Below are 56596 nucleotides of genomic sequence, written 5' to 3'. Positions count from 1 at the left end.
CGGATTCATCTCGTGGCCTTCGGCGATGAGCAGCCGCCCGTCGTCGAACAGGCAGACGAACTTGCGCTCCTCGACGCTCGCGGCGAAGTCGCCCGCTTCGCTGACGGCGCGCGGGCCGCGCGGCGGCGCGGCGTCGGCAACGGCGGGCGGCGTCGCGCGCACGGCCGACGCGTCGGGTCGTTGCGCGTCCTGGCTCATGATCCGCTCGCGGGCAGGGAAGGCAGCGTCGGCAACGGCGCGGCCGCGTCGGCCGGCAGCGGCGGATTGCCCGCGTAAGAAGGCGACGGCGACGCCGTCGACAGCCGGACCGTGCGCCCGCGATTCGACACGACGACCGCGCGCGGCCCGATCGCGACGACGCGCCCGCCATCCGGCAGCGCATCGCCGCGCTGTACTTCGAATTCGGCGCCGCCGTTCATCCGCAGCGTCGCGAACGCGCGCTTGCCGACGCCCTCGATCGCCGTCACCTCGAACTGCCCGGCCGGCGCGCCGCCGCGCACGCGTGCGAGCTGCGCGGCCCGCTCGGCCACCTGCTGCTCGGTCTCGAGCTTCTTCAACTGCGCCTGCAGCAGCACCGTCTCGCTTTGCAGTTGCGTGAGCCGCGCGGCGGTCGCGCCGCCGTCGTCGGACGGCAGGCCCCCCGCCGCGCGCGCGGCGCCGGCGAGCAGCGCGGCGCCAAGCGCGCACATCGATCGGACGCGACTATTTCGCATAGAGCACTCCTTCGAGAGTCCACTGATTGTTCTGATAAGCGATGCGCTGCACGCGCAACCCCGGCACGTCGATCGCGCGCATGAACTCGGGCGGCGCGAGGCCGCCCAGGCTCGCGTTGAACCGGTACGCGCGCCACGCGGGCGCGGCGGCCGCCTGCTGCGCGAGATTCGCGAGCGGCGCGTGCGACGATCGATCGGGAAGCAGCCGGTCCAGTTTAGCGGCCGCATCCAGCATTTGGAGACGCGACAGAAGCTGTGTCCTGACAGCCGAATCGTCGACGAGCGGCGTGTCGTCCGCCGTCGGTGCGGTGAGCGGCACGTCGAGCGTCGCGCGCTCGCCGTCGGTGGCGACGATGGCGGCGGGCTGCTCGGCGAGCAGGTAGCGCACGTTCGAGCCGTTGCGCGCCCACGCGTAGTGCGCTGTGCCCGGCGTGCATTCGTAGCGCTCGAGCCGCCAGCCGCCCGGCGCGAGCCGCCCGAAACGCGTCGCGCACGCGCGTGAGAACGCGATCGCATCGGGCAGCGTCGCCCACGGATGCGCGACGGGCTCGCTCTTCGCCTGCCGCGCGGCGAGCTCCGCGCGCACGCGCGCGAGCGCCGCCTCGCGCTCCTCGGCCTCGACCTTCGCGCGATGATGCCAATACGCGAGCAGGCCGCCGCCCGCGACGCACACGGCGGCCGCCGCGATCAGCGCGGTGCGCGGCGGCAAGCGCCGCTCGACCGGCCGCAGCGCCCACCAGCGCTCGGTACGCGGCCGGCCGCCGCGGCGCGGCAGCAGCTCGTCGAGCCGCTTCGGCTGAAAATTCTGGAAGCCCTGCCTCTCGAGCTCCGGCTCGCCGATCACGACGTTCCAGCCGCCCCACGCGTAATCGGTATGCAGCCGCTCGAGCGCTTCCTCGCGGCTGCCGACCCAGTCGCCGTTCGGCATGAACGCGTGGTCGCGCACCGCGAAATACGCCCAGCGCCCGTCGGGCAGCGCGAACGCGCCGAGCCAGTTCGGCGCGGGCTGGCGCCGCCCGTTGTAGAACGCGCCTTCGAGCGCGATCGCGCGCGACACCATCGCGCCGAGCGACAGATGCCCGGGCGCGAAGCCGTCGCGCGTGTTCGCATAGCCGGCCGCCGCGACGCCGCGATCGATCCGCAGCACCATCAGGTCGAACTTCAGCTTCTTCGCGAGCTCGACCGCTTCGGCGCGCAGCTCGTTGCGCCTCGACAGCGATTGCCAGAACAGCCCGCCGACGAAGCGCTGGCGGCCGATTTGAATCACTTGCGCGCTCATCGCCGGCTCCGTCACGCGCCGCCGCGCTGCGTGACGGGCGTGATCAGGATCACGATCACCTCGCGCGAGCGCTGCGCCTCGTAGCCGCCGCCGAGCGCGATCATCTTCGGCACGCCGACGCCGCGCTCGTCGAGCGAATCGTTCGCGCCTTCGTAGCCGCTGATGACGAGCGTCTCGCCGGACTTCATCGCGACGCGCTGCAGGAAGTTGCGCATGTCGACGTCGGGCGTCTGGATGCGCGTCGCGTCGCGGCCCGCGCTGCTCGACACTTCCTTCAGCTCGAGCAGCGACGAGATGTTCGTCGAGAACTGCAGCATCACGGTGCCGTCGTCGAGCACGTGCGGCAGCAGCGTCATGTTGAAGCCGGTCGTCACGGTGCCCGGCGTGAGCGCCGTCGACGAGCCGACGTTCGCGGTGTTCGTCGTCGACACCGACGCGAGATAGCCCGTCTGCGTCGCGACCTGCACGGGCACCGGCTGGTTGTTGAGCGTCGTGACCGACGCCGACGTCTTGCGCCGCACCGTGCCCTGCTGCGACAGCGCGCGAATCAGCAGCTTCGTGCCGTTGAAGCGGCTCGTCGGGCTGAGCACCGTCGCGGACAGATCGGCCGGCGCGAGCGACACCGGCTTGAACGGATTGGCGATGTCGAATCCCGCCGACACCGTCTTGTAGACGAGGGACCAGTCGATGCCGTAGGCGTCGCCCGCATTCAGCGACACGCTGAGCACGGTCACGTTGAGCAGCACCTGCCGCGACAGCGACCGGTTCTGCTGCGCCATGAACGCGGCGACGCGCTCGAGCACGTCGGGCGTGTCGGTCACCGAGATCGAGCCGGTCGCGGGCGACGAAACCGAGCTGCCGTAGCGCGAAAGCATCGACTGGATCGCGCTTTGCAGCCCGTTGAACACCGACAGCTGCGAATTCACCGCGGTGTTCGCCGTGTTGTTCGCGGTGAGGCCCGTCGTGCCGGAGCCGGCGCCGTTCGCGCCGCCGCCCGAGCCGCCCGCCTGCGAGCCGCCCGACGCGCCGTCGCTCGTCGCCCCGCTCACCACCGACGCGTTCAGCGACGAGTCGCCGGGAATCGCGTTGACCTGGAACGTGCGCGTATCGGTGAAGAAGAAGCGGATCGTCCCCTGCTCGAATTTCCAGAACACGCCGAAGCGCGCGCACGCCGCGTCGAGCAGGCCGCTCAGCGTGCCGCCCGCGTACAGGATGCGCACCGCCGCGAACGACGTGCCGCCGCCGTCCGCGCCCGCGCCGCCGCCCGCCTTGCCGACGCCCGACGGCGCGCCGCCCGGCATCCCGGGCGGCAGCGGCGGCATCGAGCGCTCGCCCGCCGCGTTGAGAAACACGCTCGCGCCGCGCGCCGCGCCGTCCGCGCCGCCGCCGTGCTGCGAACGCGCGGCCGCCTGCTGCGCGCTCGCGGCGACCTGCGTCGGCACCTGCGTGAGCCGCGTGATCTGCTCGGCGAATTCGGATAACGAAGAGACCGAGCGATCGAACGAAGCCGGCTCGTCGAAGAGCGCGGGCAGCTGTTCGCTGCTTCGCAGCTTGACGGCGCCCGCCGACACCCATAGCCCGTTGTCGACGACGACGGGCGCGAGCGCATGCACGGTGTTTTCGCCTTCGGACGCGCGCTTGAGGAGTGTGTCCGACGCGCTCGAATCGCGGTGCGCGTCCCGCTCGATGCCACCGCGCAGCCCGGTGCAGCCGGCGAGCAGCACGGCGGCCAGAAACGAAATGGCGAAATAGACGCGCATCAGCCCGCTCCTTGCGCGACGACGCGCAACACGTGATTGCCTTGATAGAGAATCGCCTGGATCGGCGTCGACGTGCGGCCGAGACTCGCGACGAGCGCTTGCAGCGCATCCTCGAACGAGCCGCGCAGCGTCGCCTGCGCATCGATGCTGAAATCGACGGGCGCATCCCAGACGAGCTGCCAGCCCGCCGTGCGCGCCCATCGCGACAAGACGCCGCGAATCGTGCCGTCGGACGTGCGTACGTCCCAGAGATACTCGTTCAGGACGTGCCCGTTTGGGACGTGCCCGTTTGGGACATGCCCGTTCGGGACGTGCCCGTCCGGGACGGAGCGCGCCGTGGGCTGCGCGGCGGTCGCAGGCGCGAGCGCGGGCGTGGTCGCGGCGGCCGGCACCGCCGTCTCGGGCGACGCGTCCGCGCCCGGCGCGGACACGGCGGACGCCGGCTGCGGCGGCGCGCGAAAGACATCGGCTCGCTGCGCCGTCAGCGGCGCGTGATCGAAGCGCCCGGCGGATGCATCGCCCGATGCCGGATCGGTGCCGGCGGGCGGACCGCTCGCCGCGCAATCGGTTGCAAAGAGCGCGATCGCGATGGACGCGGCCGCGGCGACCGTAGCGCCGTGCATCATGTTTTTCCTCGTTACTCGACTGCCGTCGTGCGCCGCTGGCCCCCGCGCTTTGCCGCTCGACGATCCCGGATGCCGCGCCCGACGCATCGGGCCGCCTTCGCGACCGGAAATGGCTTTCCGGACCCGGGATTACCTCGGCTTTACATAATAGGTCTGCGCACGCAGTCGCATTATTGAATTGATTATTGCGCGGCAAATATACCCCGAATAGTTTGACAAAAGCTAGTTGGCATGCAAAATTCAATAGATCATTCAATTTCCCACTCGCCGCGCGCAATGCGCCGCCCATTCCATTCATTCGAATCGCCAAGATGAACCAGCATCCCGCCGCCGCCCCGCTGCGCGATCTCGCGGGCGAAGTGCTCGGCCTGATCGACCTGAAGCAGATGTTCACCGACATCCACATCGAGCAGGACCGCCCCGTCACGATCAAGACGCCGCGCGGCTGGATCGAGACGAGCGACGAACCGGTGCTCCTCGACGACATGCGGCCGCTGCTCGACGCGATCGACGAGCATTGGGAGAACGCGCTGCGCCAGGGCACGCTCGATCGCCCGTTCGTCCTCACGCGCTGCCGGCTGCGCTGCCACGTGTATCGCGCGGGCGGCGGCCGCAAGATCGTGATCTCGATGCGCCGCCTGCCGCTCGCGCCGCTGCCGCTCGAGGAGCTCGGCCTGCCCGTGTACGTGCGCTCGATGCTCGACAACACGAAGGGCATCATCCTCGTCACCGGCCCGACGGGCTCGGGCAAGACGACGACGATCGCGTCGCTGCTCGAGCACGTCAACGCGACGCGCAACACGCATATCGTCACGATCGAGGAGCCGATCGAATACTATCTGGAGCGCCGCCAGTCGATCATCTCGCAGCGCGAAGTGCCGACCGACACGCCGAATTTTCCGCACGGGCTGCGCGAGGCGCTGCGGCAGAAGCCGGACGTCGTGATGGTGGGCGAGGTGCGCGACGCGCAGACGGCCGACACGCTGCTGCAGGCGGGCGAATCCGGGCACCTCGTGCTCGCGACGATGCACACGGGCAGCGCGGTCAGCGCGCTCAACAAGCTGCTGTCGTTCTTTCCGGCAGGCGAGCGCGACCGGCACGCGGTCGCGCTCGCCGAATCGCTGATCGGCATCGTCTGCCAGAGCCTCGTGCCGAGCGCGGACGGCGAGAGTCTCGTGCTCGCGAGCGAGCTGCTGTTCAACAACAACAACCAGGTCGCCAAGCTGATCGCGGACCCGGCGAAGCTGCACCTCGTCAACGAATTCCTGCGGCGCCGGGAGGACAACATGTCGCGCTCGCTGAACGACGATCTCGCCTCGCTCGCGGCGCGCAACCGGATCACGACGAAAGACGCGTTACGGGCAACTTACAATCGGCTCGAACTGCATGAAATGATGCAGTCCATTGTTAATCGTTAGATGCATGCGCATCCGATCCGGCATTTTTATATGTCGATCTAAAATCGAAAAGAAATCATATAAACAAGCCCGATCCCGCGTTAATCGACTGGTCGCATTAATTTCAAAAGACGATTGCGGCGGCGAGCCCGAATCGTGCGCGATCGTCGCTTGATAATGTGCGGAATTTGCATCAATTGCCGAGCAGGCGCGTCTGACTCCTGAGGCCGAGGCCGTCCGGCAGCGACGAAAGCGGCGTGGGCGTGGGCGGGCGTGAAGACGGATGCGCCCGCGCCGACGGCTTCGTGGCGGCGAGCGCCGCCTTGGCTGTGGCTGTGGCTGTGGTTGCGGATGCAGGTGCGGGTGCGGCTTCGATTGCGGCTTCGGGTGCCGTTGCGCGTGCGGGTGCAGGTGCGCTCACGTGTGCCATGGCCGGCGCGTCTCGCGCCGATGCCGGCGCGCCCGACGACGCCGGCCGCGACACGAGCGCCGAATCCGTCGTCATCACGCGCGGCGTCACCAGCACGAGCCGCCGCGCGCCGCGCCCGGAGGCAAGCGGCAGCGCCACCGCCGCGCACTCCCCTGCCGCGAGCGTCACGCTCGACGTGGCTTCGCCCAGCGTTGCTTCGCCCGACGTCGTATCGACCGATGTCGCTTCGCCCGGCGACAGCGCGCCGGCCGAGCGGCCGCCGCCATCCTCGCGGCGCTCGACGATCCGCATGTCGAGCGCGTAGCGGCCCGCCTGAGCGGTTTCGCGCGGCGTGACGCGCATAGCGAAACCGCTTCTCCGAGAGTCGAGCGTTCGCACGTCGCCGTCATTCGACGGGACGAACGCCTGCCGCAGACGGCCGAAATCCGCGTTGCCGTCGGGAAGCGTCAATGTCGAGCCGTCGACGTCGATCGATGCCGCACCGCGCGCGGCGAGTTCGGCGACGCGTACACGCGCCTGCGCGCAGCCGTCCGTCGCGATCGCGATGCGCGGCGCGGATGCGCTGGCGGGTTTGGACGATCCGGGTGCGCCGGCGGCGTTGGACGCGCCGGATGCGGCCGGCGTCCCATTTACGGCGGCTGCGGCGGTTGCGCGAGACGCGCCGGATGTGCCGGATGTGCTGGATGTGCTGGATGTGCTGGATGTGCTGGATGTGCTGGACGTGCTGGACGTGCTGGATGTGCTGGATGTGCTGGACGTACTGGACGTACTGGACGTACTGGACATGCCGGACGTGCTAGACGTGCCGGACGCGCTGGACATGCCGAACATGCCGGTTACGGCGGATGCGCGACGCGAATCCGCCGCACCCGCCGCACCCGACGCCGCCGACGATTCCGCTCGCCCCGGCGAACGCGAAGCATCGCGCGCATCGCCCGCCGCGCGCGATGCCGCGGAGGCCCGCACGTCGTCGCGCCACCGCAACCCCAGCGCATCGAGCTGCGCGGGCGCGAGCGTCGCGCCGAACGCGTCGATCCGTATCGGCGCGGGCAGCGTGTCGAGCTGCGCGACGAGCCGCGCGTCGTGCGCGAGGCGCGCGGGCACGTCGCGGATCAACACGGTGTTCGAGCGCGCGTCCGCGCCGACGATCGGCAGCGACGCGGTGAATTCGCGCACGCCCGGCACCGCGCGCGGCGCCGCGCCCTCCGCTTCAAGCCGCCGGCGCAGCCGCGTCGCGAGCCCCGGCAGCGACGCGTCGCCCCCATCGTCCCCATCGCCAACGTCGACGCGCACGTCGCGATCGGCCGCCGCGCGCGCGCGCAGCCGGAACGCGCGCGTCTCGGTTCGCACGCGCGCCTGCGCGGCCACGTCGAGCGCACGCGCGGCGGCCAGCACGAGCGCGACGTAGCGCGGCGGGCCGGCGGCCCGCACGATCCGCGCCGCGTCGTCATAAGCGGGCCGCCAGCGCCCGTCGACGATCCGCTGCCGAGCGAGCGTCGCGCGCAGCTCGGCGGGCGTCGCGTAATTGAGCCGCACCGCCGCGCGCCCGAACGCATCGGGCGCGACGAGTTGCAGCACCGCGCCGTCGTAATACCACGCAAGCCCGCATGTGCGCGCGACCCAGTCGACGAAACGCTGCGCGGGCAGCGCGTCGCGCACGTCGAGCCGGCACGGCGTGCGCGCGTCGACGTCGATTGCGACACCCGAACGGCGGCTCAGCTCGCTCAACGCGTCGACGGCGCTCACCGCCCCGACGCGATAGTCGAAGCGCGCGAGCGGCCACGCGAGCGGCACCGCGCGCAGCGCCGGCGCATGGCCCGCGAGCGCGAGCGCCACGGCGGCAGCCGATGCGGCCGCGCGCCGCGTCACGATGCGCGATCCGTCGATTCCGCGTCCGCGCCCAGGTTGAGGCGATAGCCGGTCGCATACGCCGCGTGCACGGTCCAGCCGATGCCCGCCGCCTTCAGGCGGCTGCGCAGCCGGCTCACGTACATGTCGACCGAGCGGGTTTGCGCGCACGCGTCCGCGCCCCACACGAGCCGCAGCAGGTCCTGCCGCTGTACGACCGCGCCCGGATGCTCGGCCAGATGCCAGAGAATGTCGAATTCCTTCGCGCTGAACGCGTGCGACGCGCCGCCGTCGGACACCGTCAGCGTCGCGCGCGACAGCACGTAGCGGCCGAGCGGCATGCGAGCGCTATCGGCCGACAGCGCCGCGAAGCGCCGCAGCAGCGCGCGCACGCGCGCGAGCAGCGTCTGCTTTTCGAGCGGCTTGACGAGGAAGTCGTCCGCGCCGGCGTCAAGAATCTTGACGATGTCCTCTTCGTCCGAATGCACGGTCTGGAAGATCACCGGCACGATCGAGCGCGCGCGGCCGCGCACCCATGCGAGCAGCCGCTCGCCCGTCATCCCGGGAAGATCCCAGTCGAGAAGCAGCAGATCGGCCCAGCTGTCGCCGAGAAAGCGCCGCGCGGCGAGCCCGTCCTCGAACGCCTCGACGCGGTAGCCCTCGGCCTTGAGCCACGTGACGAGCAGCGTGCGCTGCACCGGATCGTCCTCGACGACGACGATCTGCTTGGGCTGCTGCACGGTGCGCTGCATGTTCGGTTCGGACATCGCGAAATTATGGGTCGTCAAGCGAAAAAACGAGAAAACGCGCGCCGCCGCTCAGCCGTCCGGCGCGACGCTCGCGCGCCAGCGCGCGATGCCCTCGGGCACGACGGGCGCCGCGCCGAGCGCCGGCGCGAGCGTCGGCAGGCGCATCACGAACGACGTGCCCGCGCCCCGATTCGATTCCGCGTGCAGCGTGCCCGCATGCGCGGCGACCACCTGCGCGGCGAGCTGCAGGCCGAGGCCGAAGCCCATCGAGCCGCGCTTCGCGAGCGGCGCGAAATCCGTCATCCGAGCGTCCGGCGCGAGGCCCGGCAGGCCGCCCGCCCAATCGCGGATCGTCACTTCCGCGTGCGCGTCGCGCACGTGCAGCCGGATCTCGACGCGCGCGCCCTGCCGCGACGCCTGCACCGCATTGTCGATCAGATTCTGCAGCGCGCGGGCAACAAATACGCGCGCGCCGCGCAACCACAGCGGCGCGGCGTCGTCGAGCCAGAGCTGCAACGCGACGCCGCGATAGACGGCCGCCACTTCGAGCTTCGGCACGAGCTCGCGCAGCATCCCGCGCAGATCGAAGCGCACGAAATGGCGTTGCCGCAAATCGTCCGCCGCCGACGCGACAAGATAGTCCTGACCGAGCAGCAGCGCATGCCGCGCGAGCTGCGCGATCCGTTCGAGGCCGCCGCACGCGGCGAACGCGTCGGGATCGGCGTCGTGCAGCTGGGTCAGCGCGAGGATCGAATTCTGCGGCGAACGCAGGTCGTGCGCGAGAAAACGCAGCGACGCGACGCGCTCGTCGAGCGCGCGGCGCAGCGGCGTGACGTCGGCGACCGTGACCGTCGCCGCGATCGCCGGATCGCGCTCGACCGGTTGCAGCGTGAGCCACAGGATCGCGTCGTCGGTCTCGAATTCGAGTCCTTGTTCGAGCGCCTCGAAGAGCGCGGCGGCGTCCGCGCCCGCCGCGTCGCCGAGCACCGCGCGCAGCGGCAATCCGGCGGGCAGCGCGCGGCCGAACAGCGCGCGCGCGCGCGCGGTGGCCGCGACGATCGCGCCGTCGCGGTCGAGCGCGAGCGTGCCCCACGCCTGCCGGTCCTGCATCATCTGGAAGATTCGGGCATCGGCCCCGTGCGGCGCGCTCAAGTTCGACTCCGGCGGACGTTCGGTTCCGCGTATGTTTGGACGGGCCGCGACGCGGCGGCGCGAGCGCGCAGTGTGTACCGATTCGAAAGCGCTTGTCCAGTGCCGCCGCGCCGCGTCGCCCGCGCGCTCAGAAGTCGGCCTTCTGCTTGAGGTCGCCCGCGCTCACCGTCACTTCGTCCGGCGTGAACTCCATGTTGCCGCCCGCGCCGCGCTTGCCCACATGCGCGTTCACGAACGGATTGCCGCCCGACTCGAGACGCTCCAGCTCCTTCGTCGCGCCGGCGTTCAGCTTCACATTGCCGTCCTTGTCGACGACGCCGACCGAATTATTGCTGCCGTTGTACAGGTTGCCCTGCGAGTCCATCTTCAGGTGCAACGCCTCGCCGCCCGCCTTCGTGTTCAGCTTCACGTCGCGCAGGTCCTCGCCGGGCTTGCCGCCCGCCGGTGGCGTCGCGTGGTTCGTCGGGCCGTTGTTGCCGGCCGGCGTGTCGTCGTTCGAATCGCCGCCGATGTTCGTGTCGTCGCCGCCGCCCGAATCGCCCTGCATCAGCAGTTCCTCGATTTCGTGGAGCAGTTCCTCGATCTTCCGATCGCGGCTGCTCGGCGAAGTCGACGAAGTGTGGAACTGCGACGGATGGAGAGTCTGCAACGAAATGCCGTTAACGCTCATGATCGTCTCGCTATGAATGTGAATCGACTGAGGGAAAGGGAAAAGAACGCGCGCGGCCTTGCTGCGCCCGCGGTTCGTCGACAAGCTTAGGCGGCGCGCCCTCATGCGCCGCGAAGCGGGCGAAGCGGCGTCGCGGCGGACGAAACGACGGGTTGCGCGCCACGCGCCGCCGCCGCGCGACACGGCGCGGTTCGCCGCGCGCGACGGCGCTTCGCGCGCACCGCCCGCTCGTTCGCGCGCAACGGCGATCATCGTCGCCGGGTCATCTCTACTCGACGCATCCCACCGACATGGCGATCAAACCGTGCAACAAGTCCGCGTTGCGCGCGCTGCTCTCGGCCTTCTCGGCCGGGCTGCGCGCGAACGCGCACGCGGACCTCGACGAACTGCTGCTTGCGCTGCGCGCGTTGCAGCCGCGGAACGCCGCGGTCGACCTGTGCGACGTGCGGCTGCGGATCAGCCGGCGCGACTGGATCGGCGCGCTGCACATCCTGCGCACGCTCGAGGAGCAGGAACGCGGCACGCCGCTGTGCTCGGCGTTGCAGAGCTGGTGCCTGTTCGCGCTGCGGGACGACGACTGGCGGCGCTATGCGCAGACCGTGCTGCTGTCGGGGGATCGGGCGTCGACGGCGCTCGTCGGGCGATTCCTGAAGGTGAACGAGCTCGCGGCGAGCGACCGCGGCGAACACGACGACGATGTCGCCGCGCGCGTCTCGCAGTTGCTGCGGCTCGATCGGTATCAATGGGCGCGGCACGTGCATGCGAGCGGGATGGGGTGACGGGCGGTTGGGTTCGTTGTTCGTTGTTCTACGTTTTTCGTTCTACGTCTCTCGTTTGCCGGTTTCGTCTTGCAGTTCGCGGTGTGCGTGTGTGCGGTTCGCGGTTCGCGACAGATTTCCCATACGCCGCAGCAAACGAGATCGCTCGAAATCGGCAACGCGCATCATGGCAAGCCTCGCGTCCGCGATCGACGCGCATCGCGCACTCGAATGCGATTTTCGCGAGTGCACGCGACGATCGCCGTCACGAATTCGTCGCTCGGCCGCGACTTCCGCGCCCATGATCGAACATGTCGAAACAAGCGGGTTCGCCCGAAATCCGCAACGCGCGTTAAGCCGAAGCAAACGTCGGTGATCGGCACGCGGCGCAAACATCCGCGCAAATGCGGATTTCGCGGATTTCGCGGATGTCGCGGAAAGCACGGAAAGCACGGAAAGCACGCATAGCGCAGGAAGACATCGCATCCGGCTTCGCACGACGCCCGCGCAAACGAAGCCCGGCCGCGGCATGCGTGACACGGCCCGGCCCGTCGAGGGCGGCGCGCGCGCCGCGAACGCGTTGCGCGCGCGGCATCGCCAGCGGCGCCGCACCGGCCGTCGCGCCAGACTTCCCGCACGGAGAAACGGCCGATGGACGCCACACGACCAGCGCCCCGGCCCCATCGGCCTCGCTCGCTGCGCAGGCCCGCCCCATGCACGACGATCGGCCGGCGCGACGCGGCGAGCGCCGCCGCCCGCCGCGCGACTTCACCGATCGATCGTCTGCGACGGCGCCTCGTCGAACATCCGCCGATAGCCGTTCACGAGCGTCGACCGATGCCGGATGCCCCAGCGGCTTGCGATCTCGAGCACGCTCGCGGCGCGCGGCGCGTCGGACAGCAGCTCGCCGCGAATCCGCTCCATCCGCTGCCGCCTGATCAGCTCGCTCGGCGACAGCCCGAGATACGTCTTGAACGCCGCCTGCAATGCGCGCTCGGTCACGTCGATGTGCGCGGCGATCTCCCGCACCGACAGGTCGCGCTGGTCGAGCCGCTCCATCAGATAGCGATACGCGCGCCGGTACTTGCCGGGCAGCCGCGCGCTGACGTCGTCGCTCGGTGCGGCCGCGTGCGTGCCGCAGCGTGCGATCGCGAGCGCCGGGGCGAGCGCCGCGCCGTCGGAGCGCACGTGCCGAACGGACGCGAGCGCATAGCGCGCGTACAGCGACGACGATTCGCGAATCCGCCCCTGCTGCTCGCGCACCTTCGCCGCGCAGTACAGATAATCGAGCGTCCAGCGCACGTGCGACCCGCAGCGCCCGGCCGCGTCGCGATACGGCGCGATCATCGCGTCGGCGACGTTCGGCGCGTGGCCGGCGAGCGCGGCGAGCGCGACTTCGAGGCGCACGCTGCGCTGATAGTCGGCGAGGCCCGCCTTCGCGCACCAGCTCACGTGCGCGTCGATGCGCGCGAGCGCCGCGTGGTCGCCGGCCGCGAGCGCGCGCGCCTGCCGCATGTAGTCGACGCGCCTCCGCAGCAGCGGCGGCGCGGCGTCGGCTGCCGCCGACGCGCCCGCCTGCGCGAACGCGGACGGCGGCAGATCGGCGAGCGTCGAGCGCCAGTAGACGTGATCGCCGAGCGCGTCGGCGCGGCCGATCTGGTATTGCAGCAACAAATCCGCGCGCAGCGCGCCCGCGAGCTGAAGCCAGCGCGGATCGGCGTCGCGGGCGGCCGCGTCGAGCACGTCGAGCGTCGCCATCGCGTCCTCGGCGCGGCCGAGATGATGCATGACGACGCACGTGCCGACGAGGCTCTCGAGCTTCTGCTCGACGCTCGCCGCGCGATCGTCCGCGATCCGCTGGAAGCCCGCCTGCGCGATGCCGAAGCGGTTCTGGAAAAACGCCTGCCAGCTCGCGTTGCGGCAGGTCATCACGCGCGTCTGGTCGCGCGATTCGCGCAGCAGCTTCTGCGCGCGGCGGAACGTGTCCTCGGCTTCCTCGAAGCGGCCGAGCACGAGCTGGATGTCCGCATACGCGTGGACGTCGCGCACGTCGACGGCGAGGCCGCCCGGCTCGGCGTCGCAGCGCGCGGCGACGAACGCGGCCGCTTCGGCGAAGCGGCCGTCGAGCACGCGCGCGGCATACGCGCCGTTGGACGAAGGATTGGCGAGCGCGGCGGCGGCGGCGAAATGGAGTGTGGAAAACATGGCGGGTCCTCCCGGCAGGCGGTTTCGAATACGAAGATGTCAGGCTCGATCCGCGCGCCGCGCCGCCGCTCGTCGCGGGGCGCAGCGCGTGGATGCGTGCCGCTATCGTCTCGTCCGGGCCGAATCCGCGCAGCAGTTTGTGACGTTCCGTTACGATTGCCCGGATTGCCGGATTGCCGGATTGCCGGATTGCCGGATTGCCGGATTGCCCGGATCGCCGGGATCGTCGGGATCGTCGGGATCGTCGGGATCGTCGGGATCGTCGGGATCGCCGGGAACGCCGGGGTCGTCGGAATTGCCGGAATAGCTGCGATTACCGCGCTTGCCGCCCGGCGCCGCGCCCCGCTACACCCGCAGCCAGAAATATTCGCCGGACGCGATCCCGCCGAACATCTCGTCGCCCGACTCGATGATGTTCTGCCGCCAGTAGCGGCCGTGCTCCGCGTAGTGCGCGAACAGATCGGCAAGCGTCTCGCCCGTCACGTCCGGCGTGAGCGGCAGCCGCATCAGCAGCACGATGCTGCCCGTGTCCGCGTCGATTCCGAGCTGCGCCTGGTCCTGCGCATAGATCAGCAGGTTCGCCTCGAGCAGCAGCCGGTACACCGCGAGCGTGCGCCCCGCGCTGACGATCCCGTAATGAAAGTTCACGTACATCGATTCCGGATCGTCTTCGAAATATTCGAGCCGCACGTCGAAACCCTCGACTTCGATCGAGCGCGTTTCGAGCACATGGTCGACATCCGGCAAATCGACGATCGCGCAAACCTCGGCGATGATTCCCTCGTAGTGTTCCTGGCTCATGGCTGCTCCATTCCGGCATCCGGCACGCCGCAAAAAAACAGCCGGCGCACGCAGCGCCGGCTGTCCAACACGCGTCGTGCGGCGGCGAACTTACTGAATCTTCTCCGCGCCTTTTTGAATCAGGCCCACGGCGGCCTTCTTCACCTCCATCTCCGATTGCGCGATCGTCATCTTCATTTGGTTCTCGGCCATCTTGTTCATCGCCGCAATGCCCGCATCGGTGCTGTTGCCTGCACTAAACAGGGCTCCGCCCGCTTGCAACGCCGTATTAATGATGCTCATGGTCAACACTCCATAGATAGTGCGTGCGTACACGCATCGACAGAAATCCGGCGCAGCCGATCCTTATTGCACATCGCTCGGCCCGCCGCTTTTTTGCCGCGCAGCGTGAGGCGGCGCCGGACGCGGCTCGCGCCGCACCGCTTGCCGCCGCACGCCGCGCGGCGAAACCGTGGCCGCTACGCGGCCGTCGCGTTCGCCTCGTGCAGCGTCGCGACGATCCGCTGCGCCGCGAGCAAGCCGCGATAGATCTTCTGCATCGCATCGCGATCGAACTCGCTCGCGGCTTGCGCGGTGGCCGCGCTCACGCGCTCGGCCGTCTCGCCGAGCGCCCGGCGCAGCGCGCCGATGCGCGCGGCCGCGTCGGGCGCGGCGAGCGCCTGCTCGAGCGGTCCGCAATCGTCCGCTGCCCGTTCCAATGCTTCGTACATGCCGCTTCTCCCGTTGGTTGAGGCCTGTCAGTTGAGGTTCGGCGCGCCGTCGGCCGGCGCGCCCGCAAACACGTGCTTCACGCCGTCCGGCGTCTCGATGTAGCGCACGTCGCCGATCTCGAGCATCCCCGAGTACGCGACGGGCACGGGCGCGTCGCCCGACTGCCGCGCGTCGATTTCGATCGCGCGCACGTTCGGCCCGACGTCCGCGCGCACCCGGTCGACCGCCGCGCGCAGTTGCGCGACGTTCGGCACGACGCCCGACACGAGAAAGCGCCCCTGCCCCGCGTAGGCGACCGTCGCGCCCGGCACGCCGAGCGATTCGCCGATGCTCTGCGCATCGTCCTGCGCGACGTCGTACCGGCGCTCGACGCGATGCACGGCGAGCCGGTCGAGCAGCTTGCGTGCGGCAAGGTCGTCGGCGGGCGTCGCGACCATCCCGCTGACGGCGACCATCGCGCCGCGCGGCGCCGCGTGCAGCTCCGTGTAGCCCGCGCGCCCGAGCTCACCGCCGATGCGCGTCGCGAGCGCATCCGCCGTCTCGACCGCGGGCGGCGCGCCCGGATGCGCGCTCGCGAGCATCGCGCCCATCGCGAGAAGGCCGGCGACGAGCGCGCCGCCCGCCGCCGCGCACGCCGCGAGCTTGCGCTGCGCGCCGCGCCTTGCCGCGTCGGCGCCGGGCGGCGGCGCCCACAATGTCGCGAGCAGGTCGAGATCGCTCGGCCACTCGCCGCCCGCGGGCCCAACGCAGAGCGCCGTCTCGCCGAACGGCACCGGCACGAAGTCGAGCATCAGGAGCGGCGAGCCGTCGGCGTCGAACGGATCGGCGGCCGTCTCCGGCGGCGCGCTCGCCGCCCGCCGCGCGCGCGTTGCGCCGCGCGCGTCGATCGACAGCAACAGATCGCCGTCGCGCCAGTCGGTGATGCGAATCTCCGCGTCCTCGCCCGCGCCGATCCGGTGCTCGCCGGCGTCGAGCGCGATTTCCGCGCCGGCGTGCAAACCGGTCAAGATCCGCAGCAGCTTCATCGGTTGCTCCTTGTCCTTGCATCGTGCGTTTCATTGGCATCGATCGAATCGATCGCGATCCGTGCGTCGCTTCGATCGCGCCGCGTCGTTCGTCGATGTAGCCAGAATAGTTCGATGCGGTGCCGCGGTTCGTGCGTCGCGCGAATTCGCCGCCGCGTTTGCGAAGCGCCGCCCGCGCCGCGACGCTCACGATCGCGGCCGCGGCGCGCCACGCTGTGCGGCCCGCTGTGTCGCCCGCTGTGCAACCCGCTCAATCGCGGATACGCCGCCGCGCAGCGTCTGCACACTCGCGATCGCGCGAGCGAGCTGCGCATTCGTCGACGGCCGCTCCGCGTTGAACACCATCAGCGGCAGCAGCAGGTAGTGCGTGCTCGCGCGGTCGCCGCGCTCGGCCGCCGCATCGCGCGGCGCGGCGCGCACGCTTCGCGTCGCGTCGAGCAGCAGCTGCTTCACCCCGCTCCAGCCGATCGGCGTCCACGGCCCGGTGCGCAGGCGGGCGGCGAGCAGGTCCGCGCTGTGACTCAGCAGCGCCGCCGTGATGCGCGCGCCCGGCTCCGCGTCGACACACCGGCCGAGCTGAAGCAACGTATCGGCCCACAGATGCCGCAGCGCCTGCTCGCGCTCGGCGGCACCTGCCGGCGTGCGCGCGAGGTTGGCGAGTGCACGCTGCGCGGGCGCGAGCCCCGGCCGCGTGCGCGCCGCGCGCACGCGCGGCAGCGCAAGGACGCTCGCCGATTCGCCGTCGCGCTCCTCCTGCTCGCGCTGCTGCCCTCCGCCGCCCCGGCCGCCCGACTGCCGGTCGCGCTCGTCATGCGGCGCGACGTGCGCATGCGGCACCGACGATTCGTCGCCGCCGTCGAACGCTTCAGACCGGCTATCGGCGCGGCGACGCCCGCGCGAACCCGCCGCCGCCGCCCGCGCGCGCGGCTTCAGCTTCGCGAGCATCTGGCTGCGCGCGGCGATCACGCTCGCCTGATAGCCGTTCGAATACGTAAAGCGCGTGCCGTACTTGCCGTAGGTCGTCGCGACGCGCGCGCGCGCCGGCCGGCGCCGCCTCGGATCGGGCTTCGCCGCGTGGAGTGCTTGCGCGATCGCGCGCGTGATGCGGCTCATGACGGCACCGCCGCGGACAAGAGCTGCTGCGCGAAATGCAGGATCTCGGCGGCCGCCCACGGCCCGGCGATCGCAACCGTCACCGTCACCGCGACGAGCTTCACGCCGTACGAGATGCTCTGCTCCTGCAGCGACGTGATCGCCTGCAGGAACGAGATCGCGAGGCCGGATGCGGCCGCGACGAGCACGACGGGCAGCGAGATGTAGAGACACAGCATCATGCCTTGCGACGTGAGCCGGATCAGGTCGTCGATTTCCATCGGGCGAATCTCCTCGGAATCGGTAAGCGGTAAGCGGTAAGCGGTAAGCGGTACGCGGTAAGCGGTAAGCGTGAATCAGGAATAGGTCAGCACGAGGCCGTGCACGAGCGTCGACCAGCCGTCCATCACGACGAACAGCATCAGCTTGAACGGGATCGCGACGTTGGTCGGCTGCACCTGGTTCATCCCCATCGACATCAGCACGTTCGCGATCACGAGATCGACGATGATGAACGCGATATACAGGATGAAGCCGATGCGAAACGCGTCGGTCATCTGTGCGAGCGTGAACGCGGGCGCGAGCACGATCAGATCGTCTGCGCGCAGTTGCGCGGCCGCGGCCTTCGGCCAGACCACCGACGCGGAGCGCAGGAAGAAGCGCTTCTCGCGCTCGCGCGAGTGCGCGGCGAGGAACTGGCGGAACGGCTCCTTCGCCGCGCCGAACGCCTGCAGCATCGCCTGCGTCGGCTGCGGCGACAGCGCCTGCCCCTGCAGCTGCTGCTGCGCGGCGAATCCGATCGGCGCCATGATGTACAGCGACACGAGGATCGCGATGCCGTTGAGCACCATGTTCGGCGGCACCTGCTGCACGCCGAGCGCGTTGCGCAACAGCCCGAGCACGACGACGACTTTCGCGTACGACGTGACCACCATCGCGATGAACGGCACCATGCTCATCACGAGCACGGCGATCAGGAGGCCGGTGATGTCGTTAAACTGAACCATCGTCGCCCGCCATCCGGTCGATCCGCACGCCGAGATGCGCGCCCACCGCGACGAGCCTGCCGCCGCCGATCGCCTGGCCGTACGCGACGAGCCGCACCGGCACGTCGCGCGCGGCGAGCGGCAGCTCGAGCACGTAGCCCGGGCGCAGCGCGGCCAGCTCGGCGATCGACAGCGACAGCGTGTCGATCTCGACGTGCACGGGCAGAGCGACGTCGCCGAGGGCGGCCGCCTCGGGCGCGGCGGGCGGCGCGTCTTCGCCCGGCGATGCGGGTGGCGAAGTGGGTGGCGCAGCGGTCAGCGAAGCGGTTGGTGAAGCGGCTGCTGAAGTGGCCGGAGAAACCGCCGGTAAAGCGGCTTGTGAATCGGCCGGAAAATCTGCCGGCGAATCCGCCGCCAAGTCGCCCGCGACGATCGGCTCGTCGAGATCGTCGGCGGTGTCGGGCGTTTCGGTCATCGTCATCGTGGTTCCCTCGATCAGAACGGTTGCGTGCCATTGCGTCGCGCCGCGCGCACCCCACCACGCGTGCAGCGGGCCCGAGCGCGCGCCGCCGAGCGCGGACGGCACCATGTCCAGCAGCACGTCGCCCGGCCGCAGGCTACGCAGCACCGCGAGCGGCAGCGCGCGCGAGCCGAGCCGCACACGGCCGGGCAGACGCACGCGCGCGAGCGCGCCCGTCGCCGCGCCGCGCGGCCGCTCGCGTGGCAGCCGCGCCGCGAGCGCGTCGAGCCACGGCGTCTGCGCATCGAGCAGCGCGCAGCGCATCGGCATGCCGTCGAGCGCGAACGTCAACACGCAGCGCGTCGCGTCGAGCGCCGCCGCAGGCGCGGCGCGCAGCCCGCCGATCGTCACGCCGGCGAGCCCCGCCGCCGCGAACGCGGCGACGAGCGGCGCGAGCAGCGTCGACGCGAGCGCGGTGCGCAGCGACAGGCTCGCGTCGTCGCCGCGCGCATCCAGCGCAGGCGCCGCGACGACGTCGAGCGCCGGAAACGCAGCGAGGTCGATCGCGACGCGCGCGCTCGCGCCGTTCAATCGCAGATCGAGCACGCCGGGGCGCTCGAAGCGCGGCCGCTCGTGCGTCGCCGCGCGCCAGTCGGACAACGTCGGAAAGCGCGCGAGCCACGCGGCGAGCCGCGCGTCGGCGATCAGGCGCGCGAGCGCCGCGTCGAACGCGCTGCACGCGGGCAGCGGCAGCGCGGCGTCGATGCCGGGCGGCGCGGCGGTGTCGGGTTCCAGTTCGATCGGCTCGGTATCCATCGTCGCGGATAGTCGGGTTTGCTTACGGGTTTGCTTACGGGTTCGCTTACGGGTTCGCTTACGGGTTCGCTTGCGGGTTCGCTTGCGGGTTCGCTTGCGGGTTCGCTTGCGGGTTCGCTTGCGGGTCCGCTTGCGGGTTCGCCTGCGGGTTCGCTTGCGGGTTTGCTTACGGGTTTGCTTACGGGTTTGCTTACGGGTTTACTTGCGGGTCCGGCTACGCGCTTGCTCAGCCCACGTCGATCTCGATCGTGCGCGGCGCGCCGCAATGCGCGAGCAGCGTGTCGAGTCGCGCGTGCAGGGTCGCGCCATGCGTGCAGAGTAAGTGCCGCGTCGCCGCGTCCGGCGTCTCGAACCGAAGCCGCAAGTCGAAACGCGAAAGAACGAGATGCAGCACCGTGTCCGGCAGCAGCGCGGGCGCGAGCGGCAGGCTGATCGCCCACTGGCTTCCCGCGTCGTCGCCGCACAGCGCGGCGATCTCGGCCGCGAGCGCCTCGGCGACGCGCACCATCCGCTCGCGCTGCGCGAACACCTGATTGACGAACGCGCCGGAGCCCGCGCACGCGCGCGCCATCGCCTCGCGCCCGGCCGCATCCGGCAGCGCGGCCGGATCGCGCTCGATCGGCGGCGGCGCGCCGTCGCGCCATGGCGGCGATGCGTCGCGCCGCCGTTCGTCGCCGGCCGACGCGCGCTCGCCGGCCGGCGCGACGCGCGCGCGCCGCAGCAATTGCGCATAGTCGAAACCCCGCCGCGCCGTGTGCGCCGGGAACGCGCCGTCCGGCCCGGCGGCCGGCTCGCCCGCGATGATCCGCACCGGCCTCAGATCAGCGGCGCTCATGCGTGCGCCGCCGTCGGCATCGTCACGCGGCCGACCGGCTGCAATTCGACCTGGTCGCCGAGCTCCTGATACGAATAGACGGGCAACCAGCCGAGCCGCGCCTCGATCATCCGCCGCGTGTAGCGGCGCACGTCCATCGACGTGACGAGCGCGACGTCGTCGCGCGGCGTCTCGCCGACGAACGACGCGACGCTGTCGACGAGATAGCGCACCTGCTCGGGCGGCAGCGCGAGGAAGTTGCCCGCGGGCGTCTGCTTGATCGACTGCCGGATGTGCTGCTCCACCGGCAAGTCGAGCAGCACGGCCGGCAGCCGTCGCGCGCCGCGCGCCGCGCGATACGCGAGATAGCGCGACAGGTCGCCGCGCACGTATTCGGCGAGCATCAGCATGTCCTTCTCCTTCGGCCCCCACGCGACGAGGCTCTCCATGATGTCGCGCGCGTTGCGGATCGGGATGTGCTCTTCGAGCAGGCGGCGCAGCACATCCGCGATCCGCTGCGTCGGCAGCGCCTTCTGCACTTCGGCGACGAGCCCCGGATAATCGGCGCCGAGCTGATCGAGAATCCATTGGGTTTCCTGAATGCCGAGGAACAGATGCGCGTTGCGCCTGAGCAGCGCGATCGTCTCGTGCGCGATCACCTGCTCGGCGCGCCATGCGCGCGCGCCGGCCGGCACCGCCTTGTCGTCGATCCAGTAGCTCTCGGCGAGGCCGCCCGCGGGCCCGCGCTTCGTGCAGCGGCCGGCGAGCGCCGCATCCGACGCCGCGTCGGGCAGCATCGTCTGGTCGGCCGGCAGTTCGAGCCGCGCCTGCGGCACGTCGCGCATCAGGATCTCGCACGTCGCCTCGGGCAGCGCGCCGCTCGTCCACAGCGTGATGCCGGGAAACGGCAGCCCCTGCTCCTCCTGCAGCTTCGCGCGCTCCTCGTCGAACGCGCGATCGAGCGCGGCGGGCGCGAGCCGCGCGACGAGATCCGGCGCGACGCGCACGCCGATCGCGCACGTGAAGAGCGGCGCGCGCGGCAGGATCGACGGCGTGCCGCTCTTCGCGCCCGCGCGCTGCAGCGCGATCACCGGCTCGCCGCGCGCGGCCGTGCGGCGCGCGCCCTTCTGCAGCCGGTAGCCGGCGAACGCGAGCGTGGCCGACAGCAGCGCGAACAGCGCGGCCGGAAAGCCCGGCACGGCGGCGAAGCCGATCAGCAGCACCGCCGCGAAATACAGCGCGCGATGGCTGCCGCCGAGCTGCCGCGCGATCTCCGAGCCGAGCGACGCACCTTCGCCCTCGTCGTGATCGTCGGCGACGCGCGTGATCATCACGCCCGCCGCGACCGAGATCAGCAGCGACGGAATCTGCGACACCATCGCGTCGCCGACCGACAGGATCGAGAAGCGGTTCGCCGCTTCCCCCGCCGTCATCCCGTGATACATCACGCCGATCGCGATGCCCGCGACGATGTTCACGAGCGTGATGATGAGCCCCGCGATCGCGTCGCCCTTGACGAACTTCATCGCGCCGTCCATCCCGCCGTGCAACTGGCTCTCCTTCGCGAGCGTCGCGCGCTTGCGGCGCGCCTCGTCGGGCGTCAGGATGTTCGCGCGCAGGTCCGCGTCGATGCTCATCTGCTTGCCGGGCATCGCGTCGAGCGTGAAGCGCGCGCCGACTTCGGCGACGCGCTCCGAGCCCTTCGCGATCACGATGAACTGCACCGTCGTGATGATCAGGAACACGACGAGGCCGACGACGAGATTGCCGCCGACGACGAGCTCGCCGAAGCTCTCGATGATGTCGCCCGCGTTCGCGTGCAGCAGGATCGACTTCGTCGACGCGATGTTCAGCGATAACCGGTACAGGGTCGTGAACAGCAGGACCGACGGAAACACCGACAGCGACACGATGCTGCCGACGTACATCGTCACCATCAGCAGCGTGACGCTGATCGCAATGTTGACGCCGAGCAGCACGTCGATCACCTCGGGCGGCAGCGGCAGGATCATCAGCGACACGATCGCGACGACCAGCACCGTGATGCCGACCTCGCCGCCGGCGGGAAGCTTGAGGGTTTTCAGCGTCATGACGACCTCGCGGAGGGAACGACGGCGGCGGCGCGCGTGGGCGCGACCGATTCGACCCAGCGCAGGATCGCGGCCACCGTTTCGAACAGTTCTTCGGGAATCGCCGCGTCGCGCTCGATGCGGTACAGCGCGCGCGCGACCGGCGGATTGCCGACGATCGGCACGCCGAGCGCGTGCGCGTGACGGCGCAGCGCGAGCGCGCCGTCGTCGACGGCTTTCTCGATCACGCGCGGCAGCGGATGCTCGTCGGGCGCGTAGCGGATCGCGACCGCGTAGTGCGTCGGGTTGACGACGAGCACGCTCGCCTGCCCGACGTTCTGCCGCGCGGGTGCGCTCGTCGCGATCTCGCGCGCGAGGCGGCGGCGCTCGCCCTTCGTGTGCGGATCGCCTTCGCTTTCCTTGTGCTCGCGCTTCGCCTCTTCCTTCGTCATCCGGTTGTCGCGGATGAACATCACGCGCGCGATCTTGTAATCGGCCGCCGCGAACACCGTGACGACGAGCGCGACGACGCCGAACAGCTTCATCAGCACCGTCCACAGCACGCGCGACAGTTGCGGCGTCGCTTCGTACACGCTCGCGACGACGAGCGGAAACAGCGACGTCATCATCTTCCAGATCACGCACGCGAGCACCACCGCCTTGACGATCATCTTCACGAGCTCGAGCAGCGACTTCAGCGAGAAGATCCGCTTGATGCCCGCCATCGGATTGATCGCGTCGAACTTCGGCATCACGGGCTCGAGCGTGACCATGAAACCCGCCTGCGGCGCCTGCGACGCGACGCCCGCGACGATCGCCGCGGCGGCGAACGGCAGCATCGTCAGCGCGGCGCTCGCGGCGAGGTCGTGCAGCGCGGCGAGCGTCGCCTGCGGCGTGCGCTCGCCGTGCACGAAATCGAGCGCGGTGCGCATCGCGCGCACGAGGCCGCCCGTCAGCATCGATTCGCCCGCCGTCAGCACGCCGATCGCGGCCGCGAGCGTCACCGCGTCCGCGACGTCCTTGCTTTTCGCGACCTGCCCCTTCTCGCGGGCCTTCTTCAGCTTGCGCTCGGAAGGCTCTTCGGTTTTCTCTTCGGCCATCGCCGCCGTTCCTGTCGAGAGTCGGACACGGTGCGTACGTTAATGGCGCGGCGCGCCGCGCGCGCGCGCCGGCCCGAAGCCGCGCCGCCCGACGCGAAGCGCGCGCGGCGCTTCGCATCGCATGCGCGCGCTTCGCGTCGGCGGCCGAGCGGCCGCCCCGCGCTGCTACCTTGCGCCCCATACGCTTTTCCATCAACGACATGCGCCGCTCGCGCGGCGACACGGAGCGCACACCATGGACGAATCCCGGCCGACCTATCTGCGATGCAGCCAAGCGGCGCTGAACGAACTGATCGACGCCGCGAGCCTGGCGCTCGGCGGCGCGCTCGGCGGCCCGGCCGCCGATCCCTACGACATCGGCCTGCTGATCGACGCGCTGCGCGTGCTCGCGCCGCAATTGCCCGCCGCCGACATGTTCGACGGCATGCTGCACGTCGCGCTCGGCAATTTCGACGACGCCGTGCGCGTGTTCGCGGAAATCGCGAGCGGCGCGACGACCGCGATCTACGGCAAGGCGCTGCTCGCGTTCGCGCTGCAACTGAAGCGCGATCCGCAATGGCGGATCGCCGCCGACGAGGTGCTCGCGGCGGGCAGCCCCGCGCAGGCCGTCGCGCTCGTGCGCGCGCTCGAGCGGCAGCACGACGTGATGCTCGCGAAGGAGCGCGCGGAGCGCACGGGCGTCTGGGAGTTGCCCGAATCGGGCGCGGCCGCGCGCGGCGACGCGACCGATGCGCCGAGCGCGAATCCCGCAAGCCCCGCGAATCCCGCGAATCCCGCGGGCGGCTTCGACGCGCAGGCCGCGTTCGCACATCGGCAATATCTGCGTCTTTGACGAGGAGGCCCGCATGACCGCCCCGCTTTCCCCGACCGACCTGACCCGCGCGCTCGACGCCGCGTTCTCCGACGCGGCGGCGCCCGGCGGCCCGGCGGCTGCGACGACCACGGCCGGCACGGCGGCGCACGACGTCCCGGCCGACGTCGCCGGCCGCTTCCAGGCGCTGATGTCGAACGCGACGCCCGCGCCGCCCGTCGCGCCTGCGCACGACGCGAGCGCGATCGCGAAGCTCGTCGAGACGTCGGACGCCGCGATCAGGCAGGTGCTCGACAACGCCGCCTATTTGAGCCGGCACGCGAGCGAGCTGCCGATGAGCCAGATGTTCGCGGCGTCGATCCAGGCGTCGGCCGAGGCCACCGCGATGCAGATCGATCTGCAGGCGAAGATGAGCGTCGTCACGTCGACGAAGGACGCGATCGGCTCACTGATGAAGAACCAGTAACCATGAAACGACTCCATCTCCCGATCGCCGCCGCGCGCGGGCGGCGCGCCGCCCGGCTCGCCGCGCTCGTCGCATGCGCGATGCTCGCCGCCGGCTGCCGGCAGGAGCTTTACGGCGGCCTCGCCGAGCGCGACTGCAACGAGATGATGGCCGCGCTGCTGCAAACCGGCGTCGACGCGCAGAAGAAGACGCCCGACGGCGGCAAGACCTGGACGCTCGCCGTCGACGACAAGCAGATCGTCAAAGCGATGGAAGTGCTGCGCGCGCGCGGGCTGCCCGCGGCGCGCTACGACGATCTCGGCGCGCTCTTCAAGAAGGACGGCCTCGTGTCGACGCCGACCGAGGAGCGCGTGCGCTTCATCTACGGCGTGTCGCAGGAGCTGTCGGACACGCTGTCGAAGATCGACGGCGTCGTCGTCGCGCGCGTGCACATCGTGTTGCCGAACAACGATCCGCTCGCGCAGATCGCGAAGCCGTCGTCGGCGTCGGTGTTCATCAAGTACCGGCCGAACGCGAATCTCGCGACGCTCACGCCGCAGATCAAGAACCTCGTCGTCCATGGCGTCGAAGGGCTCACGTACGACGAAGTGAGCGTCACGTCGGTCGCGGCCGATCCGGTCGATCTCGTGTCGGCCGCGCAGCCGGGCGCGCGGGACTCCGGCGGCGCGACGCTCGTCGGCGTGCTCGCCGCCGTCATCGTGTGCGCCGCGCTCGCGGCCGCGGGCGGCGCGCTGTGGTGGCGCGCGCGCAGGCATGGCGGCGCGGGAGCTGGCGCGGGCGGTCTCGCCGCGCGGCTGCGCGGCGGCAATGGCGGCGGCCGCGGCGATGGCAATGGCAATGGCGGTGGCGGTGGCGGTGGTGGCGGTGGTGGCGGTGGTGGCGGTGGTGGCCGTGGCGGCAGCGGTGGCAGCGGCGCGAAAGCCGCCGCCGCGTCTCGGCAGGCCGGCGCGCGATGAGCGGCGGCACGCCGGTTGCAAGCGTCGCGAGCGTCGCGGCAAGGGCGACATGGCTTGCCGGCTACGACGCGAACGCGCGACGCGCGGTGGACTGGATTCACGCGAGCTGGCACGGCGCGCTCGCGCCGCTCGTCGCCGCGACGCGCGAGCGCGAGCGCGCGCCCGCGCTGCGCGCCGCATGCTCGCTGCTGCTGCTGCGCGCAGTGGGGGCCTCGTCGCCGCCACTCGACGGCTTCGATGCGCCCGCGGACCGGCTCGCCGCGCTGCCCGTGGCCGACGCGCTGCGGCTGTTGCGCCTGCGCGCGCTGCTGTCGCGGCGCGCCGAGCTGCGTCACTGGATCGACCGCGCGAGCCGCGAGCGGCTCGCCGGCTGGGTCGGCGCCGACGGCTGCCGCGCGCTCGCCGCGCTCACGGCGCTGCCCGACGCGCCGCGCGCGCGCGGCCTCGATCGCCGCGCGCCGATCACGCCGCTCGCGCAACTGTCCGGCGACGACATCGCATGGGAAGGCTGGTGCCTGTTCGAGCGCGAACGGGTCTGGTCGCCCAAGGGGCCGGCGCGCATCGTGCGCCTCGCGTTGCCGCGCGAGCGCGCGCGCGCGCCGTGGATCGAACACGCGGCGGCGGACGCGGACGGCGCGACGCTGCTCGCGCGCCTGCCGTCGCTGTATCCGGAGTGGTCATGGCTTTTTGGCTGAAGAACCGACAGATTCCGCTCGCCGACGATTGCTGCATCGACGCGCCGCACGGCGTGCTGCGCCGCGACGCGTTCGAGACGGTTCAAGCGCTCGACGCCGCGCTCGACGCGCTCGCGGCGCAACGCGACGCCGTGCTGCGCGCGGCCCGCGACGAAGCCGAACGGGTCGCCGCCCGCGCGCGCGCGCAGGCCGACGCGCTCGTCGAAGCGGCGCGGCGCGAGCACGACAGCGCTTATGCGCGCGGCTACGACGCGGGCCGCGCGCAGGCGATCGCCGACTGGCACGCGCAAGCGGCCGATTCGTTCGAGCAGGAGCGGCGCGTGCGCGACCGGATGCGCGAGCGGCTCGCGGAGCTCGTCGCCGCCGCCGTCCAGCAGATGGTGCGCGCGGAGGACGCGCGCGGCCTCTTCGCGCGCGCGGCGCAGACGGTCGAGCGCGTCGTCGCCGGCGCCAGCTATCTGACGGTGCGCGTGTGCGAAACCGATTACGACGCCGCGCGCGAGCAGTTCGGGTTCGTCGCCGACGCGTGGCGCCGGCAGGGCCGCAACGTGCCCGTCGACGTCGTCGTCGAGCCGCGCGTCGCGCCCGGCACCTGCGTATGCGAATCCGATTTCGGCACCGTCGACGCGAGCCTCGACACGCAACTGAACGCGATCCGCGCGGCGCTCGCCCGCGCGCTCGACGACGCGAGCCGCGCATGAACGCGCTGACCGATCTGTCCCGCGTCGCCGACGCGATGGCCGCGCGGCTCGCGATCGAGCCCGCCGTCGGCATGACGGGCAAGGTGCTCGAAGTGATCGGCACGCTCGTGCGCGTCGTCGGCCTCGAAGCGACGCTCGGCGAGCTGTGCGAGCTGCGCAGCGCGTCGGGCGCGCTGCTCCAGCATGCGGAAGTCGTCGGCTTCACGCGCAACGTCGCGCTGCTCTCGCCGTTCGGCGCGCTCGGCGAGATCAATCGCGGCACGCGCGTTGTCGGCCTGCGCCGGCCGCTGTCGGTGAAGGTGGGCGACGGCGTTCTCGGGCGCGTGATCGACAGCTTCGGCGAGCCGATCGACGGGCGCGGCCCGCTCGACTGCGACGCGCTGCGCCCCGTGCTCGCGCCGCCGCCGAACCCGATGTCGCGGCGCATGGTGGACGCGTCGCTCGCGACCGGCGTGCGCATCGTCGACGGCCTGATCACGCTCGGCGAAGGGCAGCGGATGGGCATCTTCGCGCCCGCCGGCGTCGGCAAGAGCACGCTGCTCGGCATGTTCGCGCGCGGCGCATCGTGCGACGTCAACGTGATCGCGCTGATCGGCGAGCGCGGCCGCGAAGTGCGCGAATTCGTCGAGCTAATCTTGGGCGAGGATGGCATGGCGCGCTCGGTCGTCGTGTGCGCGACGTCCGACCGCTCGTCGATCGAGCGCGCGAAGGCCGCGTACGCGGCCACCGCGATCGCCGAGCATTTTCGCGACCAGGGCAAGCGCGTGCTGCTGATGATGGATTCGCTCACGCGCTTCGCGCGCGCGGGCCGCGAGATCGGCCTCGCGGCCGGCGAGCCGCCCGCGCGGCGCGGCTTCCCGCCTTCCGTGTTCGCCGAGCTGCCGCGCCTGCTCGAGCGCACCGGGATGGGCGAGCGCGGCTCGATCACCGCGCTCTACACGGTGCTCGCCGAGGACGATTCCGGCAGCGATCCGATCGCCGAGGAAGTGCGCGGCATTCTCGACGGCCACATCATCCTGTCGCGCGAGATCGCCGCGCGCAACCAGTATCCGGCGATCGACGTGCTCGGCAGCCTGTCGCGGATCATGCCGCAGGTCGCGACGCGCGAGCACGTCGGCGCGGCGGGCCGGCTGCGCCGGCTGCTCGCGAAGCACCGCGAGATCGAGACGCTCCTGCAGCTCGGCGAATACCAGGCGGGCAGCGATCCGGCGGCCGACGAAGCGGTCGCGAAGATCGACCGGGTCCGCGCGTTCCTCAACCAGCGCACCGACGAGCACTCGCCGACCGACGCGACGCTCGCCGCGCTGCACGCGCTCGTCCAATGACGTGCCGCAAGCAGCGCGCCTTCGAGACGCTGCTCGCGCGCCGCGAGCAGCGCGGCGCGAAGCTGCGCGCGGAGCAAGGCGCGCTGCGCACCGAACGCGACGCGGCGGCGGCCGAGCTCGCGCAGTGCGAAGCGCACGCGCATGCGAAGCGCGATGCGGCGAACCGCTACGCGGCGCGCGTCGACGCGATGGCGGCCGGCCGCGCGCCGTTCGCGATCGGCGACTACGCGGCGTGCCGCCGCTATCGCGACGCGCTGCTCGACGAGCACGCGCTCGCGCACGCGCAATGCGCACGCCTGCGCGCGGCGCTGCAGGCGAAGGCCGACGCGCTCGCCGCGGCCGCGCGCCGGATCGCCCGCAACGATGCGCAGATCGACGTCGTGCGCGAGCGCATCCGGCGGCTCGCACGCGCGGCCGAGGCGGCCGCCGAGGACGCGCAGGACGAGGAAATCGAGGAAGGCGCGCTCGCACGCCGGCTCGCGGCCGCGCGGGCATCGAACTAGGAGCCCGGACATCGGCATGACGACCTACGACATCTTTCCGTTGCAGCACCTCGGCGACGAATTCATCGGCTTCATCGTGCTGCTCGCGCTGTCGAGCGAGCGGCTGCTCGTGATCATGACGATCCTGCCCGCGACCGCCGACAACGTGATGAAAGGCCCGCTGCGCAGCGGCGCGGCGGCGCTCTGGTGCCTGTTCGTCGCGTGCGGCCAGCAGGCGCTGATTCCGCAGCTGCGCGGCGCGTTCCTCGTGTTCGCCTGCGCGAAGGAGGCCGTGATCGGGCTCGTGCTCGGCATCGCGGCGTCCACCGTGTTCTGGGCCGCCGAGGCGATCGGCACCTACGTCGACGACGTCGCCGGCTTCAACAACGTGCAGATGCAGAACCCGAGCTCGGGCACGCAGACCTCGCTGATGGCGACATTGTTCGGGCAGCTGACGATCGCGGCGTTCTGGATGCTGGGCGGCATGACGTTCCTGCTCGGCGCGCTGTACGAATCGTATGCGTGGTGGCCGCTCGGCTCGTTCGATCCGGTGCCCGCGCCGCTGCTCGCGCTGTTCGCGCAGGCGCGGCTCGACATGCTGATGAACATGATCGCGCGGATCGCCGCGCCGATGATGGCGATGCTGCTGCTCGTCGACCTGGGCCTCGCGTTCGTCTCGCGATCCGCGCAGAAGCTCGATCCGATGTCGATCGGCCAGCCGCTCAAGGGCGCGATCGCGGTGCTGATCGTCGCGGTGCTGGCGGGGAATTTCGTGACCGAGATGCGCGGGCAGATTTCGCTGGCGGGGCTTGCGCAGCAGGTGAGGCAGCTCGCCGGTCATTAGCGGGAAATCGGCAGCGCGATCGACAGCGGAGAACACGACGAAATCAAAGGCGCCGCAATCCGGCCGGCCCGCCGTCCGCTGCCGGGCGCGTCGCGACGTTGCGGAATTCGACGCGCACGCGGCCGAAAAGACGAAGGCCGACGCCGCGCGACGAACCGCCGGCGCGCCGCGCTGCGCTCATTCGCCGCCCGGGGCCGGCGGCGCATCGGCGCGCCGCGAATCGCCGGCGAACGTCAGCGCGCGCCCCGCTCGTCCGCCACGTGAGCGAGCCATTCGACAAAATCCCGCGCAACGCGCTCGCGCCGCTCGTCATCGTGCCAGACCCGTATCACCTGCCCGACGGTTCCGCCTTCGGCGGGATCGAGATCGAGACACAAATGATTGCCGCCGCCGTCGTGCGTGAACGGAATCCACTTGAGGTTGTACCAGTCGTCCTTGATGCCCGCGTCGGGCTCGGACGTCATGTCGTCGAAATCGCCGCCGGCCACGAGGCCTTTCCAGATCGACCATTGCGCGACGATCTCGCGCGCGCTCAGGAGCGCGTCGTTCTCGGCGAACACCGCGCCCGCATCGGCCTGGCCGTCGTGAATCCGCAGGCTTTCGACGAATGCGGGCGGCAGCGTCACGCCGAGCGCCGCATGCATCGCATCGATTTCGCCGGCCGGCGCCGGTCCGTTGAGTCCGCCCGGCAAACGGCTGCGATCGGCGGCGAACCAGTCGTCGAGCTGATTCCAGACGACGCGAAGATCGGCGCTCGCGGCGGCCGCATCCGAAGCGGCGGAAGCGGTCGCGACGGCGGCGCAAGGCAACGGCTGCGCCGCCGGCGCGGCGGCCGGCAACGCGTCGAGCGGCGCCGCATCCGGCCCGGCGCGATCGAGCCGCAGAAACTGAACCGCGCTGCCGGCCGGCAACGGCGCCTGCCCAGCCGGAATCGCGACGAGCACGCTGGCCTGAGCGACGCCGCGGATCGGCCCGTCGCCTTGAGACGGCAGCAGCCGGACAATCGGTTCGCCGTTGGCGCCGCGGCGCAGATTGCCCCATTGCATGCCATTGAGCTCGGCATGGCGCTCGACGTCGTGCGCGATCGCGCCGGTTTCCCAATCCGGTCCCGGCCGCGCAACGTGCTCGAGCAAATCGAGCACGTGCGACACGACGGCGTGCATCAGCATCGCCACCGCGCTCGTATGGCCGGGCAGGTTGATCAGCGTCGCCTGGTCGTAGAACGTCAGCGCCAGCGTCCCGTGCGGCGTGCCGTCGGGCCGCGTCAGCGCAACCGTCTCCCTCTTCGGCGGCGAGCGATCGTCGCTGCGACCAAAATTGAAGCGCCCAGCCGGCGTTTGCTTGATCTCGACGGACGAGCGCTCCGTCGAGTACATCATCTGCGCATTCAGCCCGAGATCCTGAAACGGCGGCGCCGCCGGCAATCCCGCGCCGACGATCAGATCGTAGCGTTGCGAGAGCTCGACGAGCTTCCGCTTGAATGCGTATTCGTCGCGCTGCACATCGGGCGATGGCTGCGTCATGTCCGGCGGCGCGAGATATTCGACGCTCGGCGCGTCGTACCCCCACCGCCGCAGCATCGCGCGGATGTACGGCCCGCGCGTGTCCGGCCGTTGCCATGTTTCGCGCGCTTCGCCTGGCGGCACCTGATCGTAGCCGACGATCACGACGCCGATGCGCGGGCGCTTCGTCACCGCGATCTCGCGCACGCCCGCGGCGATCAGCGCGGCCTGCCGCTCGGCGGTGATCCGCCCGCCCTTCGGCAGCAGCACGTCCCCTTTCCGGTATTCGCTGCCCGGCGCGATCACGTGATGGCCGGGCGGCACCGGAGCCTGAAACCGCAGGTAAGACTTCTCGCCCCGATACGTCACCTGATGCCCGGACTTCGGCACGATCGCGTCGGCGTTTTCCGGCAACGGGAAATAGGCGGGTATGTCGACCGCCCGCCGCACGCCGATCGCGCGAGCCGCCGGGCTGCTCGTGCGCGACGCGAGCACGCGCCGGGTGAACTCGAAGTCGAGCTCGACCGGCTCGCGACGAGACGCGCGCGCCGTATCGGACGCGCGCAGCGCAAAGCCTTCGGATGCGGCGAGCGCAACGGACGGTACGTCTTCGACGGCGATCACGTCGGCGGCGGCGACGCGCAGCAGCGCATCCTCGATCGCTACCGTCTCGCTTTGCATTGCCCCCGGGACTGCCCGTTGGCACCATTGATAGGCCTGATTGAGCCAGGCGGGAAAATTCGCGTGTTCGCTCATGGAATTCTTCAGGTGCGATGCCGCGGTTCGCGCAAGGAGACGGCGAACCACGGCATCGTCGGTGCTGTTTTTCTATGTGAGTCAGCGTTTCGACGCGGCCTGCGAACCCACGTCGACGTAAAACTCCTCGCTATCCAGCACACGCTGGTTCAAATAGAAGTTGCCGAGATACGCACCGGCGCGGCGATTGTCGCTCGCGTCGATACGCTTGACCGACACTTCGTTGTCCCGTGCGCCTTCCTGTGTCGCGGCGAACGGATATTCGTCGCAGTCGCAATCCGTCGGCGTTTCCTCCGGATCGCCCGTGAACGTGCATTGCCCCGTGACCGAACCGTACTTCACGACGCACTGCTGCTTCGAATTGCTGCGGTTGGCGCGACGCCAGTCCGCATCGCGCGTGCGCTTGAGCGGCTTCGACTCCCAAGTGTCCGGGAAGATTGTGCCATCTCCTCGCGACACGAACTTGCCCGGACTGCCCGCCGCCTGCGCCTCGCGAATATGGATCGCGGATTCGTCGACGTCGAGATTCTCGGCGGTGATGGTGCGCAGTACGGCGGGCGCGTCCGGATAGACGCAGCCTTGCGTGCCGCTCTTCGCGAGCCCGACGTCGCATCGAATATCGGGAATGTAGCCCGCTCCCGCATACGAGCTCACGCTCGCGCCGTTCTCGAACGAATCGCCCGATCTGGCGACGCGGTACTCGATGGTCGGACGGATCAACTGCGGATTGTCGCCGCCCATGTTCGGCGTGATCGCCACCGGCACTTCGCTGGACAAGCCGCCGATCGCGAGCGGCACCCCCGCGTTCGGCGCGACCGTGCATGCCGGGCCGCATTCGACGACCGGCTTGATCATCACGCCGCCCGGATTGCCGGAAATCGCGCGCGCGCGGAACCGGAACTTCAAGGTCCACGCGAGCTGGTTCGACGGATTGTCGGAATACGCATACGCGTCGATGGCGACGCGGCCGATCTCGCTGTTCTGATCGTCCTTGACCACGTATTCGAGCGGAGACGACTTCTGACAGTGAGCGCCGCGGCTCAGCAATGCGTCTTTCGTCCGTTCGGCGCTGACGGCCGTACAGATCGGCGAAACGTCCGTGGCGCTTTCGGCATGCGCCTGCATCGCCGCGACGCACAGAATCGCGCCGGCAAAAACCTGGCCCAACCGGGTTCGATGATTCACATCCCCTCCTGACCAACAAGTAATCGAAATGAAATTTTTGTTGCGCATCGAATTTAACGATTCATTCGATCGAAATAGAACTGTCAGGTTTGTCAGGAATGTAAATATTCCGGATTGCGTGAAGGCGCGGTATTTTTTCCCGGAAAGATCAGGAATATCGGCCGCCGCGTCTTATTGTTCAAATACGCGAAAACGCCGGCGAAGCTCGGCTCATGGGGCGCGCGCCGCCCGTCTTCGGGCTCGGTCCGGCACGTCGAACGAATGGCGACGATGCCGGCGCGGCATTTTCGAATCACGCGATGGCGATATTCGATTCGAATTGCTCGACGTGTTCATCGCGATTCGCATTCGTATCGGCGTCGAATTCGAGACCGATATCGAAGCCGATATCGATCTCGAATTCCGGTCGACGCCTCGCGATATCCCAGGGATGCCAAATCATGAGCAGGCCGACGCCGACAGCGGCAGGCGCGCCGGACGATTCATCGTATCGATCGCCGCGCCCGCGCTCGACGAGGCGGCTTCGCGGCGAAGCCGCCTTCGCCGCGTCACCGCGGATTCGTCTGCGCGAGCTCGAGCATTTCGTCGCCGCGCCCGCTCGGCACCGCACGCAGCATGGACAAGCTGAATCCCTTCGCATGCGCCCATTCGATCTTCGGCGGCATCGCATGCTCGCGCTTGTCCGTGACGACGTCGAGGAGCGCCGGCCCCGGATGCGCGAGCAGCTTGCCGGGCGCGTCGGGCGGCGCCCGCGATTCGGTCACGCGCAAGCGGTAAAGGCCCGCGCCCGTCGCGACCGCCGCGAAATCGGTCTCGTGCAGATCGGTGCCCGTATCCAGATAGCCGCCCGCCTTCATTTCCATCGCGACGAAGCCGAGCGAGCCGTTGATGTAGGCGATCACCTTGATCGGCAAATCGAGCCGGCGCGCGCTCGGCAGATCGCCGAGCAGCATCGGCAGTCCGCCGCAGCCGGACAGCGACACGACCTGCCGGCCCGGATGCGCGGCCTGCGCGCCGAGCGCCTGCGGCAGCGCGTTCGCCGTCGAGCCGTGATTGAACGAGCCGTGCAGCCGCCTGCGGCCGCTCATCGTCAGATAGCGCGCCGCCCACAGCGTCGGCGTGCCGACGTCGGCCGCGAAGATCGCATCGGCGGCGGCGAGCTCGTCGACGACGCGCGTCAGATATTGCGGATGGATCGGCCGTCCGGCGGGCGACGGCCGCGCCAGCTCGTCGAGCCCGTCGCGCGCCGACGCGTAATAGGAATCTGCGCGGCGATCGCGGGCACCGGCACGTGATTGCGATGACAGTCGAACAGGCCGTTGATCAGATGCAGATTGCCCGGCCCGCAACTGCCGGCGCACACCGCGAGCCGGCCGGTTTCCGCCGCCTCGGCGCCCGCGGCGAAGGCCGCCGTTTTCTCATGGCGCGTATGCATCCAGCGAATGCCGCCGATTCGGCGCAGGCTTGTCGGACAATCCGTTCAGGCTGTCGCCCGTCACGCCCCAGATCCTCGTGACGCCGGCGGCGGCCGGCGTCGGCGTCGGCGCGAGGTAATCGGCAATCGCGCTCGCCATGCGATCCTCCGTTCAAATCAAGTGCAATCCGCGTGCGTGCGCGGCCAATTCGTCGCGGAAATCGGGATGCGCGAGACGGATCAGCGCGTTCGCCCGCTCGGTCGACGACAAGCCCTTCAGGTTCGCCACGCCGTATTCGGTCACGACGAGGTGCGTGTCGGTGCGCGGCGTCGTGACGGGCCCCGTCAGTCGCGCGACGATCTTCGAGACCGCGCCGCCCGCGGCGGTCGAGTGAAACGCGAGGATCGATTTCCCGCCGCGCGACGCGTACGCGCCGCGCACGAAATCGAGCTGCCCGCCCGACGCGCTGTACTGATGGCCGTTGACGTGCTCGGAATTGCACGCGCCCGTCAAGTCCATCTCGATCGTCGAGTTCACGGAGATCATGTTGTCGTTGCGCGCGATGTTGCAGGGATCGTTCACGTAATCGACCGGATGGCTCTCGAGCGCCGGATTGTCGTGGATGAAATCGTACATCGCGCGGTCGCCCATCGCGAACGTAAACACCGACTTGCCCCGGTTGAGCGTCTTGCGGCTGTTGTCGACGACGCCGCGCCGTATCAGCTCGACGAGCCCCGGCGTCAGCAGCTCGGTGTGGATGCCGAGATGCCGGTGGCCGACGAGCGCGCCGCACACCGCGTTCGGCAGCGCGCCGATTCCCATTTGCAGGCACGCGCCCTCCGTCACGAGCTCCGCGATCTGCTCGCCGATCACGCGATCGAGCGCGCCGCCCGGCTTCGGAGTCAGTTCCGGCAGCGGATGGCTCGATTCGACGATCGCGTCCACTTCCGACACGTGCAGCAGCGAATCGCCGAACACGCGCGGCATGTTCGGGTTGACTTCGACGATCAGCCGGCGCGCGGCGCGCGCGACCGAGCTCGTGTAGTCGTTGTTCGTGCCGAACGTGAAATAGCCGTTGCGGTCCATCGGCGACACCATCACGAGCATCGCGTCGACGTCGACGTGATCGGCGAACAGCCGCGGCGACTGGCTGAACGAATTCGGCACGAAGAACACCACCTTACGGCCGCCGTCCGCTTCGCCGAGCTTCACGAGCTCGCGCTCGGGCTGCCCCATGAACATGCAGTGCGGCAGAATCCGCCCCATCAGCGAATAGCGCAACAGCGTCTCGCGCAGGAACGCTTCCGCATGAAAGTAGTACACGCGCAGTTCGTCGACGTCGCCCGCTTCCGCGCGGGCGGCGAGCGCGGCGAGCAGCGCCGGCGGCTGCGCCATCGCCATGCCGAGCGCGATCGACGAGCCGCTTCGCACCGCCGACACCGCGCGATCCGGCGACGTCAGCTTCCCCGTATAGATTTCCTTCACGTCACGATCCTTCTGCATCCCGAACCTCCTCGGCGTTCCGTTTCAAGTCGTTCAGTAATTGGCGTCGGCTTCCGGCGAATGGCCGCGCTTGTAGATCAGCATCGTGCGTTCGAACGACATCACGATGACACCGTGCTGATTGACGCCCGTCGTCTCGACAGTCACGATTCCCTGCGTCGGCCGGCTCTTCGATTCGCGGCGCGACAGCACCCTCGATTCGGCGTAGAGCGTATCGCCCGCGAACACCGGGGCTCTCGCCCTCACCTGGTCCCAGCCGAGATTCGCGACCACCTTCGCGCTGACGGTGCGCACGCTCATGCCGGTCAGCAGCGCGAGCGTGAACGTGCTGTCGACGAGCAGCTTCCGCCACTCGGTCTTCGCCGCGTATTCGGCGTCGAAGTGCACCTGCTGCGTGTTCATCGTCAGCAGCGTCATCCAGATGTTGTCGACGTCCGTGATCGTGCGGCCCGGGCGATGCTCGTAGACGTTGCCGGGCTCGAAGTCCTCGAAATACAGGCCGGATGTCTCGCGAAACCGCTTGTCGCCGATTTGCCGATAGGCGGGAATCGTCGTGCTCATGCTCGTCTCCTCGTCAAAGAAAAGGGTGGCGTCAGCGCGCGGCGGCCAGGACGTCCCGGGCCTCGCGCGCGATCGCTTCGTCGACCATGCGGCCGTCGACGGCGGCCGCGCCTTGCAACGCCACGCCGATCACGCGGCGCGCCCACGCGATCCGCTGCGGCGACGGCGTGAACGCCGCGTTGATCGGCGCGACGTGAAACGGATGAATCGCCGCCTTGCCGCGAAAGCCGTTGTGCACGGCGAACGCGAGATCGGCGTCGAGCGCGGCCGCGTCGCGCAGCGCGAAACAGGGCGCGTCGAGCGCGGCGACGCCGCAAGGCGCGCAGGCCGCGGCGATCCGCACGCGCGCGATCTGCAGCGCGAGCGCGTCGGGCTGTGCGGCGACGTCGGATGCGTAATCGGCCGCGCCGAACATCAGCGCTTCGATCGACGCCGACGCGCGCGCGATCGCGCCGGCCTGCTCGACGCCCGCCGCGGACTCGATCGTCGCGACGAAACGGGGCGCCCTGCCCGCGTCGCGCAAGAGTGCATCGAGACGAGTGATCCGCTCGGGCGACTCGACCTTCGGGACGACGATGAAATCGGGCAGGCGCGGCGCGTCGATCAGCATGCCGATATCCGCGTGGCCGGCGACGGAATCGGGCGCGTTGATGCGCACGGCCGACGCCGGCCGCGCTTCGGCCGGCTCGCCCGCCAGCCACGCACGCGCGTGGTCGCGCGCACGCTGCTTGTCGGCGGCCGAGACCGAATCCTCGAGATCGACGATCAGCACGTGCGCACCGCATTCGCGCGCTTTCGCAAAGCGATCCGGGCGCGTGGCCGGCGTAAACAGCCAGCTGCGCGGCCGACTGTACGGCCGGCTGAGCGATGCGGGCATGGCTGCGTCGTGTGGAACGGGCATGATCAAGGCTCCTCGCTGAACGAAACGACGAGTTCATTGTCGCCACCCGGCCCGCGCGCGACAATGCGGCATTGTCGGGGGCAGCCTTCGGGAAACCGGAAGGCTAGCGGCGCCGCGCGAACGTCCTGCCGCTTTCGACGAGATGGCCGAGCAATTGCCGCGCATACGTCGGCAACGCGTCGACGTCCGCGACGCACACTTTCATTTCGCGCAGCGCCCAATCGTCGCGCAGCACGAGCGTCTTGATCGACATCGTCCGCTTGCAGCGCCGTGCGGCCGATTCGGGCACCACCGACACGCCGACGCCGTTTTCGACGAGACGGCAGATCGCGTCGAAGCTGCGCAGTTGAATGCGCGGCTTGAGCCGCCGATGCCGTTCGCGCGCATGCGCTTCGAGATAGGTTTGGATCGCCGCGCCCGCCGCGTAGCCGACGAAATCGTAATCGAGCAGCGTCTCGAACGACACGTCGCGCGCGGCCGCGAATTCCGGCTGCGACGCGGGCACGACCGCGCACAGGCGATCGGTCGCGAACGGAAAGCTCCGCAGCCCGCCGACGTGCTCGCCCGCCGCGACGATCCCGATGTCGGCCACGCCTTCGACGAGCGCCTCGACGATCTCGTGGCTGAGCATTTCCTCGAGCTCGATGCTCACGTTGCGATGCCGAGCGAGAAAGCGCGCAACGGGGCCGGGCAGGAATTCGGTGAGCGCGTTGGTGTTGGTCAGAAGGCGCACCGTGCCGCGCAAGCCGTTCGCGAATTCGCCGAGATCGTCGGTGAGGCGCTGCATCGATGCGAGCGTCGCGCGCGCATGGCGCAACAGTGTGTGCCCCGCTTCGGTGGGTTTCACGCCGAGCCGTTCGCGCACGAGGAGCGGCACGCCGGCCGTCTCCTCCATCTGCTTGATGCGTCCGCTCGCCGAGCCCAGCGCCAGATTGACCCGGCTCGCGCCGTGCGTGATGCTGCCGGCCTCGACGACGGCCACGAACAGACGCAGATCGGTGATGTCGAAACGCATGCGCCCTCCCGGATCGACGAGCCTACGGATGAGTCGAAGGCTGGCCTCGACTGTCGGGCATTGTGAACGACAGCCGGCGTTTTCACAATCGGCGTGACGGGTACGCGCGAAGCAGGTCGGCGTCCGACGTTGCCGTGTCGAAAATGCATCGCACATGCATCGCGAGCGCGGCGCAAACGCATCGCGAACGTCACGCGCGCCGCATCGCGCAACGCCGCAGATCCCGCGCGCACTACGCTCGTGCCTTTCGCAACCAGGAGCGCGTACGCCCGCGCGTCGAGGTCGGCCAAGCCGAGAACCGACCCGCCTTGCTCCGGCATCATCGATGTGCGGGTGCGCACATCGTCGATTCGCTTTCGGCCTTCGTGTCGTTCGTCACGCGGCGAGTCTCCATTTCGTTTTCGCCGGCGATGGCACAATGCTCGAACCAAGCTTTTTTTCGAATCGCGGCCATGGTCTCCGACACTGGAAAATACGCAACGCGGGATCAAGTCTGTTTTCGCGAGCGCTTGAGATTCGATACATCGCACCGGCCCCCACCTTCAACCTCGGGAGATCCAAATTGAGCGACAGCAGCGAAAGCGCGGCAAAGGGATTGGGCTTGTTCTCGACGCTGCAAGCCGCAACGGAGCTCAGATTCTTTTTTCTGTCGGTGGCGTTCACGCTGCTCACCGACAACGCACTCGTTTGGACTCACCAGCCGGGAATCATGGCGATCGCCGGCGATCCCGAATTGATGTCGAGAGCCAATCTTCCGATCAAGATCATTCTCATATTCGTGGGATTTTCATTCCTGTCGTCGATCGCCCTCCCGCTGTTGGCCGCATTCGTCGACGCCATTTATCTCGCGACGATCGGAAGCTGGCTGACGAGCCTCCACTCATACCTCGACGTCAAGACAGGCGCGCTGGAGCGCAGCGCCCGCCGGCGTCACGATTGCGTGAGCCCGATCGAACTCCGGGACGAGGCTCATCTGACCAAGGACAAATACTATCTCGACCTCTATAAGGATCATCAGCAGAAGCTCGGCGACGATCGAAAGAACACCATGCGGTTCGCCCTGTACGCCTTCTATTGCCTGACGATGCTCTGCTGGAACGCGTATCTCGGCTGGACGCCGGAGAACACCCTCTCGATCGTGTTCTCGACATTCCTCGGGGACAAGACCTACGTGTTCTACGCGATACTCATCTTCTTCGTGATGTTCGTGTCGCGCTTCCACGAGAAATGGGAGCCGAACTGGATCTACTGCCCGTCGCTCTATCGCAAGATCACGGACGCCGAGAATCATCGAAGGTAGCGAGCCGCGCAAGCGCGATCGGGACAGGCTTGAGCCGCATGATTCGAGCAACCGTGGCACCGGAATCGCGTCTCGATGCGACACGTCAGTCGAGGAGCCGCGCCGTCCGCCGGATCGCTTCGACGCGCGCCTGCACCTGCGCTTCGAGTCCCGCGTTGAGCGTGCGCAACGCGTCGTTCTGCGCACGCGTGAGCGCGTCGAGGCGCGCCGCTTCGCGATGCAGGCGTTGCTGCTCGATCGCCTGCTCGACGGGCATCAGCAGATCGTGATCGTCCCAAGGCTTCGTCAGATAACGGTAGACGCCGGCCTCGTTGATCGCGCGCACCGCCGAATCGATTTCCGAATAGCCGGTCAGCAGAATGCGCATCGCGTCCGGCCGGCACTCGCGCGAGCGCGCAAGAAACGCCGCGCCGCTCATCCGCGGCATCCGCATGTCGGAGACGATCAGATCGACCGCGTGCTCGGCCAGCGCGCGTAGAGTGCGGCGTCGCCGCTGTCGGCGGTGAGCACGCGGTAGCGCTTCGGCCGAAGCACGCGCTCGAGCGACGACAGCACGCTCGGCTCGTCGTCGACGAGCCGCACGACCGGCGCGCGCGGCGGGCGCGTCGCTCGCCGCGCGCGCCGGCCGTGCGTCGTCTTCCCCGGCGGACTCGTTGCGCTCTGTCGACATCGAAGGACTGCTTGCTTTCAAGCGTTCGCTCATGGTGCCCTCGTCCCCGATCTTTCTTTTTCCTTGGATAACGGCACGACGCGTCTTCTCATGCACTAGGGAAAACGCGCGAATGGCGGCACGCGAAATCGCGAAATCCCGGCGGCCCGGAATTTCGGATTTTTTCAGCGTCGGCTGAATTATTTAAACAGATATTTCACGCCGGAAATGGGAAATCGGGTTTTCCCATTTATGACCGGAACAGGCTTCGTTGCTTGTTGCTTTTCCCTTTTTATCCTTGTCGCCCGCCGATCGAGATCGACGCGCGCACCGCGCTCCCGTTCGCCGAACGCCGCCGCGCCGCCGCGCCTGCGAACGATCAACCGAACGCGCGATTCCATTCGCGATTCAGTCATGCGCCGAACAGTCGAATCCGATTCGGCCACTTTTAATACGCCGCGGGAAAAACATATGACGAGGCGGAGATGCACTTCTTTCGATTCGCGTGGCGTCGCGCACAATATTGGCTGTGCTTATTGGTCGCCGGCTTCTTGCTGCCGCAAGGCGCGCTCGCGGCCGTCACGGCCTCGTATTCGGACATCGTCGGCGCGGACAGCGGACTGTGCGTGTCCGCCGCCGGCAACTCGACCGCGTCGGGCGCGGGCATCGTGCAGACGTCGTGCGCGGGCCTCAATAACACGACGTGGTCGTTCGTCCCCGTCGGCAGCCGTTATCACATCGTGCTGCAAGGCAGCGGCCTGTGCCTGAACGTGCCCGGCGGCTCGCTCGCGAGCGGCACGCAACTGATCCAGTATGCATGTCAGAACAGCAGCATGACCAACGATCAATGGACGATCGTCGCGGTCGGCTCGAGCTACCGGATCGTGTCCGCGTCGAGCGGCATGTGCGTGAACGTCAGCGGCGCATCGCGCGCGGGCGGCGCGGCGCTGATCCAGTATCCGTGCCAAAGCGCGGGCGCGCTCAACGACCAGTTCAACGTGTACTTGCCCGTCGTCGCGTTCACCAACGTCGCGGCGGCGAGCAGCAATCTTTGCATGAGCGTCAGTGGCGGATCGACGGCCGCCGCCGCGCCGGTCGTGCAGGGCGCATGCTCGAATCAGGGCGGCACGAGCTGGTCGCTGCTGCCGGCCGGCAGCGGCTATCACGTCGTGTCGCAAAGCACCGGGCAATGCCTGAACGTGTCCGGCGCAAACACGACGAGCGGCACGCCGCTCATTCAGTACCCCTGTCAGGGCGACGCGCAGACCAACGATCAATGGACGGTCGTTCCCGTCGGATCGAAGTACCGGCTGATCTCGGTGTCGAGCGGCATGTGCGCGAACGTGAGCGGCGGCTCGCTGTCGTCGGGCGCGCCACTGATCCAGTATCCGTGCCAGGACGCGAACGCGCTCAACGATCAGTTCGCGCTCAGCCTGCCGCAGTCGTTCCCGGTCACGCTGCCGTCCGCGTGGAGCCCGGTGATTCCGCTGCCCGTCAATCCGATCGGCCTCGCGAACACGCCGAACGGCAAGCTCGTGATGTGGTCGGCGGATCAGCAGTTCAGCTTTCAGAACGACGTCGGCGGCAAGACGACGCAAACGCAAACCGCCGTGTTCGATCCGGCGACGAATCAGGCGACGCCATATCTCGAAACGTCGGCGGGCTCGGACATGTTCTGCCCCGGCACCGCGATGCTACCGGACGGCCGGCTGCTCGTGAACGGCGGCGACAGCAGCCCGAAGACGACACTCTACGACTGGTCGAGCAACACGTGGAGCGCGGCGGCGACGATGAACATCGCGCGCGGCTATCAGGGCGACACGCTGCTGTCGAACGGCTCGGTGCTCACGCTCGGCGGCTCGTGGAGCGGCGGCCAGGGCGGCAAGACCGCCGAGGTGTGGACGAACGGCGGCGCGTGGACGCTGCTGCCCGGCGTGCCGGAGACGAATATCGTCGGCCCGGACCCGCAGGGCATCTATCGCGGCGACAACCACCTGTGGCTGTTCGCACAAGGCAACGGCACCGTGTTCCATGCGGGGCCGAGCTCGCAGATGAACTGGATCTCGACGAACGGCGGCGGCGCGATTCAGTCGGCAGGCATGCGCGGCGTCGATCCGTTCAGCATCAACGGCACCGCGTCGCTGTACGACGTCGGCAAGATCCTGAAAGCGGGCGGCGCGAAATCGTATCAGCAGAACGGCAGCGTCACGACCTACGCGTCGAATTCGGTCTATCAGATCGACATCACGCGCGGGCCGAATCAGCCGGCGGCGGTGCAGCGCCTGAACGGCATGACTTACCAGCGCGCGTTCGCGAACAGCGTGATCTTGCCGAACGGCAACATCGTGATGATCGGCGGCCAGAGCGTGCCGATGCCATTCACCGACACGACCGCGATCATGGTTCCCGAAATCTGGGACCCCGCGACGCAGCGCTTCAATCTGCTCAAGCCGATGCAGACGCCGCGCACCTATCACAGCACGGCGATCCTGATGCCGGACGGCCGCGTGTTCGCGGGCGGCGGCGGCCAGTGCGGCGCCGGCTGCGCGATGAATCACCTGAACGCGGAGATCCTGACGCCGCCGTACCTGCTCAACGCCGACGGCACGCCGGCGCAGCGGCCGGCGATCGTGTCGGCGCCGACGTCGGCGAGCCTCGGCGCGTCGATCAGCGTGTCGACGCAGGGGCCGGTGACGTCGTTCGTGCTGATGCGCCTGTCGTCCGTCACGCATTCGACGAACAACGACCAGCGGCGCATTCCGCTCGCGATGACGTCCTCCGGCGCAACGAGCTACCGGCTCGCGATTCCCGCCGATCCCGGCATCGTCCTGCCCGGCTACTACATGCTGTTCGCGCTGAACGCGCAGGGCGTGCCGAGCGTGTCGACGTCGATCCGGATCTCGTGACGATGCTCGGCGAACAGCGCGCGCGCCGCGCATCATCGACGGGACTCGCGCTGACGCTCGTGCTTGCGCTCGCGTGGCCCGGCCACGCGGCGCACGCGAACGATCTCGCGGCGCGCGGCCGTGCGTTGTTCGGAGGCGACGCGCGGCTGCAGGGGCGACTGCCGATGCATCCCGGCGATCTGCCCGCGCCGCTCGTGCGCTGCGCGAACTGTCACGCGGCGGGCGCGGGCGCCGCGGTGCCGAATTCGATTGCACCGCGCCTCACGCGCATGTGGCTCGGCGATTTGCAGAGCCGGCGCGGCGGCCCGCCGAGCCGCTACGATCGCGATGCGTTCTGCGCGCTGCTGCGCACCGGGCTCGATCCGGCCTACGTATTGATCAATGTCGAAATGCCGCGCTACCGCATCGGCGAGCGCGATTGCACCGCGCTCTGGACCTTTCTGAACGAGGCGCCGCATGAGCGCCGATGAAATCCACATGCAACGGCGCGCGCTGCTCGCCGCCGCGCTCGGTGCATCGCTCGCGCCGGCGCTGCCCGCGCTCGCGGCGACAGAACGCGCACGGCCGCCGGCCGGCCAAAGCGGCTATCACGGCGGCCTGATCGCGCCGCCCGTGCCGGTGCCCGACATGCCGCTGCGCACGGCGGACGGCCGCGCAACCCGCCTGCGCGCGCTGCTCGCCGGCCGCGTTACCGCGCTGCAGCTGTTCTACACGGGCTGCTCGTCGACGTGCCCGATCCAGGGCGCCGTGTTCCGGCGCGTGCAAACGCTGCTCGGCCCGCATCCGAAGCCGGACATCCAGTTGCTGTCGCTCAGCATCAGCCCGCTCGAAGACACGCCGCGGCGAATGCAAGCGTGGCTCGCCCGCTTCGGCGCGCGTCCCGGCTGGATCGCCGCCGCGCCCGGGCTGAAGGATGTCGACGCGCTGCAGGCGTTCTTCGGCGGCGGCCGCACGGGTCTCGACAATCACGCCACGCAGGTGCAGATGATCGATCGGCGCGGCGAGCTGGTTTGGCGAACTTACGAATTGCCGTCGCCGGAGACGATCGCGGCGCTGCTCGGCAACGCGTGACGGCGACGGCGCGCGGAATCATTCGGGTCGCGCCGAGCGCATGGCGAACCGCCGCACGGCGCGCGGCCGCGTCACCGCGCGCCGCGCCGCGCACGCCGTCAACGCCGTCAACGCCAGTTCGCGTCGACCCACTGGCAAACGCTCTCCCACTCGGGCGTCGCCATGTACGCGAGCGTTTCGTTCTCCAGCCGAGCGGCCATGCGCCAGTCGTCGAGTTCCACGGCATCGCCCAACGCGAGATTGGCGCGCCGGTAGCATCCGCCGAGCAATTGCGCCGCCTGCTGCGTCGCGAGCATCGTCGTCGTATCGAACGTCAGCCCGAGCAGCGCCGCCGCCGGTACGCCGTTGCTCGCGAACGGCCAGAACCATGTCGTCACGCCCCATCCGAGCGGGTCGCCGACGGCGTCCGGACGAACGCCCTCGCGACTGACGCCCGTGCCGAGCGACAGCACGCGCAAATTGCCGAGGTCGCCGCCGAGGCCGCTCGCGAGCGCCTCGGAGACGGCGGTCATCGACGGATTGTTCGCGAATACGCCGCCGTCCGCGAAATAGCCGAGCAGCGGCACTTCGTACGGCGGAAAATACGAAGGCGCGGCCGACGTGGCGAGCGCCGCGTCGACGAGACTCACGTGGCGATATGCATTGCCGCTCGCGTTCGAGAACGTGCAGGCGGTCCAGCCCTGCATCGCCGGGTCCCACAAGCGCGCCGAATTGACGACGATCAGGCGGCGCAGCTCGCTCAGATCCCCGCCGCGCAGCAGTTCCTGCGCGATGCGTTTGAGCCCCGTGTTCACGTACTTGCATGCGAGAAGCCCCGGCCCGGCCAGCGCGTCGACAGCCGCGGCGTTCGTTGCGAGCGCCGCCCTCTGTTCGAGCCACGCGCCGTTCTCCTGGAATATCTCCGCGCCTCGCCTTCTGTAGACGTCGACGACTTGCGAGATCGGCACGCCGCGCGCAAGCGCGAGCGCGATCAGGCCGCCCGTCGACGTGCCGGCGAAGCCGTCCGTCCTCGCAAGCATCCCGCTGCGTCGATCGAGATCCTGAATGAGCAAGGCGGTGATCAATCCCCTGATGCCGCCACCGTCGCAACTGAGAATCTTGAAGGCCATCGCAGTTCTCCTCGGCTCGTGAAATGAATGCGCGGATGCCGTCGAACGGACGAACGCGCGCTTCGCCGCCGCGACGCGCTCGTCGGCGAGGCGACGCGACGTCCGCGCCGCGTTTTCGCGCCGGATGCGGCACGCATCCGGCGACCGGCGCGCGTCGACATCGCCGCGCCAATCCGATCCGGCATTTCATCCGGCTCAATTAGCGGCTTCGCTTCGTCGGCAGCGAAGGCTCGACAGCCGGATTCGCCGGTGATTCGCCGGTGCGCGATCGGAAAACCCGGCCGGTCCAAACCGGCTGCCGTCGGCCGGTTTCAGCGCCGTTTGCCGATATTCGTCTTGCCTTTCCTCGTCTCGTTCGAATCGCGACGAATCACGGCCAATCGCGGCGATGCGTATTCTTAAATTAGGATGCGCAAGCCGCTTTGACCAGGCCGCAGCGCGACAGATTCGACGCGCCTCGTGCCTTGCGCGATGCGTTCGCGCGCCGCGCAAGGCACGCCTCGCCGACGCCCGGCATGCGCTTTCGCCGCGCCGCGCGCGCCGTGCTTCGCCACGCCCGCGCACGCGGCGAAAGCGCATCGCCGCCGACGCCGCCCCCCGTTGCCCTCGCCATCCCGCTGCGCGCCGAAGCGGCTGTTGTCAAGCCTTTCCCGCACGCCCGCACGCACGCGCGCGCGTCGTCTCCTCGTCGTCGCCCGTCCTGCGCCGGGGCGGCCAGCCCCGCTACAGTTCGAGCACGAGCCGCCCGCGCTTCGCGCGCGAGCAACACGCCATCATCCGCGTGTTCGCCGCGCGCTCGCTCGCGCTCAGCACGCTGTCGCGATGGTCGACTTCGCCCGCGAGCACGCGCACCTCGCACGCGCCGCACAGCCCCTCCTCGCAATCGCTCTGCACGTCGACGTTCGCGGCGCGCAGCGTCGCAAGCAGCGTCCGGTTCGAGGGCACCGTCAGCGTGAGGCCCGAATCCGCCAGCTCGACTTCGAACGGCTGCTCGGCGGCCGGATCGACGCGCGGCGCGCCGGCCGCGAAATGCTCGACGCGCAGCGCGTCCGCCGGCCAGCGCGACGCGCATGCGGCCAGCGCGGCGAGCATCCGCGCCGGCCCGCACGCATAAACCTGCGTGCCGGGCGCGACATCGAGCGCGGCGAAATCGTGGCGCGCGCCTTCGTCCGATACGTGCAAGCGCAGCCGGTCGCCGTGCAGCGCGGCGAGCTCGCCGACGAACGCCATCGTTCGCCGGCTGCGCCCGCTGTAATGCAACGTGTAGTCGATGCCGCGCGCACGCGCTTCCCGCGCGATCGCACCGATCGGCGTGATGCCGATGCCGCCCGCGATCAGGACCGCACGGCGCGCATGCGCGTCGAGCCGAAAGTGATTGCGCGGCCCGCGAATCCTCACGCGCATGCCGGGCCGCAACCGCTCGTGCATCCAGGCGGAGCCGCCCCGGCTCGCCGGCTCGCGCAGCACGGCGATCTCGTACGCGCCGCGCTCGTCCGGATCGCCGCATAGCGAATACTGACGCGAAAGGCCGGTGTCGCCGCACTCGACGTCGATGTGCGCGCCTGCGCTCCAGCGCGGCAGCGGCGCGCCGTCGGGCGCGGCGAGACGCACACGCAGAATGCCCTCGGCCACGGCCGTCACGCTGTCGACGCGCATCGCGCGCCCCGCGCCGCGCGCGCCCGATTCGCCGATCCGCACGGCCAGCGCGGACCGCCGCGCGTGCGCGCGCCGCCGCTCCGGATTCTCGGCCGGGTTCCATTCGACCCGCAGATGCTCCGGACCGCGAAACGACGTGTTCGGCACATACGTAAAGCGTTGCTCGGCAAGCCGCATGTGCGGCAGGCGGCGTGTCAGCTCGTCGATGAAGATCTGCATCTCCATTCGCGCGAGATGCTTGCCCATGCATTGATGCGAGCCGTAGCCGAACGTCAGGTGATCGGCGGGATTGTCGCGATGAATGTCGAACAGGTCCGGATCGGCGAAGTGGCGCTCGTCGCGATTCGCCGACGACGTGACGATCAGCAGTTTCGCGCCGGCCGGAATCGCGACGCCGCCGACCGTCGCATCGCACGTCGCGAGCCGCCGCCACGCGGCGATCGATCCGTTGTGGCGCAGGCATTCGTCGACCGCGTTCGGGATCAGCGACGCGTCATCGCAAAGCTCGCGCCACGCGTGCGGGTGTTGCAGCAGCAGCTTCAGCGCATTCGCGGCGGCGTTCGCGGTGGTCTCGTGCGCGGCGACGATGCCCGCCATCATCATCGAATGCAGATACGAATCGGTGACGACGTCCGGATGCTCGCGCTGCATGCGGATGCCGAACTGCATCCAGCCGGGCCCCGACGGATCTTCGCGCATCTTGTCGAGCACCTTGCCCGCGTAGCGCCAGAACTGCCCGACCGCCTGCGCGACCGCAACCTGCTCCTCCGGCCGCGGACGGCCCCACGTATTGACCGTGTGCGCGATCGAGTATCGGCGCAGCGTGTCCATGTCCTCCTCGGGCACGCCGAGGAAATGCAGCGCGACCGTGAGCGGCACTTCCCACAGCATCTGGTCGACGAGATCCGCGCGACCGTCGTCGATGAAGCGGTCGACGTATTCGCGCGCGAGCCGCCGCACCATCGGCTCGTGCGCGCGCAGTGCATCGGGCGTGAAAGGCTCGATCAGCAGGCGCCGGCGCGCCATGTGCGCGGGCTCGTCCTCGTTGACGAGCGTGCGGTTCATCGCATAGCCGTACGACGCGAGCACCGCGTTCGCTTCCGCCCCCGTCGGCGTGATCTTCTCGAGCGCGATCGACGGGCTGAACGTCCGGTTGTCGCGAAAGATCGCCTTGATGTCGTCGTAGCGCGCGACGACCCAGTAGCCGAGCTTCGGGCTGTAGAACACGGGCTCCTGCTCGCGCGCCCAGCGCACGTATTCGGGCGGGTCCTGCTGATAGGCGTCGCAGAACGGATCGAACGCCGCCGCCCCGGCGCTCGCCGGGCACCCGGCCGGGCGCGGCGCGCCGGAGGGCGACGCGGCGTGAAACGGACACGGCGCGGCGAGCGAAGCCGATGCGGATGCGGATGCGGATGCGGATGCGGATGCGACATTCGTCATCGCGGTCCTCCAATTGAGGAATGACGTTTTGCGTAACCCTGGTGCGCATTGCGCAATCATAGATCGGGATCAACGTGCATCGCATTCCTATCGTAGTCACGCGGGTAGTCACGCGGCCGGGGCGGCGTCCGCTCGCCGCCGGTGACACGCACTACGATCGCCGGATGACGAAAAAGGCCTCTACCCTGAAACCCGCGAAGACGATCCGCTCCCGCGCGCGCCGCACCTGAGCCGGCCGTCGACGCGCCCGCGCCGCGCAAGCGGCGGCAACGCGAGCAGGCGGCCGCCACCGGCATGGCGGTGCTCAAGGGACTCGCGCGGCTCGGCTGGCGCGCGACGCTGACGGCGTTCGCGGCGCACGTCGACGAAAGCGCCGCGAAAGTGCATCGCCATCTGGCGAGCCTGATCGAGGAAGGATTCGTATCGCAGGACAGCGGCACGCAGCAGGACTACCTCGGCACCGAGGCACTGCAGATCGGCGTCGCCGCGATGCGCGAGGCCGAGCCGATCCGCGCGGCTGCGTGAGACGCTCGCGCTGACGTGCTTCATCGCGGTGATGGGCAATCGCGGGCCGACGATCCTGCGCATCGAGGAGCCGGGGCTGCCCGTGATCGTCAACGTGCGCGCGGGAGAGGTGGCCTCACTCGTTCGGACAGGTTTCTGAGATTTTTAAGTGGAACGTCCGAGGCAATCATGCGGCCGATTTGATCGCAGGCAGCGTCGCGAAGTATGCCTCATCCGGCGTCTGATCCGCCAGGCTCGAATGGGGCCGTTTCCGGTTGTACAGCTCGATGTAGTCGCCGATGGAGCGCCGAGCATGGCTGACCGACTCGTAGGCCCGCAGGTAAATCTCTTCGTACTTGATGCTGCGCCAACTTCGCACGCGAAATCGGAATGACAAAGGCGGCGAATCCCTGCTTGGGAATCAAGAAATACAGCGAGTCGGGGCGCGATGTGTACGTGGAAGATGACCTGTTCCGAAAAGTCTACGACCATGCGGATCAGCCGACACGCGACGCAATGGACCTCGCCTACCTGACTGACCAGCGACCGCAGGATACCTTGCTGCATGACGAGCGCGATATCCATGACAACTTCCTGCACATCGATCAGGGCAAGACCGGCAAGAAGCTCAGAATGGAGGTGACGGGCGAGCTTATGGCCGTGATCAATCGCATTCGCGCCCGCAAAGCCGGATACAAGATTGTCAGCACCGCGCTAGTCGTCAACGAGAAAGGCGAACGAATGACGCTCGATACTCTTCGACGACGCTTCCGCGACGCCAGAAGAAAAGCCGGCGTGCGCGACAACGAATTCCAATTTCGAGGTCTGCGGGCGAAGGCTGGCACCGACAAGACGGACAGCACGGGCGATATTCGCCAAGCACAAAGGCAGCTCGGGCACACTTCGGTCACCATGACGGAGCACTATGTTCGCAATCGCCGCGGCGACAAGGTGAAGCCGACGAAATAACGGAATTGCGGAAAAGAATGACATTTGCGGAACTGAATTGCTTCGAATCCCGATTGCGCAATTTCCCGCAACGCCTTATGGCGGAAGACAGCCGGAGTCGAACCGACCTGGCGCGGGCTGACCGCACCAACTGGGTTTGAAGCCCAGCCGCACCACCGGATACGAATGCCTTCCTGCGAGAACGGAAACGGGAGCGGACATGAAGCATGCCGTCCCGTCGAGATCCGTTGCGAACTACACACGCCCGGAACCGGGCTACTGCGAACCGATCAACAATCGGCTGTCGGCCCGCAACCAGTGAAGATCGCGGTGGAAGCGAGTATACCCAACGCGATCGAAGAACTCGAGAATTTGAATTGCCCGCTTGCGGCCGAGGCCCGTCGCATTGCGAAACGTCGCCGCGTCGAGCGAGCCGCCGCGCTCGTCCGCGAGCCGCGCGATCAATCGCGCGAGCTCCGCGATCACGTCGCGGTGATAGAACAGATCGCGCACGACCTGCTGCACGTCGCCCCGCCGCGCGAGCTTGCGCAGCAGCGCGCGCACCGCGTCCTCCGCCGCGCCCGTCGCCGCCGCGTGATCGCGCACCCACGGCGGATCGTAGCGGCCCGCCGCGACGAGCGGCAGCAAGCGCCCGGCCAACGCTTCCTCGTTCGCGTCGAAGCTCACCGCGTGCGACGGCAGATGCAGCCATGGCCCGCTGCGCGCAACCGCGCCGTCCGCGATCAGCGCGTCTGTCAGCGCGCGCCACAATGCGTCGTCCGCGAGCGGCGCCGCGATCCGGCGCAGCCGCGCGACGTCCGGCCCCTGCTCGTCCGGCGAGCGCTGGTGAAACGTCGCGAGCGCGTCGAGCGCGCGCGCGCGCAGCGCGTCCCAATGCCGGCGCGCGACGACGCGCGCTTGGTCCGCATGCTTGCCCGGCGACGCGACGTTCACCGCATCGGCGGGCAGCGTCCACGCCTGCGCCGGCAAGCCGGTCAGGTGCATCAGCGTCGCGCGCGTGATGCCGAGCGGCGCTTCGTCGAGCAGCGCGTCGAGGCGGCCTTCGTCGAGCCACGTCGCAAGCGCGTCGAGCCATGCGCGCCGCGCGCTCGTGCGCCGCTTGCGCGCGGGGCCAAACGGATCGAGCACGCGGCCGCCGCCGACCGTGCGCGTCGCCTGCGCGTTGCGCACGATGAAGCGCTCGCCCGGCACCGCGAACACCGGCTCCGAGAAATTCAGTTGCGCGCGCGCACGCTGGCCGGGCCCGAGTGCGTCGCCGTCGAGCAGCGCGACATGCGCGACGCGGTGCAGCGTGCCGAGATGCACGTGCAGCGGCGTCCAGTGCGAGATCGTCAGGTCGGCGTCCGGCGTCAGCGTCAGCTCGACGTCGATACGCGGCGACAGCGCCGCGAGCCGCGGATCGACGATCGCATCGCCGCGCGCGAGCGCCGCCTTGTCGATGCCCGCGAGGTTCAGCGCGCAGCGCTCGCCCGCATGGCCGACGTCGGTCGCGCGGTTCTGCGCATGGATGCTGCGCACGCGCACCGATTCGCCCGTGCGCGCGACGGCGAGCGTATCGCCCGTGCTCACGCGCCCCGCGAACGCGGTCCCGGTCACGACGGTGCCCTGCCCCGCGAGCGTGAACACGCGGTCGACCGCGAGCCTGAACAGGCCATCGTCGCGCCGCGCGCGCCATGCGAGCGCCGTATCGCGCAGATGCGCGTTCAGCGCGGCGACGCCCGCGTCGCCCGCCTCGGTCGCGCGCGTCTCGAAGATCGGCGCGCCGGCGAGCGGCGAGGTCGCGAGCCACGCGCGGATCTCGTCGCGCACCTGCGCGATGCGCGCCGCGTCGGCGCGATCGCATTTGGTCAGCGCGACCGCGCCGCGCGCCACGCCGAGCAATTGCAGAATCGCGAGATGCTCGCGCGTTTGCGGCATCACGCCGTCGTCGGCGGCGATCACGACGAGCGCGAAGTCGATCCCGCACGCGCCCGCCGCCATCGTATGCACGAGCTTCTCGTGGCCGGGCACGTCGATGAAGCCGAGCACGTCGCCGTTCGGCAGCGGCGTGTACACGTAACCGAGCTCGATCGAGATGCCGCGCGCCTTCTCTTCCTTCAGCCGATCGGTGTCGACGCCCGTGAGCGCGCGCACGAGCGTCGTCTTGCCGTGATCGATGTGGCCTGCGGTTCCGACGATCATGCGGGCGTGTCCGTCGAGGCTTGCGCGCACTGCGCGACGAGCGCGGCTTCGTCGTCGGCTTCGAGGCAGCGCAGGTCGAGCCGCAGCGCGTCGTCGGCGATGCGGCCGAGCACCGGACGCGGCCAGCCGCGCAGGCGCTTCTCGAGCTGCGCGAGCGCGCGGCCGCTGCGCTTGCCGTCGCTCGCGCGCACGACGAGGCCGCAGCTCGGCAATTGATCGACGGGCAGCGCGCCGCTGCCGATCTGGCTGAACATCGGCTCGACGTTCACGACGAATGCCGCGCCGATCGCCTGTTGCAGCACCGGGCGCACGCGCTCGGCCGCCGCCGCGATGTCCGCCTGCGCGCGCGTGAGGAGCCGCAGCGTCGTCAGCCGCTCGCGCAGGAATTCCGGCGCCTGGTACAGGCGCAGCACCGGCTCGAGCGCGGCGAGCGTCAGCTTGCCGACGCGCAGCGCGCGCTTGAGCGGATGCTTCTTGATCTTCGCGATCAGATCGCGCCGCCCGACGACGAGGCCCGCCTGCGGGCCGCCGAGCAGCTTGTCGCCGCTGAACGTGACGAGGTCGGCGCCCGCTTCGACGGTCTCGCGCACCGTCGTCTCCTTCGGCAAGCCCCAGCGCGTCAGGTCGACGAGCGTGCCGCTGCCGAGATCGACGGCCACGGGCAGCCCGCGCTCGCGCGCGAGCGGCGCGAGTTCCTGCAGCGTCACTTCCTTCGTGAAGCCGCTGATCGCGTAATTGCTGCAATGCACTTTCATCAGGAGCGCGGTGCGCGGCCCGATCGCGTCCGCATAGTCCCTCAGATGCGTGCGATTCGTCGTGCCGACCTCGCGCAGCTTCGCGCCCGCGCGGCTCATGATGTCGGGAATGCGAAACGCGCCGCCGATCTCCACGAGCTCGCCGCGCGATACGATCACCTCCTTCTTCGGCGCGAGCGCGGACAGCGCGAGCAGCACGGCGGCCGCGTTGTTGTTGACGACGGTGGCGGCCTCGGCGCTCGTCAGCTCGCAGACGAGCTCGTCGATCAGATCGTCGCGGTCGCCGCGGCGGCCGGTCGCGAGATCGAATTCGAGATTCATCGGCTGCGTGAGCGCCTGCACGACCGCGCGCACCGCTTCGTCCGGCAGCAGCGCGCGCCCGAGATTCGTGTGCAGCACGGTGCCCGTCAGGTTGAACACCGCGCGCAGCGCGCCCGCCGCGTCCGCCGCGAGACGCGCGCGCACGTCGGCCGCGATCCGCGCGTCGTCGAGCGCGCCGGCCGCGGCCGGATCGCGGCGCGCGGCGTCGCGCCACGCGTCGAGCGACGCGCGCACCGCGGCGAGCGCGCGCGTGCGTCCGTATTCGTCGACGAGCGGCTTCACGTCGGGCGACGACAGCACGCGCTCGACCGACGGCACGCGCGCGAGCAGCTCGTTCAGTTCGTTCGCGCCCGGTCCGCTCACGTCCGCTCTTCTCCCGCGGCGTCGGCCGGCAGGTCCGGCCACAGCAGCGGATTCGGCGACGCGCGCCGGTAGCCCGCCTCGCCCATCAGCAGATCGAGCGTGAGGCTCGCGAGATCGTCCGCGAGCGGCTCGACGTCGTAGTCCTTCTCCTGATAGGCGATCTTCCGATACGTGTGGCACTCGTCGCACGACTCGGCCTTGATCGCTTCGCTGCCGCCTTCGATCCCGTGATACGCGATCCCCTTCGTCGAATCGCAGTGCGAGCACTTCGTGCGAACCATGTGCCATTCGCTCGAGCACAGCCCGCACTGGAGGAAGCGGTAGCCCTGATACTGGCCGCCGACGCGCACGATGCTCGCCACCGGCTGCGCGCCGCACACGGGGCAAAGGCCGGGCTGCTCGAGATAAGGAACGTCGGCGGGCGCGATGCGGCTCGCGAGCGCGGTCCACACCACCTGCAACGCGGCCATCAGGAACGGCGCCGACGCCGGGTCGATCTCGGCGAAGCGCTGCGCGAGGAGCGCGTCGGCCTGCGCGTCGAGCCCCGCGGGCGCGCGCAGCCGCAGCCCGTCGATCAGCTTCGCGAGCGGCGGATTCACGAGGCCCGCGCGCTCGACGCGGTCGAGCAGGCCTTGCAGCACGTCGCGCCAGCGCGGATCGCGCTCGCCGCCGAGCGCCGGCGCGAGCGGCATCGAATGGTGTTGCGCCCGCTCGATCGCGTCCCGCGCGGGCGCGTTCGGCTCGAACGTCTGCACGAGTTCGTGCTGCGCGTCGGCGACGGCCGCCATCAGCCGCAGGTAGCCCGAGATGGGGTTCAGGTCCGCGAGCTCGCGCAGCCGCGCGGCGCGCGCGACGAACACGGCGCCGCGCTCGGGCATGCGCACGCGCGGAATGGCCGAATGATCGAGCGATGCGATTTCGCTCGGTTCGAGAATGCGTTGGGTTGGGTCAGTCACGTGAGTGCCCTAAAAAAACAAGCGCCGAATCGTCGGCGCTTTCTTGTTGTGTCTGCCGTGCGCGCGCCCGCCGGGCCGCTCATGCGGCCGGCGGGCGTCGCGAGTCGCGCGGCGCGCGCGCAAAGTCCGCTTGCGCGCCGTGCGCCGGCATCGTGCGATGCGTCGCTACTTCACGCTCTCGCGAAACCACTTCGGATGGTGCTTTCTCGCCCAGCCGACGGTCACGGTGCCGCGCACCATCGCGCCGATCGAGCCCTTCACCCACAGCGCCGCGTACACATGCACGACGATGCCGACGATCAGAACGAACGCCGCCGCCGCATGCACGACGGCCGCCGCGCGAATCACGCCGATCGGAAAGTAGAACGAGAAATAGCGCCGCCAGATCACGATCCCGGAAACGAGCAGCAACAAGAGGCACGCCACCATCGCGAAGAATAGCAGCTTCTGCCCCGCGTTATAGCGGCCCACCTCCGGCAGCTTCTCCTCGCGGTTCGCGAGCACGTCGTCCATCTGCCGCAGCCACTGGCGATCGCCCGCGTCGAGCAGGTTGTGATGCCAGTAGCGCACGGCCATCACCGCGAACGACACGAACATCACGAGGCCTGCGAACGGATGCAGAATCCGCGTCCACTGCCCGCCGCCGAACAGCGCCGTCATCCAGAACATCGACGGATGGAACAGCGCGAGCCCGGACAGCGCGAGCAGCACGAACGAGATCGCGGTGATCCAGTGGTTCGAGCGCTCGTTCGCCGTGTAGCGGACGATCAGGTTGGGGTCGTCATGCTTCATTTCGCGTCCTCCTCGATGCGGCGCGCGTCGTCGCGGGCGGCGGCTTCCTCTTCGTCCGTCACTTCGTTCGGGCCGACGCGCGTGTAGTGGAAGAAGCCGGCGAGCGCGGACAACGCGATGCCCGCGACCGCGAGCGGCTTCGCGATGCCCTTCCACAGCTTCACCATCGGGCTGATCGACGGATTGTCGGGCAGGCCGTGATACAGCGAAGGCTTGTCCGCGTGGTGCAGCACGTACATCACGTGCGTGCCGCCGACGCCCGCCGGATCGTACAGCCCCGCGTGCTCGAAGCCGCGCCCCTTCAGATCGGCGACGCGCTCGGCCGCGTGCCGCTTCATGTCGTCCTTCGTGCCGAACACGATCGCGCCCGTCGGGCAGGTCTTCACGCATGCGGGCTCCTGGCCGACCGCGACGCGGTCCGAGCACAGCGTGCACTTGTACGCGCGATTGTCCTGTTTCGAGATCCGCGGGATGTTGAACGGGCAGCCGGTCACGCAATAGCCGCAGCCGATGCAGTTCTCCTCGTGGAAATCGACGATCCCGTTGTTGTACTGAACGATCGCGCCCGGCGACGGGCACGCCTTCAGGCAGCCCGGGTCCTCGCAGTGCATGCAGCCGTCCTTGCGGATCAGCCACTCGAGGTCGCCCGCCGGGTTCTCGTATTCGGAGAAACGCATCACCGTCCACGAGTGCTCCGACAGATCGGCTGGGTTGTCGTAGACGCCCACGTTCGTGCCGACTTCGTCGCGCAGGTCGTTCCATTCCATGCAAGCCGTCTGACACGCCTTGCAGCCGATGCACTTCGACACGTCGATCAGCTTCGCGACGCTGCCCGTCACCGGCTCGCGCGCGGTGGGCGGCGGCGTCGTGGTGGCCGAGACGCGCTTGATATCGAGCGATTGCAATGCCATCTCTTTCCCCTTACGCCTTTTCGACCTTCACCAGGAACGACTTGAATTCCGGTGTGTACGAGTTGCCGTCGCCGACGGACGGAGTCAGGGTGTTCGCGAGATAGCCGGGCTTCGTCAACCCCTTGAAGCCCCAA

General features: G+C 69.5%; 50 protein-coding genes, 1 tRNA gene and 6 pseudogenes (2 of these 57 cut by a window edge). 17 read left to right on the top strand and 40 right to left on the bottom strand.

Annotated features, from left to right (window positions below; all coding sequences use genetic code 11):
* The 5 genes in view from WS78_RS21880 to WS78_RS21860 are tightly spaced (at most 13 nt apart) and all read right to left on the bottom strand, a layout consistent with a single transcriptional unit that may run on beyond the window.
* Window positions 1–198: the 5' portion of a GspE/PulE family protein gene (locus WS78_RS21880; protein ID WP_038743744.1), read on the bottom strand. Its footprint begins 1413 nt before the window's first position; only the first 198 of its 1611 coding nucleotides appear in the window; its start codon is at window positions 196–198; its stop codon lies off the left edge, out of view.
* Window positions 195–689: a type IV pilus biogenesis protein PilP gene (gene pilP / locus WS78_RS21875; protein ID WP_059576085.1), complete on the bottom strand. Its 495-nt coding sequence runs from the start codon at window positions 687–689 to the stop codon at window positions 195–197. Before pilP ends, WS78_RS21880 begins: the two co-directional genes overlap by 4 nt.
* A gap of 13 nt (window positions 690–702) precedes the next feature.
* Window positions 703–1992 carry a type 4b pilus protein PilO2 gene (gene pilO2, locus WS78_RS21870; RefSeq protein ID WP_038743894.1) on the bottom strand — a complete coding sequence of 430 codons (1290 nt, stop codon included), beginning with the start codon at window positions 1990–1992 and terminating at the stop codon, window positions 703–705.
* 11 nt (window positions 1993–2003) lie between these two features.
* Window positions 2004–3752 carry a PilN family type IVB pilus formation outer membrane protein gene (pilN, locus tag WS78_RS21865; RefSeq protein ID WP_059576088.1) on the bottom strand — a complete coding sequence of 583 codons (1749 nt, stop codon included), beginning with the start codon at window positions 3750–3752 and terminating at the stop codon, window positions 2004–2006.
* A complete protein-coding gene (locus tag WS78_RS21860; protein WP_059576091.1) occupies window positions 3752–4378 on the bottom strand; it encodes a toxin co-regulated pilus biosynthesis Q family protein in 627 nt (208 codons plus the stop codon). Before WS78_RS21860 ends, pilN begins: the two co-directional genes overlap by 1 nt.
* A 311-nt stretch (window positions 4379–4689) precedes the next feature.
* Between WS78_RS21860 and WS78_RS21850 the strand changes: the two genes are divergently transcribed.
* Window positions 4690–5796 carry a type IV pilus twitching motility protein PilT gene (locus WS78_RS21850; RefSeq protein WP_038743733.1) on the top strand — a complete coding sequence of 369 codons (1107 nt, stop codon included), beginning with the start codon at window positions 4690–4692 and terminating at the stop codon, window positions 5794–5796.
* Between the two features lie 838 nt (window positions 5797–6634).
* On the opposite strand, the pseudogene WS78_RS21845 reads toward WS78_RS21850, so the two are convergent.
* The 4 genes and pseudogenes from WS78_RS21845 to WS78_RS21830 all read right to left on the bottom strand — a co-directional run.
* Window positions 6635–8074 (bottom strand): annotated as a pseudogene (locus tag WS78_RS21845) (secretion protein); the annotation flags it as partial.
* Complete coding sequence (locus WS78_RS21840; protein ID WP_038743729.1) at window positions 8071–8820, bottom strand: response regulator transcription factor; 750 nt, start codon at window positions 8818–8820, stop codon at window positions 8071–8073. The pseudogene WS78_RS21845 and the gene WS78_RS21840, both read right to left, overlap by 4 nt.
* A gap of 51 nt (window positions 8821–8871) precedes the next feature.
* Window positions 8872–9912 (bottom strand): sensor histidine kinase, encoded by a 1041-nt coding sequence (locus tag WS78_RS21835; RefSeq protein ID WP_052144985.1) that lies wholly within the window; start codon window positions 9910–9912, stop codon window positions 8872–8874.
* A gap of 169 nt (window positions 9913–10081) precedes the next feature.
* Entirely contained in the window at window positions 10082–10729 is a 648-nt protein-coding gene (locus WS78_RS21830; protein ID WP_052144984.1) for a hypothetical protein, read from the bottom strand.
* 185 nt (window positions 10730–10914) lie between these two features.
* Here WS78_RS21830 and WS78_RS21825 point away from each other — a divergent pair, with 185 nt between their 5' ends.
* Complete coding sequence (locus WS78_RS21825; protein ID WP_059576098.1) at window positions 10915–11403, top strand: HrpB1 family type III secretion system apparatus protein; 489 nt, start codon at window positions 10915–10917, stop codon at window positions 11401–11403.
* Between the two features lie 747 nt (window positions 11404–12150).
* On the opposite strand, the gene WS78_RS21815 is transcribed toward WS78_RS21825, so the two are convergent.
* The 12 genes from WS78_RS21815 to sctU all read right to left on the bottom strand — a co-directional run bounded on the left by WS78_RS21815 (window position 12151) and on the right by sctU (window position 23461).
* Complete coding sequence (locus WS78_RS21815) at window positions 12151–13587, bottom strand: helix-turn-helix transcriptional regulator (protein WP_059576104.1); 1437 nt, start codon at window positions 13585–13587, stop codon at window positions 12151–12153.
* Between the two features lie 345 nt (window positions 13588–13932).
* Entirely contained in the window at window positions 13933–14388 is a 456-nt protein-coding gene (locus tag WS78_RS21810; protein ID WP_059576107.1) for a CesT family type III secretion system chaperone, read from the bottom strand.
* Between the two features lie 90 nt (window positions 14389–14478).
* Window positions 14479–14670 carry a hypothetical protein gene (locus tag WS78_RS21805; RefSeq protein ID WP_038743714.1) on the bottom strand — a complete coding sequence of 64 codons (192 nt, stop codon included), beginning with the start codon at window positions 14668–14670 and terminating at the stop codon, window positions 14479–14481.
* A 176-nt stretch (window positions 14671–14846) separates the two neighbouring features.
* Complete coding sequence (locus tag WS78_RS21800) at window positions 14847–15098, bottom strand: hypothetical protein (RefSeq protein ID WP_038743712.1); 252 nt, start codon at window positions 15096–15098, stop codon at window positions 14847–14849.
* Window positions 15099–15125: 27 nt separating this feature from the next.
* Complete coding sequence (gene hrpD5 / locus WS78_RS21795) at window positions 15126–16124, bottom strand: HrpD5 family protein (RefSeq protein WP_038743710.1); 999 nt, start codon at window positions 16122–16124, stop codon at window positions 15126–15128.
* 186 nt (window positions 16125–16310) lie between these two features.
* Window positions 16311–17237, bottom strand: coding sequence for a hypothetical protein (locus WS78_RS21785; RefSeq protein ID WP_059576110.1), 927 nt, complete (start codon window positions 17235–17237; stop codon window positions 16311–16313).
* A complete protein-coding gene (sctS, locus tag WS78_RS21780; protein WP_038743708.1) occupies window positions 17234–17497 on the bottom strand; it encodes a type III secretion system export apparatus subunit SctS in 264 nt (87 codons plus the stop codon). Before sctS ends, WS78_RS21785 begins: the two co-directional genes overlap by 4 nt.
* Before the next feature lie 75 nt (window positions 17498–17572).
* Window positions 17573–18223: a type III secretion system export apparatus subunit SctR gene (sctR, locus tag WS78_RS21775; RefSeq protein ID WP_038743706.1), complete on the bottom strand. Its 651-nt coding sequence runs from the start codon at window positions 18221–18223 to the stop codon at window positions 17573–17575.
* Window positions 18210–19478 carry a type III secretion system cytoplasmic ring protein SctQ gene (sctQ, locus tag WS78_RS21770; protein WP_059576113.1) on the bottom strand — a complete coding sequence of 423 codons (1269 nt, stop codon included), beginning with the start codon at window positions 19476–19478 and terminating at the stop codon, window positions 18210–18212. The genes sctR and sctQ overlap by 14 nt, the downstream gene beginning before the upstream one ends.
* A gap of 226 nt (window positions 19479–19704) precedes the next feature.
* Window positions 19705–20313 (bottom strand): type III secretion system protein SctP, encoded by a 609-nt coding sequence (sctP, locus tag WS78_RS21765; protein ID WP_059576116.1) that lies wholly within the window; start codon window positions 20311–20313, stop codon window positions 19705–19707.
* The gene (gene sctV, locus WS78_RS21760; protein ID WP_038743699.1) at window positions 20310–22382 is read right to left on the bottom strand and encodes a type III secretion system export apparatus subunit SctV; all 2073 of its coding nucleotides are present in this window, start codon (window positions 22380–22382) and stop codon (window positions 20310–20312) included. The genes sctP and sctV overlap by 4 nt, the downstream gene beginning before the upstream one ends.
* Window positions 22379–23461 (bottom strand): type III secretion system export apparatus subunit SctU, encoded by a 1083-nt coding sequence (gene sctU / locus WS78_RS21755; protein ID WP_059576118.1) that lies wholly within the window; start codon window positions 23459–23461, stop codon window positions 22379–22381. The genes sctV and sctU overlap by 4 nt, the downstream gene beginning before the upstream one ends.
* A 235-nt stretch (window positions 23462–23696) precedes the next feature.
* Here sctU and WS78_RS21745 point away from each other — a divergent pair, with 235 nt between their 5' ends.
* The 8 genes and pseudogenes from WS78_RS21745 to sctT all read left to right on the top strand — a co-directional run bounded on the left by WS78_RS21745 (window position 23697) and on the right by sctT (window position 29741).
* A complete protein-coding gene (locus WS78_RS21745; protein ID WP_059576122.1) occupies window positions 23697–24293 on the top strand; it encodes an HrpB1 family type III secretion system apparatus protein in 597 nt (198 codons plus the stop codon).
* A gap of 13 nt (window positions 24294–24306) precedes the next feature.
* On the top strand, window positions 24307–24738 hold the full coding sequence (locus WS78_RS21740; RefSeq protein WP_038743692.1) for a type III secretion protein HrpB2: 432 nt from the start codon (window positions 24307–24309) through the stop codon (window positions 24736–24738).
* A 2-nt stretch (window positions 24739–24740) separates the two neighbouring features.
* A pseudogene (sctJ, locus tag WS78_RS21735) lies at window positions 24741–25544 on the top strand (type III secretion system inner membrane ring lipoprotein SctJ); the annotation flags it as partial.
* A 146-nt stretch (window positions 25545–25690) separates the two neighbouring features.
* Window positions 25691–26389 carry a type III secretion protein HrpB4 gene (locus WS78_RS21730; protein ID WP_059576127.1) on the top strand — a complete coding sequence of 233 codons (699 nt, stop codon included), beginning with the start codon at window positions 25691–25693 and terminating at the stop codon, window positions 26387–26389.
* Window positions 26374–27090, top strand: coding sequence for a type III secretion system stator protein SctL (gene sctL / locus WS78_RS21725; protein ID WP_038743688.1), 717 nt, complete (start codon window positions 26374–26376; stop codon window positions 27088–27090). Before WS78_RS21730 ends, sctL begins: the two co-directional genes overlap by 16 nt.
* Window positions 27087–28415, top strand: a complete 1329-nt coding sequence (gene sctN / locus WS78_RS21720; RefSeq protein WP_038743685.1) for a type III secretion system ATPase SctN — start codon at window positions 27087–27089, stop codon at window positions 28413–28415. Before sctL ends, sctN begins: the two co-directional genes overlap by 4 nt.
* The gene (locus tag WS78_RS21715) at window positions 28412–28918 is read left to right on the top strand and encodes a type III secretion protein HrpB7 (RefSeq protein ID WP_059576131.1); all 507 of its coding nucleotides are present in this window, start codon (window positions 28412–28414) and stop codon (window positions 28916–28918) included. The genes sctN and WS78_RS21715 overlap by 4 nt, the downstream gene beginning before the upstream one ends.
* Window positions 28919–28934: 16 nt before the next feature.
* The gene (gene sctT / locus WS78_RS21710; RefSeq protein ID WP_059576134.1) at window positions 28935–29741 is read left to right on the top strand and encodes a type III secretion system export apparatus subunit SctT; all 807 of its coding nucleotides are present in this window, start codon (window positions 28935–28937) and stop codon (window positions 29739–29741) included.
* A gap of 233 nt (window positions 29742–29974) precedes the next feature.
* Here the strand turns inward: sctT and WS78_RS21705 are convergent, their stop codons facing one another.
* Both WS78_RS21705 and WS78_RS21700 read right to left on the bottom strand, forming a co-directional pair.
* On the bottom strand, window positions 29975–31999 hold the full coding sequence (locus WS78_RS21705) for an SMI1/KNR4 family protein (RefSeq protein WP_059576137.1): 2025 nt from the start codon (window positions 31997–31999) through the stop codon (window positions 29975–29977).
* A gap of 81 nt (window positions 32000–32080) precedes the next feature.
* On the bottom strand, window positions 32081–33184 hold the full coding sequence (locus WS78_RS21700) for a NucA/NucB deoxyribonuclease domain-containing protein (RefSeq protein WP_226377281.1): 1104 nt from the start codon (window positions 33182–33184) through the stop codon (window positions 32081–32083).
* 28 nt (window positions 33185–33212) lie between these two features.
* On the opposite strand from WS78_RS21700, the gene WS78_RS36155 reads away from it, so the two are divergent.
* Entirely contained in the window at window positions 33213–33812 is a 600-nt protein-coding gene (locus tag WS78_RS36155) for a hypothetical protein (RefSeq protein ID WP_156432368.1), read from the top strand.
* Here WS78_RS36155 and WS78_RS21690 read toward each other — a convergent pair.
* The 5 genes and pseudogenes from WS78_RS21690 to WS78_RS21670 form a co-directional block, all read right to left on the bottom strand.
* Window positions 33733–34758: pseudogene (locus WS78_RS21690) on the bottom strand (thiamine pyrophosphate-dependent enzyme). The gene WS78_RS36155 and the pseudogene WS78_RS21690 overlap by 80 nt on opposite strands.
* A gap of 12 nt (window positions 34759–34770) precedes the next feature.
* Window positions 34771–36102 carry an acetyl-CoA hydrolase/transferase family protein gene (locus WS78_RS21685; protein WP_059576149.1) on the bottom strand — a complete coding sequence of 444 codons (1332 nt, stop codon included), beginning with the start codon at window positions 36100–36102 and terminating at the stop codon, window positions 34771–34773.
* Between the two features lie 33 nt (window positions 36103–36135).
* The gene (ripB, locus tag WS78_RS21680; RefSeq protein WP_059576151.1) at window positions 36136–36663 is read right to left on the bottom strand and encodes a (R)-specific enoyl-CoA hydratase RipB/Ich; all 528 of its coding nucleotides are present in this window, start codon (window positions 36661–36663) and stop codon (window positions 36136–36138) included.
* A gap of 31 nt (window positions 36664–36694) precedes the next feature.
* Window positions 36695–37564, bottom strand: a complete 870-nt coding sequence (locus tag WS78_RS21675; RefSeq protein WP_394335892.1) for an aldolase/citrate lyase family protein — start codon at window positions 37562–37564, stop codon at window positions 36695–36697.
* Between the two features lie 103 nt (window positions 37565–37667).
* Complete coding sequence (locus tag WS78_RS21670; protein WP_059576157.1) at window positions 37668–38579, bottom strand: LysR substrate-binding domain-containing protein; 912 nt, start codon at window positions 38577–38579, stop codon at window positions 37668–37670.
* Window positions 38580–39141: 562 nt separating this feature from the next.
* Here WS78_RS21670 and WS78_RS21660 point away from each other — a divergent pair.
* The gene (locus WS78_RS21660; protein WP_145986864.1) at window positions 39142–39879 is read left to right on the top strand and encodes a hypothetical protein; all 738 of its coding nucleotides are present in this window, start codon (window positions 39142–39144) and stop codon (window positions 39877–39879) included.
* A gap of 88 nt (window positions 39880–39967) precedes the next feature.
* On the opposite strand, the pseudogene WS78_RS21655 reads toward WS78_RS21660, so the two are convergent.
* Both WS78_RS21655 and WS78_RS36150 read right to left on the bottom strand, forming a co-directional pair.
* A pseudogene (locus WS78_RS21655) lies at window positions 39968–40582 on the bottom strand (response regulator); the annotation flags it as partial.
* Window positions 40583–40728: 146 nt separating this feature from the next.
* Window positions 40729–40929, bottom strand: coding sequence for a hypothetical protein (locus tag WS78_RS36150; RefSeq protein ID WP_156432367.1), 201 nt, complete (start codon window positions 40927–40929; stop codon window positions 40729–40731).
* Between the two features lie 84 nt (window positions 40930–41013).
* Between WS78_RS36150 and WS78_RS21650 the strand changes: the two genes are divergently transcribed.
* From WS78_RS21650 to WS78_RS21640, 3 genes are read left to right on the top strand one after another with little or no spacing between them, the layout of a single operon-like run.
* Entirely contained in the window at window positions 41014–43434 is a 2421-nt protein-coding gene (locus tag WS78_RS21650) for an RICIN domain-containing protein (protein WP_059576162.1), read from the top strand.
* Window positions 43431–43904: a hypothetical protein gene (locus WS78_RS21645; RefSeq protein WP_059576164.1), complete on the top strand. Its 474-nt coding sequence runs from the start codon at window positions 43431–43433 to the stop codon at window positions 43902–43904. Before WS78_RS21650 ends, WS78_RS21645 begins: the two co-directional genes overlap by 4 nt.
* Complete coding sequence (locus tag WS78_RS21640) at window positions 43891–44505, top strand: SCO family protein (protein ID WP_059576167.1); 615 nt, start codon at window positions 43891–43893, stop codon at window positions 44503–44505. Before WS78_RS21645 ends, WS78_RS21640 begins: the two co-directional genes overlap by 14 nt.
* Before the next feature lie 107 nt (window positions 44506–44612).
* Here the strand turns inward: WS78_RS21640 and WS78_RS21635 are convergent, their stop codons facing one another.
* Both WS78_RS21635 and WS78_RS21620 read right to left on the bottom strand, forming a co-directional pair.
* Window positions 44613–45614, bottom strand: coding sequence for a patatin-like phospholipase family protein (locus WS78_RS21635; RefSeq protein WP_059576170.1), 1002 nt, complete (start codon window positions 45612–45614; stop codon window positions 44613–44615).
* Window positions 45615–46337: 723 nt separating this feature from the next.
* Window positions 46338–48710: a cytochrome P450/oxidoreductase gene (locus WS78_RS21620; RefSeq protein WP_059576178.1), complete on the bottom strand. Its 2373-nt coding sequence runs from the start codon at window positions 48708–48710 to the stop codon at window positions 46338–46340.
* Between the two features lie 164 nt (window positions 48711–48874).
* On the opposite strand from WS78_RS21620, the pseudogene WS78_RS21615 reads away from it, so the two are divergent.
* A pseudogene (locus WS78_RS21615) lies at window positions 48875–49359 on the top strand (helix-turn-helix domain-containing protein); the annotation flags it as partial.
* 42 nt (window positions 49360–49401) lie between these two features.
* Here the strand turns inward: WS78_RS21615 and WS78_RS21610 are convergent.
* A pseudogene (locus WS78_RS21610) lies at window positions 49402–49599 on the bottom strand (integrase core domain-containing protein); the annotation flags it as partial.
* Between the two features lie 29 nt (window positions 49600–49628).
* Between WS78_RS21610 and WS78_RS21605 the strand changes: the two are divergent.
* Entirely contained in the window at window positions 49629–50183 is a 555-nt protein-coding gene (locus tag WS78_RS21605; protein ID WP_226377280.1) for a tyrosine-type recombinase/integrase, read from the top strand.
* Between the two features lie 78 nt (window positions 50184–50261).
* Here the strand turns inward: WS78_RS21605 and WS78_RS36145 are convergent.
* The 7 genes from WS78_RS36145 to fdnG form a co-directional block, all read right to left on the bottom strand.
* Window positions 50262–50357, bottom strand: a tRNA-Sec gene (locus WS78_RS36145).
* Window positions 50358–50438: 81 nt separating this feature from the next.
* Window positions 50439–52364, bottom strand: coding sequence for a selenocysteine-specific translation elongation factor (selB, locus tag WS78_RS21600; RefSeq protein WP_059576188.1), 1926 nt, complete (start codon window positions 52362–52364; stop codon window positions 50439–50441).
* A complete protein-coding gene (gene selA / locus WS78_RS21595) occupies window positions 52361–53803 on the bottom strand; it encodes an L-seryl-tRNA(Sec) selenium transferase (RefSeq protein ID WP_059576191.1) in 1443 nt (480 codons plus the stop codon). Before selA ends, selB begins: the two co-directional genes overlap by 4 nt.
* On the bottom strand, window positions 53800–54759 hold the full coding sequence (gene fdhE, locus WS78_RS21590) for a formate dehydrogenase accessory protein FdhE (protein WP_059576194.1): 960 nt from the start codon (window positions 54757–54759) through the stop codon (window positions 53800–53802). Before fdhE ends, selA begins: the two co-directional genes overlap by 4 nt.
* Before the next feature lie 165 nt (window positions 54760–54924).
* Window positions 54925–55551, bottom strand: a complete 627-nt coding sequence (locus WS78_RS21585) for a formate dehydrogenase subunit gamma (protein WP_038743643.1) — start codon at window positions 55549–55551, stop codon at window positions 54925–54927.
* Entirely contained in the window at window positions 55548–56462 is a 915-nt protein-coding gene (gene fdxH / locus WS78_RS21580) for a formate dehydrogenase subunit beta (RefSeq protein WP_038743641.1), read from the bottom strand. Before fdxH ends, WS78_RS21585 begins: the two co-directional genes overlap by 4 nt.
* Before the next feature lie 10 nt (window positions 56463–56472).
* Window positions 56473–56596: the 3' portion of a formate dehydrogenase-N subunit alpha gene (gene fdnG, locus WS78_RS21575; protein ID WP_082717702.1), read on the bottom strand. Its footprint extends 2948 nt past the window's final position; 124 of the gene's 3072 nt are visible here — the last part of the coding sequence; its start codon lies beyond the right edge, outside the window; the stop codon is at window positions 56473–56475.

Source organism: Burkholderia savannae, from assembly GCF_001524445.2.
Lineage (GTDB): Bacteria > Pseudomonadota > Gammaproteobacteria > Burkholderiales > Burkholderiaceae > Burkholderia > Burkholderia savannae.
Note: the sequence above shows the minus strand (reverse complement) of the source record. Positions and strands in the feature narration are given on the sequence as shown.

Bases quoted from the DNA above. Each gene is read 5' to 3' on its own strand.
- WS78_RS21830 (WP_052144984.1), bottom strand. From the start codon at position 10,729: ATGAGGGCGCGCCGCCTAAGCTTGTCGACGAACCGCGGGCGCAGCAAG.
- selB (WP_059576188.1), bottom strand. From the start codon at position 52,364: ATGATCGTCGGAACCGCAGGCCACATCGATCACGGCAAGACGACGCTC.
- WS78_RS21740 (WP_038743692.1), top strand. From the start codon at position 24,307: ATGACCGCCCCGCTTTCCCCGACCGACCTGACCCGCGCGCTCGACGCC.
- WS78_RS21640 (WP_059576167.1), top strand. From the start codon at position 43,891: ATGAGCGCCGATGAAATCCACATGCAACGGCGCGCGCTGCTCGCCGCC.
- sctP (WP_059576116.1), bottom strand. From the start codon at position 20,313: ATGAGCGCCGCTGATCTGAGGCCGGTGCGGATCATCGCGGGCGAGCCG.
- fdxH (WP_038743641.1), bottom strand. From the start codon at position 56,462: ATGGCATTGCAATCGCTCGATATCAAGCGCGTCTCGGCCACCACGACG.
- WS78_RS36155 (WP_156432368.1), top strand. From the start codon at position 33,213: ATGAAATTTTTGTTGCGCATCGAATTTAACGATTCATTCGATCGAAAT.
- sctS (WP_038743708.1), bottom strand. From the start codon at position 17,497: ATGGAAATCGACGACCTGATCCGGCTCACGTCGCAAGGCATGATGCTG.
- sctU (WP_059576118.1), bottom strand. From the start codon at position 23,461: ATGGCCGAAGAGAAAACCGAAGAGCCTTCCGAGCGCAAGCTGAAGAAG.
- WS78_RS21685 (WP_059576149.1), bottom strand. From the start codon at position 36,102: ATGCAGAAGGATCGTGACGTGAAGGAAATCTATACGGGGAAGCTGACG.
- WS78_RS21730 (WP_059576127.1), top strand. From the start codon at position 25,691: ATGAGCGGCGGCACGCCGGTTGCAAGCGTCGCGAGCGTCGCGGCAAGG.
- WS78_RS21670 (WP_059576157.1), bottom strand. From the start codon at position 38,579: ATGCGTTTCGACATCACCGATCTGCGTCTGTTCGTGGCCGTCGTCGAG.
- WS78_RS21620 (WP_059576178.1), bottom strand. From the start codon at position 48,710: ATGACGAATGTCGCATCCGCATCCGCATCCGCATCCGCATCCGCATCG.
- WS78_RS21800 (WP_038743712.1), bottom strand. From the start codon at position 15,098: ATGTACGAAGCATTGGAACGGGCAGCGGACGATTGCGGACCGCTCGAG.
- hrpD5 (WP_038743710.1), bottom strand. From the start codon at position 16,124: ATGAAGCTGCTGCGGATCTTGACCGGTTTGCACGCCGGCGCGGAAATC.
- WS78_RS21860 (WP_059576091.1), bottom strand. From the start codon at position 4,378: ATGATGCACGGCGCTACGGTCGCCGCGGCCGCGTCCATCGCGATCGCG.
- sctQ (WP_059576113.1), bottom strand. From the start codon at position 19,478: ATGGATACCGAGCCGATCGAACTGGAACCCGACACCGCCGCGCCGCCC.
- sctL (WP_038743688.1), top strand. From the start codon at position 26,374: ATGGCTTTTTGGCTGAAGAACCGACAGATTCCGCTCGCCGACGATTGC.
- WS78_RS21840 (WP_038743729.1), bottom strand. From the start codon at position 8,820: ATGTCCGAACCGAACATGCAGCGCACCGTGCAGCAGCCCAAGCAGATC.
- WS78_RS21785 (WP_059576110.1), bottom strand. From the start codon at position 17,237: ATGAGCCGCATCACGCGCGCGATCGCGCAAGCACTCCACGCGGCGAAG.
- sctR (WP_038743706.1), bottom strand. From the start codon at position 18,223: ATGGTTCAGTTTAACGACATCACCGGCCTCCTGATCGCCGTGCTCGTG.
- WS78_RS21705 (WP_059576137.1), bottom strand. From the start codon at position 31,999: ATGAGCGAACACGCGAATTTTCCCGCCTGGCTCAATCAGGCCTATCAA.
- WS78_RS21675 (WP_394335892.1), bottom strand. From the start codon at position 37,564: ATGCCCGTTCCACACGACGCAGCCATGCCCGCATCGCTCAGCCGGCCG.
- pilP (WP_059576085.1), bottom strand. From the start codon at position 689: ATGTGCGCGCTTGGCGCCGCGCTGCTCGCCGGCGCCGCGCGCGCGGCG.
- WS78_RS21805 (WP_038743714.1), bottom strand. From the start codon at position 14,670: ATGAGCATCATTAATACGGCGTTGCAAGCGGGCGGAGCCCTGTTTAGT.
- WS78_RS21635 (WP_059576170.1), bottom strand. From the start codon at position 45,614: ATGGCCTTCAAGATTCTCAGTTGCGACGGTGGCGGCATCAGGGGATTG.
- sctN (WP_038743685.1), top strand. From the start codon at position 27,087: ATGAACGCGCTGACCGATCTGTCCCGCGTCGCCGACGCGATGGCCGCG.
- pilO2 (WP_038743894.1), bottom strand. From the start codon at position 1,992: ATGAGCGCGCAAGTGATTCAAATCGGCCGCCAGCGCTTCGTCGGCGGG.
- WS78_RS21835 (WP_052144985.1), bottom strand. From the start codon at position 9,912: ATGCAGGACCGGCAGGCGTGGGGCACGCTCGCGCTCGACCGCGACGGC.
- WS78_RS21745 (WP_059576122.1), top strand. From the start codon at position 23,697: ATGGACGAATCCCGGCCGACCTATCTGCGATGCAGCCAAGCGGCGCTG.
- pilN (WP_059576088.1), bottom strand. From the start codon at position 3,752: ATGCGCGTCTATTTCGCCATTTCGTTTCTGGCCGCCGTGCTGCTCGCC.
- WS78_RS21850 (WP_038743733.1), top strand. From the start codon at position 4,690: ATGAACCAGCATCCCGCCGCCGCCCCGCTGCGCGATCTCGCGGGCGAA.
- WS78_RS21650 (WP_059576162.1), top strand. From the start codon at position 41,014: ATGCACTTCTTTCGATTCGCGTGGCGTCGCGCACAATATTGGCTGTGC.
- WS78_RS21815 (WP_059576104.1), bottom strand. From the start codon at position 13,587: ATGTTTTCCACACTCCATTTCGCCGCCGCCGCCGCGCTCGCCAATCCT.
- WS78_RS21715 (WP_059576131.1), top strand. From the start codon at position 28,412: ATGACGTGCCGCAAGCAGCGCGCCTTCGAGACGCTGCTCGCGCGCCGC.
- WS78_RS21825 (WP_059576098.1), top strand. From the start codon at position 10,915: ATGGCGATCAAACCGTGCAACAAGTCCGCGTTGCGCGCGCTGCTCTCG.
- WS78_RS21810 (WP_059576107.1), bottom strand. From the start codon at position 14,388: ATGAGCCAGGAACACTACGAGGGAATCATCGCCGAGGTTTGCGCGATC.
- sctV (WP_038743699.1), bottom strand. From the start codon at position 22,382: ATGACGCTGAAAACCCTCAAGCTTCCCGCCGGCGGCGAGGTCGGCATC.
- ripB (WP_059576151.1), bottom strand. From the start codon at position 36,663: ATGAGCACGACGATTCCCGCCTATCGGCAAATCGGCGACAAGCGGTTT.
- sctT (WP_059576134.1), top strand. From the start codon at position 28,935: ATGACGACCTACGACATCTTTCCGTTGCAGCACCTCGGCGACGAATTC.
- WS78_RS36150 (WP_156432367.1), bottom strand. From the start codon at position 40,929: ATGGAATCGCGCGTTCGGTTGATCGTTCGCAGGCGCGGCGGCGCGGCG.
- WS78_RS21585 (WP_038743643.1), bottom strand. From the start codon at position 55,551: ATGAAGCATGACGACCCCAACCTGATCGTCCGCTACACGGCGAACGAG.